This is a genomic window from Clostridium sp. CX1 (genome assembly GCF_025398335.1).
Classification (GTDB): domain Bacteria; phylum Bacillota; class Clostridia; order Clostridiales; family Clostridiaceae; genus Clostridium_AM; species Clostridium_AM tanneri.
In genome coordinates, this window is sequence record NZ_JAODOO010000003.1 from 173,015 (window position 1) to 230,685 (window position 57,671).

General features: G+C 33.1%; 54 protein-coding genes, 2 tRNA genes, 2 riboswitches and 1 other annotated feature (1 of these 59 cut by a window edge). Of the genes, 44 read left to right on the forward strand and 12 right to left on the reverse strand.

The annotated features are described in order from the left end of the window. From N4T77_RS04465 to N4T77_RS04475, 3 genes are all read left to right on the forward strand, one after another. Positions 1-538, forward strand: partial view of a GHKL domain-containing protein gene (locus tag N4T77_RS04465; RefSeq protein ID WP_261670541.1) — the end only. The gene continues 761 nt to the left of window position 1, outside the view; 538 of the gene's 1,299 nt are visible here — the last part of the coding sequence; its start codon lies off the left edge, out of view; the stop codon is at positions 536-538. Between the two features lie 407 nt (positions 539-945). Further along, positions 946-2,346, forward strand: a complete 1,401-nt coding sequence (locus tag N4T77_RS04470; RefSeq protein ID WP_261670542.1) for an MFS transporter — start codon at positions 946-948, stop codon at positions 2,344-2,346. A 69-nt stretch (positions 2,347-2,415) separates the two neighbouring features. Beyond that, a complete protein-coding gene (locus N4T77_RS04475; protein ID WP_261670543.1) occupies positions 2,416-3,582 on the forward strand; it encodes an amidohydrolase in 1,167 nt (388 codons plus the stop codon). 99 nt (positions 3,583-3,681) lie between these two features. Here the strand turns inward: N4T77_RS04475 and N4T77_RS04480 are convergent, their stop codons facing one another. The 6 genes from N4T77_RS04480 to N4T77_RS04505 form a co-directional block, all read right to left on the reverse strand. Further along, entirely contained in the window at positions 3,682-4,140 is a 459-nt protein-coding gene (locus tag N4T77_RS04480; RefSeq protein ID WP_261670544.1) for a MarR family winged helix-turn-helix transcriptional regulator, read from the reverse strand. Positions 4,141-4,406: 266 nt separating this feature from the next. Next, positions 4,407-4,482, reverse strand: a tRNA-Gln gene (locus N4T77_RS04485). A 210-nt stretch (positions 4,483-4,692) separates the two neighbouring features. After that, the gene (locus N4T77_RS04490; RefSeq protein ID WP_261670675.1) at positions 4,693-5,217 is read right to left on the reverse strand and encodes a hypothetical protein; all 525 of its coding nucleotides are present in this window, start codon (positions 5,215-5,217) and stop codon (positions 4,693-4,695) included. Between the two features lie 17 nt (positions 5,218-5,234). Continuing rightward, the gene (locus N4T77_RS04495) at positions 5,235-5,837 is read right to left on the reverse strand and encodes a J domain-containing protein (protein WP_261670545.1); all 603 of its coding nucleotides are present in this window, start codon (positions 5,835-5,837) and stop codon (positions 5,235-5,237) included. Then, positions 5,821-6,699, reverse strand: coding sequence for a DUF5685 family protein (locus N4T77_RS04500; RefSeq protein WP_261670546.1), 879 nt, complete (start codon positions 6,697-6,699; stop codon positions 5,821-5,823). Before N4T77_RS04500 ends, N4T77_RS04495 begins: the two co-directional genes overlap by 17 nt. Before the next feature lie 22 nt (positions 6,700-6,721). Beyond that, on the reverse strand, positions 6,722-7,279 hold the full coding sequence (locus N4T77_RS04505) for a class IV adenylate cyclase (RefSeq protein ID WP_261670547.1): 558 nt from the start codon (positions 7,277-7,279) through the stop codon (positions 6,722-6,724). 170 nt (positions 7,280-7,449) lie between these two features. Here N4T77_RS04505 and N4T77_RS04510 point away from each other — a divergent pair, with 170 nt between their 5' ends. Next, a complete protein-coding gene (locus N4T77_RS04510) occupies positions 7,450-7,947 on the forward strand; it encodes a hypothetical protein (RefSeq protein ID WP_261670548.1) in 498 nt (165 codons plus the stop codon). A gap of 29 nt (positions 7,948-7,976) precedes the next feature. Here N4T77_RS04510 and fba read toward each other — a convergent pair whose 3' ends face one another. The 3 genes from fba to N4T77_RS04525 all read right to left on the reverse strand — a co-directional run bounded on the left by fba (position 7,977) and on the right by N4T77_RS04525 (position 10,190). Next, positions 7,977-8,909, reverse strand: coding sequence for a class II fructose-1,6-bisphosphate aldolase (gene fba, locus N4T77_RS04515; RefSeq protein WP_261670549.1), 933 nt, complete (start codon positions 8,907-8,909; stop codon positions 7,977-7,979). A gap of 204 nt (positions 8,910-9,113) precedes the next feature. Continuing rightward, positions 9,114-9,455, reverse strand: coding sequence for a DUF4363 family protein (locus N4T77_RS04520; protein WP_261670550.1), 342 nt, complete (start codon positions 9,453-9,455; stop codon positions 9,114-9,116). 57 nt (positions 9,456-9,512) lie between these two features. Further along, positions 9,513-10,190, reverse strand: a complete 678-nt coding sequence (locus N4T77_RS04525) for a DUF421 domain-containing protein (RefSeq protein ID WP_261670551.1) — start codon at positions 10,188-10,190, stop codon at positions 9,513-9,515. A gap of 139 nt (positions 10,191-10,329) precedes the next feature. Here N4T77_RS04525 and N4T77_RS04530 point away from each other — a divergent pair, with 139 nt between their 5' ends. The 5 genes from N4T77_RS04530 to N4T77_RS04550 all read left to right on the forward strand — a co-directional run bounded on the left by N4T77_RS04530 (position 10,330) and on the right by N4T77_RS04550 (position 15,442). Next, a complete protein-coding gene (locus N4T77_RS04530) occupies positions 10,330-11,985 on the forward strand; it encodes a nucleoside kinase (protein ID WP_261670552.1) in 1,656 nt (551 codons plus the stop codon). Positions 11,986-12,272: 287 nt separating this feature from the next. Next, entirely contained in the window at positions 12,273-12,956 is a 684-nt protein-coding gene (sdaAB, locus tag N4T77_RS04535; RefSeq protein WP_261670553.1) for an L-serine ammonia-lyase, iron-sulfur-dependent subunit beta, read from the forward strand. Between the two features lie 3 nt (positions 12,957-12,959). After that, entirely contained in the window at positions 12,960-13,832 is an 873-nt protein-coding gene (gene sdaAA / locus N4T77_RS04540; protein WP_261670554.1) for an L-serine ammonia-lyase, iron-sulfur-dependent, subunit alpha, read from the forward strand. 166 nt (positions 13,833-13,998) lie between these two features. Continuing rightward, positions 13,999-15,045, forward strand: coding sequence for a calcium/proton exchanger (gene cax, locus N4T77_RS04545; protein ID WP_261670555.1), 1,047 nt, complete (start codon positions 13,999-14,001; stop codon positions 15,043-15,045). A gap of 58 nt (positions 15,046-15,103) precedes the next feature. After that, positions 15,104-15,442: a hypothetical protein gene (locus N4T77_RS04550; protein ID WP_261670556.1), complete on the forward strand. Its 339-nt coding sequence runs from the start codon at positions 15,104-15,106 to the stop codon at positions 15,440-15,442. Positions 15,443-15,477: 35 nt separating this feature from the next. Here the strand turns inward: N4T77_RS04550 and pssA are convergent, their stop codons facing one another. Further along, a complete protein-coding gene (gene pssA, locus N4T77_RS04555) occupies positions 15,478-15,999 on the reverse strand; it encodes a CDP-diacylglycerol--serine O-phosphatidyltransferase (protein WP_261670557.1) in 522 nt (173 codons plus the stop codon). A gap of 198 nt (positions 16,000-16,197) precedes the next feature. On the opposite strand from pssA, the gene N4T77_RS04560 reads away from it, so the two are divergent. From N4T77_RS04560 to N4T77_RS04575, 4 genes are all read left to right on the forward strand, one after another. After that, complete coding sequence (locus N4T77_RS04560) at positions 16,198-16,860, forward strand: TVP38/TMEM64 family protein (RefSeq protein ID WP_261670558.1); 663 nt, start codon at positions 16,198-16,200, stop codon at positions 16,858-16,860. Between the two features lie 66 nt (positions 16,861-16,926). After that, the gene (locus N4T77_RS04565; RefSeq protein ID WP_261670559.1) at positions 16,927-17,355 is read left to right on the forward strand and encodes a CBS domain-containing protein; all 429 of its coding nucleotides are present in this window, start codon (positions 16,927-16,929) and stop codon (positions 17,353-17,355) included. 124 nt (positions 17,356-17,479) lie between these two features. Beyond that, on the forward strand, positions 17,480-18,364 hold the full coding sequence (locus N4T77_RS04570; RefSeq protein ID WP_261670560.1) for a YegS/Rv2252/BmrU family lipid kinase: 885 nt from the start codon (positions 17,480-17,482) through the stop codon (positions 18,362-18,364). A gap of 169 nt (positions 18,365-18,533) precedes the next feature. Further along, complete coding sequence (locus N4T77_RS04575; protein ID WP_261670561.1) at positions 18,534-19,184, forward strand: hypothetical protein; 651 nt, start codon at positions 18,534-18,536, stop codon at positions 19,182-19,184. 49 nt (positions 19,185-19,233) lie between these two features. Here N4T77_RS04575 and N4T77_RS04580 read toward each other — a convergent pair whose 3' ends face one another. Next, positions 19,234-21,108, reverse strand: coding sequence for a YgiQ family radical SAM protein (locus N4T77_RS04580; protein WP_261670562.1), 1,875 nt, complete (start codon positions 21,106-21,108; stop codon positions 19,234-19,236). A gap of 390 nt (positions 21,109-21,498) precedes the next feature. Next, positions 21,499-21,670: riboswitch (M-box (ykoK) riboswitch) on the forward strand. 234 nt (positions 21,671-21,904) lie between these two features. Here N4T77_RS04580 and N4T77_RS04585 point away from each other — a divergent pair. The 9 genes from N4T77_RS04585 (at position 21,905) to N4T77_RS04625 (ending at position 31,348) form a co-directional block, all read left to right on the forward strand. After that, on the forward strand, positions 21,905-23,167 hold the full coding sequence (locus N4T77_RS04585) for a magnesium transporter (RefSeq protein ID WP_261670563.1): 1,263 nt from the start codon (positions 21,905-21,907) through the stop codon (positions 23,165-23,167). Positions 23,168-23,211: 44 nt separating this feature from the next. After that, complete coding sequence (locus tag N4T77_RS04590) at positions 23,212-24,408, forward strand: Nramp family divalent metal transporter (RefSeq protein ID WP_261670564.1); 1,197 nt, start codon at positions 23,212-23,214, stop codon at positions 24,406-24,408. Between the two features lie 212 nt (positions 24,409-24,620). Continuing rightward, positions 24,621-25,355 carry a spore cortex-lytic enzyme gene (sleB, locus tag N4T77_RS04595; RefSeq protein WP_261670565.1) on the forward strand — a complete coding sequence of 245 codons (735 nt, stop codon included), beginning with the start codon at positions 24,621-24,623 and terminating at the stop codon, positions 25,353-25,355. 145 nt (positions 25,356-25,500) lie between these two features. Then, positions 25,501-25,747: a binding site (T-box leader), on the forward strand. Positions 25,748-25,819: 72 nt separating this feature from the next. Beyond that, a complete protein-coding gene (gene cysK / locus N4T77_RS04600; RefSeq protein ID WP_261670566.1) occupies positions 25,820-26,731 on the forward strand; it encodes a cysteine synthase A in 912 nt (303 codons plus the stop codon). Between the two features lie 62 nt (positions 26,732-26,793). Then, complete coding sequence (epsC, locus tag N4T77_RS04605) at positions 26,794-27,390, forward strand: serine O-acetyltransferase EpsC (protein ID WP_261670567.1); 597 nt, start codon at positions 26,794-26,796, stop codon at positions 27,388-27,390. A gap of 81 nt (positions 27,391-27,471) precedes the next feature. Continuing rightward, positions 27,472-28,443 (forward strand): tRNA epoxyqueuosine(34) reductase QueG, encoded by a 972-nt coding sequence (queG, locus tag N4T77_RS04610; RefSeq protein WP_261670568.1) that lies wholly within the window; start codon positions 27,472-27,474, stop codon positions 28,441-28,443. 106 nt (positions 28,444-28,549) lie between these two features. Further along, positions 28,550-29,248, forward strand: a complete 699-nt coding sequence (locus N4T77_RS04615) for a 1-acyl-sn-glycerol-3-phosphate acyltransferase (RefSeq protein WP_261670569.1) — start codon at positions 28,550-28,552, stop codon at positions 29,246-29,248. 168 nt (positions 29,249-29,416) lie between these two features. Then, positions 29,417-30,061 carry an endonuclease III gene (gene nth / locus N4T77_RS04620; protein WP_261670570.1) on the forward strand — a complete coding sequence of 215 codons (645 nt, stop codon included), beginning with the start codon at positions 29,417-29,419 and terminating at the stop codon, positions 30,059-30,061. A gap of 114 nt (positions 30,062-30,175) precedes the next feature. Then, positions 30,176-31,348, forward strand: coding sequence for an NADP-dependent malic enzyme (locus tag N4T77_RS04625; protein WP_261670571.1), 1,173 nt, complete (start codon positions 30,176-30,178; stop codon positions 31,346-31,348). Between the two features lie 61 nt (positions 31,349-31,409). Here N4T77_RS04625 and N4T77_RS04630 read toward each other — a convergent pair whose 3' ends face one another. Then, positions 31,410-32,645: a competence/damage-inducible protein A gene (locus N4T77_RS04630; RefSeq protein WP_261670572.1), complete on the reverse strand. Its 1,236-nt coding sequence runs from the start codon at positions 32,643-32,645 to the stop codon at positions 31,410-31,412. 231 nt (positions 32,646-32,876) lie between these two features. Between N4T77_RS04630 and N4T77_RS04635 the strand changes: the two genes are divergently transcribed. From N4T77_RS04635 to N4T77_RS04740, 22 genes are all read left to right on the forward strand, one after another. Next, positions 32,877-34,031 carry a VanW family protein gene (locus tag N4T77_RS04635; RefSeq protein ID WP_261670573.1) on the forward strand — a complete coding sequence of 385 codons (1,155 nt, stop codon included), beginning with the start codon at positions 32,877-32,879 and terminating at the stop codon, positions 34,029-34,031. A gap of 229 nt (positions 34,032-34,260) precedes the next feature. After that, positions 34,261-35,595 (forward strand): VanW family protein, encoded by a 1,335-nt coding sequence (locus N4T77_RS04640; RefSeq protein WP_261670676.1) that lies wholly within the window; start codon positions 34,261-34,263, stop codon positions 35,593-35,595. Positions 35,596-35,682: 87 nt separating this feature from the next. After that, positions 35,683-35,769, forward strand: a tRNA-Leu gene (locus N4T77_RS04645). Positions 35,770-35,802: 33 nt separating this feature from the next. After that, the gene (locus tag N4T77_RS04650; RefSeq protein ID WP_261670574.1) at positions 35,803-36,537 is read left to right on the forward strand and encodes an N-acetylmuramoyl-L-alanine amidase; all 735 of its coding nucleotides are present in this window, start codon (positions 35,803-35,805) and stop codon (positions 36,535-36,537) included. Between the two features lie 261 nt (positions 36,538-36,798). Continuing rightward, the gene (locus tag N4T77_RS04655; protein ID WP_261670575.1) at positions 36,799-37,266 is read left to right on the forward strand and encodes a tRNA (cytidine(34)-2'-O)-methyltransferase; all 468 of its coding nucleotides are present in this window, start codon (positions 36,799-36,801) and stop codon (positions 37,264-37,266) included. A gap of 19 nt (positions 37,267-37,285) precedes the next feature. Further along, positions 37,286-38,122 carry a DegV family protein gene (locus tag N4T77_RS04660; protein ID WP_261670677.1) on the forward strand — a complete coding sequence of 279 codons (837 nt, stop codon included), beginning with the start codon at positions 37,286-37,288 and terminating at the stop codon, positions 38,120-38,122. Between the two features lie 732 nt (positions 38,123-38,854). Further along, a riboswitch (glycine riboswitch) is annotated at positions 38,855-38,923 on the forward strand. 81 nt (positions 38,924-39,004) lie between these two features. After that, the gene (locus N4T77_RS04665) at positions 39,005-39,382 is read left to right on the forward strand and encodes a GrdX family protein (RefSeq protein ID WP_261670576.1); all 378 of its coding nucleotides are present in this window, start codon (positions 39,005-39,007) and stop codon (positions 39,380-39,382) included. A gap of 162 nt (positions 39,383-39,544) precedes the next feature. After that, positions 39,545-40,468, forward strand: a complete 924-nt coding sequence (trxB, locus tag N4T77_RS04670; protein ID WP_261670577.1) for a thioredoxin-disulfide reductase — start codon at positions 39,545-39,547, stop codon at positions 40,466-40,468. A 25-nt stretch (positions 40,469-40,493) separates the two neighbouring features. Beyond that, positions 40,494-40,826, forward strand: a complete 333-nt coding sequence (locus N4T77_RS04675; protein WP_261670578.1) for a co-chaperone YbbN — start codon at positions 40,494-40,496, stop codon at positions 40,824-40,826. A 173-nt stretch (positions 40,827-40,999) separates the two neighbouring features. Beyond that, positions 41,000-42,286, forward strand: coding sequence for a glycine/sarcosine/betaine reductase component B subunit (locus tag N4T77_RS04680; protein ID WP_261670579.1), 1,287 nt, complete (start codon positions 41,000-41,002; stop codon positions 42,284-42,286). 143 nt (positions 42,287-42,429) lie between these two features. Further along, a complete protein-coding gene (grdA, locus tag N4T77_RS04685) occupies positions 42,430-42,894 on the forward strand; it encodes a glycine/sarcosine/betaine reductase complex selenoprotein A (RefSeq protein WP_261670580.1) in 465 nt (154 codons plus the stop codon). A gap of 42 nt (positions 42,895-42,936) precedes the next feature. Next, on the forward strand, positions 42,937-44,244 hold the full coding sequence (gene grdB, locus N4T77_RS04690; protein ID WP_261670581.1) for a glycine reductase complex selenoprotein B: 1,308 nt from the start codon (positions 42,937-42,939) through the stop codon (positions 44,242-44,244). Positions 44,245-44,430: 186 nt separating this feature from the next. Continuing rightward, positions 44,431-45,963 (forward strand): glycine/sarcosine/betaine reductase complex component C subunit beta, encoded by a 1,533-nt coding sequence (gene grdC / locus N4T77_RS04695; protein WP_261670582.1) that lies wholly within the window; start codon positions 44,431-44,433, stop codon positions 45,961-45,963. 14 nt (positions 45,964-45,977) lie between these two features. After that, complete coding sequence (grdD, locus tag N4T77_RS04700) at positions 45,978-47,135, forward strand: glycine/sarcosine/betaine reductase complex component C subunit alpha (protein WP_261670583.1); 1,158 nt, start codon at positions 45,978-45,980, stop codon at positions 47,133-47,135. A 163-nt stretch (positions 47,136-47,298) separates the two neighbouring features. Continuing rightward, positions 47,299-48,366: a BMP family protein gene (locus tag N4T77_RS04705; protein WP_261670584.1), complete on the forward strand. Its 1,068-nt coding sequence runs from the start codon at positions 47,299-47,301 to the stop codon at positions 48,364-48,366. Between the two features lie 181 nt (positions 48,367-48,547). Beyond that, on the forward strand, positions 48,548-50,098 hold the full coding sequence (locus N4T77_RS04710; protein WP_261670585.1) for an ABC transporter ATP-binding protein: 1,551 nt from the start codon (positions 48,548-48,550) through the stop codon (positions 50,096-50,098). Then, on the forward strand, positions 50,079-51,185 hold the full coding sequence (locus N4T77_RS04715; RefSeq protein WP_396125087.1) for an ABC transporter permease: 1,107 nt from the start codon (positions 50,079-50,081) through the stop codon (positions 51,183-51,185). Before N4T77_RS04710 ends, N4T77_RS04715 begins: the two co-directional genes overlap by 20 nt. Beyond that, positions 51,178-52,110, forward strand: coding sequence for an ABC transporter permease (locus tag N4T77_RS04720; protein WP_261670587.1), 933 nt, complete (start codon positions 51,178-51,180; stop codon positions 52,108-52,110). The genes N4T77_RS04715 and N4T77_RS04720 overlap by 8 nt, the downstream gene beginning before the upstream one ends. Positions 52,111-52,296: 186 nt before the next feature. After that, positions 52,297-53,658 (forward strand): RNA polymerase factor sigma-54, encoded by a 1,362-nt coding sequence (gene rpoN, locus N4T77_RS04725; protein ID WP_261670678.1) that lies wholly within the window; start codon positions 52,297-52,299, stop codon positions 53,656-53,658. A gap of 133 nt (positions 53,659-53,791) precedes the next feature. Then, positions 53,792-54,817 (forward strand): sugar-binding transcriptional regulator, encoded by a 1,026-nt coding sequence (locus tag N4T77_RS04730; RefSeq protein WP_261670589.1) that lies wholly within the window; start codon positions 53,792-53,794, stop codon positions 54,815-54,817. A gap of 54 nt (positions 54,818-54,871) precedes the next feature. Beyond that, positions 54,872-55,879, forward strand: a complete 1,008-nt coding sequence (gene gap, locus N4T77_RS04735; protein ID WP_261670591.1) for a type I glyceraldehyde-3-phosphate dehydrogenase — start codon at positions 54,872-54,874, stop codon at positions 55,877-55,879. Between the two features lie 279 nt (positions 55,880-56,158). Continuing rightward, positions 56,159-57,355 (forward strand): phosphoglycerate kinase, encoded by a 1,197-nt coding sequence (locus N4T77_RS04740; RefSeq protein WP_261670592.1) that lies wholly within the window; start codon positions 56,159-56,161, stop codon positions 57,353-57,355. The last annotated feature ends 316 nt before the right edge of the window (positions 57,356-57,671 follow it).

The following is a 57,671-nucleotide window of genomic DNA, read 5'->3' on the forward strand; positions in this document are numbered from 1 at the left end:
AGAAAGTTTAAATGAGAATAATTTATTAGACAAACTAAATAGAGAGATAGTAGGGGATAAGAGCTATGATGCATTTTTAAATTTAAAGGATGTAAATTATAGTACTCTAAAATCTATGCTCTCATACTATATTATGTTAAGTATTAAAAAAGCCATAGATGTCAGCTTAATAGTTATAGGAGATGTAAAAGAAACTCATATACCTGAGCTGGAATTTTCTAGGACTATGGGAATTATACTAGAAAATGCTTTAGAGGAAGCTTCGGAAAATGAGGATAAGAGAGTGGAAATTTATGTAGAGGTAATTAATGATGACTTAAATATCACAGTAGCAAATACTTTTAAGGGTGGAAAAGTAAACTTAACTGAAATTTATGAGAGAGGATACTCTAGTAAGGGAGAGGATAGAGGATTAGGCCTTTATATACTTAAGGATATAGTTGATAAAAATCCTAACATGACTTTGAATACATTTATAAGGGAAGAAATGTTTGTTCAAGATTTAACCATTTTCTCTCCTAAGAAAAAGGTTAAATAAAAACAAAATAACATAGTATGAAGTGGAAAATAAGAATAGGCTGGGGTTTTAAATCCCAGCTTATTCTTATTTGAATGAATCCAGGAATATAGCCACTCTCTGATTTCACAGAGTTTGTATGGGAGTATTAGAGCCGATAGTTAATCAGATAAGCTTCATGTTCAGAACAAAAAATAACCTCCTAACGTAACAAAATATTGAACTCAAGGAACCAGCGGAAACGTTCGAGGAAATGGTATTTTAACTTTTTGCTAATAGGTATAATATGAAATCATTGATAAAACTTTAATTAAAAACTGATCAAGACACTAGTACTAGTAAATGAATTTTTTACCTATTTAGTGACTCTGAGGAATTATACCTATTAAATTGAGGAAGTAAAAAATAAGTGTTAGGAGGAAAAAAATATGACAAACTATAAAGGCAATGATCGTTTATTATTTGGAATGATTCTTGGTGTAGCAACCTACTGGTTATTCGCAAGTGCTATAACTGCAGGTGTACCACCACTAACTCGTGACTTAGGGATTTCAAGCTCTGTTGTTAGTACTGCAGTTAGTATTACAGCATTAATTTGTGGTGTTAGTATTGTGACAGCAGGAGGAATTGCTGATAAAGTAGGAAGAGTTAAGATTACTCAAGTTGGATTTATATTAAGTATTATTGGTTCCATATTTTGTGCAATGGCACAAGGGCAGACCCTTCTTATTATAGGTCGTGTTATTCAAGGGTTATCAGGTGCATTAATTATGCCAGCTACTCTAGCTCTTATAAATGCTTATTATCCAGGTGAAGCTCGTCCTCGTGCCCTAAGCTTTTGGTCTTTAGCTTCTTGGGGTGGAAGCAGTATAGCTAACTTCTTTGGTGGAGCAGTAGTGTCAGTATTAAGCTGGCGTTGGTTATTTTGGCTTACTGTTCCAGTAGCATTGATGGGTATGTTTTTAATTAAAGATACTCCAGAAAGTAAAATTAATAGCGGAGAAAAACAAAGCATTGACTATTTTGGAATCACTACTTTAGTATTAGCGTTACTTTCATTAAATTTAGTTGTTACTCGTGGTAGACAGTTTGGATGGACTAGTCCTATTATTCTTTCGTTAATAGCTGCTTTTGTAATTTTATTTGCTGCCTTCCTATTTATAGAACGCAGACAGAAGGCTCCATTGGTTGATTTATCCCTATTTAGCAGCAGAGGTTATAATGCTGCTGTAATTTCAAATTTTTTACTTAATATGTGTGCAGGATGTTTATTTATCCTAATGCCGTATGTTCAAACAGGACGTGGGTTGACTTCATTCCAAAGTGGATTATTGACAATTGGTTATTTAGTTGCAATAGTGTCAACAATTCGTGTAGGTGAAAAAGTGATGCTTAAGACAGGGGCACGTATGCCAATGGCTATAGGAACTTTTATAGCTGCAGCAGGGATTTTACTAATGTCACTAACTTTCTTACCAAATTCACTATATTTTGCATCTGCTTTTATTGGTCTTGCTATTATGGGAGTTGGCTTCGGGTTTTATGCTACTCCATCCACGAACACTGCAGTTGGAAATGTTCCTCAGGAAAAAGCCGGTTCTGCATCAGGTATTTATAAAATGGCAAGTTCTTTAGGTGGAAGTTTTGGAGTTGCAATTTCTGGAGCAGTATCAACTGCTATTCTTATGAATGATAAAACAGCTCAGCATTTAGCTGCTGGATGGGGATTAGGGGTTAGTGTAATTGCAGGAACTATATCACTAATTGCTGTATTACTGTTAGTACCTAAGGCAAAGAAAAAAGAAGATATACAAAAGAAGGCTGCTTAAGCTTAGAACCCTATGGTCTCTAGATAGCTAAGTGTGTCAATATTGTGAAATAGGAAGGAGTTTTTTAAAATGTCAAATATATTAGATAAGGCTAAGTCTATTGAAGCCTATGTAATAAACTTCAGAAGAGATTTACATGAAAACCCTGAGCTTAGTGGACAAGAATTTAAAACTCAAGAAAAGATCATGAGAGAATTGGATAAGTTGGGAATAACATATAAAAAAGTTGGAAATACTTCTTTAATAGCCACATTAAAAGGTGGAAAACCTGGCAAAACTGTAGCTTTAAGAGGAGACATAGATGCGATTCCTGTAAAGGAAGAATCAGGTGTTGAATTTACATCTAAAAATCCAGGAGTGATGCATGCTTGTGGTCACGATGCTCATGCCTCTATGCTTCTTGGTGCTGCTAAAATACTATCTGAGATGAAAGATAACATATCTGGTGAAATAAGATTCTTCTTCCAGGAAGGGGAGGAAACCTTTTCTGGTGCCAAAAAGATAATAGAAGAAGGAGGAATGGATGGAGTTGATGCTTGTTTGGGCATGCATGGAATGCCAGGCTTAGAGACAGGATATGTAGATATGACCCCAGGATATAGAATGGCAGGTTGTGATACTATTTATGTTAAGTTTGAAGGAGTATCAGGTCACGGCTCAGTTCCACATCTTGCAAAGGATACCATTCATCCTGCATGTGTCTTTGTTACAGATCTTCAGGGGATAGTTACTAAAAATATTGATGCTCAGGAGCCAATAGTGATTTCTGTAGGAAAGTTCATCGGAGGTACGAAGGCAAACGTGGTTGCCAAGTATACAGAGATTGATATTTCAATGAGATACTTTAATCCAAAGGTTAGAGAAACTGCCCATGAAGCAATAAAGAGACATGCAAAGGCAATTGCAGATGCGTACGAACTTAATGTCGATGTAATTATAGAAGAAAGTGCACTTAGCCTTTACAATGATGATGAGTTATCAATACTTGCTGATAAAAGTTGTACAAAAGTCTTTGGAGAAGGTAAAAATATAGCCTTGCCTAGATTAATGGGATCAGAGGATATGCCTTATTATTTCCAGCATGCTAAAGGAGTTTATGCAATGCTTGGCTATAGAAACGAAGAAAAAGAAACCATATACTTCCCGCACCATGAGAAGTTTAAGATTGATGAAGATTACCTAAAGTATGGAACAGCATTACATGTACAATTTGCATTGGATTTTTTAAGTCAATAATGAGCTATTGTCATAATTTGCAGTAGGCTGAATATATAGCTATAGATAAGTCATCTTTCGGTGATGCTTATCTATAGCTTTTAAAAAACTAATAAATTATTAATTCATCTTACTATACCATTCATTAAAATATATATTAACTTCATTTAATAGTTCAATTAATAATTCACTTTGTTGTTTCCCTAATTTTTCTATAAGACCAGAAAATAAAACATCAAAGTATTCATTTATATCATGTAGTATTTTTTTACCGCTATCAGTTAATATTATTTCAACAAATCTTTTATCATTTTCGTTAACATATCTTTCTATGTAACCTTTATCAGTTAAATTTTTTACTAACTCAGTAGTAGTTGGAGAAGTAATAGATAAGGTTTTGCTAATGTTGGAGACACTTACTCTATAATCTTTTTCTCGAGAAAGATGCTCTATACAAAGTAAAACTCGAGCTTCGCTTTTTTTTATTCCCATTAAAGTTTGATTACGTCTCTCAAGCCTTGCTAAATTTTCAAATGTATCTATAAATCTTTTAATATTTATATTTGATTGTTTATCCAAGAAAATTCACCTCGTTGAGTATATATTAATTTAAAAAAGTAGATTTGTCTATGAGTTTTAAATTTTTATTTACAGATTTACTGATAAGAATAATGAAGAAATATGTTGCAGATAAAATAGAAAATGATATATTAAATAAAGTGTTAGCTTGTGCAAATTAGAAGTGGTTTTATTTAGCTTTGGATAGTATTTTCTAGTTCGTCGTCAAAGGCACAAAAATGGTAATAAAAAAGACTCTACAAAAGCTGTAGAGTCTTTGATTCGTATGGCTGCCCATGCAGGATTCGAACCTACACAATGCCTGAGTCAGAGTCAGGTGCCTTACCATTTGGCTAATGGGCAATATTATTGTAAAGACAATAATATTATATCACAAGTTTTAAGCATATCAATAGATTTTGTGGAAATATATGTATTTTAATTATAGCAATCTTAAATACATAAACTGTGACTTTATAAGAAATATCAATAGGTATTTCTTATAAGATTCAATTAAGGAAGATATAAACAAAGGCTTCTTCCACAGTGCTATTAACTTTTATTAAATAAAGATTAAAAGTTATCTCTATTTTTAATAAAGTACTTATTAGAATAACTTATAAACATAGTTAGCACATAGTCAAATATTAAAAACACTATCTGGGCTCCAATTATAAGAATATATAAAGGAATATATATATTTAATAGGTTTGGGAAAAAAAGTTTATATGATAGAAACAACAATGCTAAAGTTATATTAAAAAATACTAGTTTTAATATAATTTCGATATAAGACTTTCTAATTCTCTCAATGTAATACTTAACTATTCCATACAACCCGAAAAATATTATATAGGCCACTACTGTATTTCTAAGGCCGCAAATAACTAACGAAAGTAATGAAGTAGCAAAGTAGATTACTACCGCATTTTTAAAGCTAGTTGTAATAACAGATAGAGGTATGATACAGGAAGCTACAGCAAGGAGGTAAGCCTTATTTACTGGAACTATAGTGCTTAGGTAAACTAAAATAACACCTATAGCAGTAAAAAGACCTCCTTTAGCTATATCAACGGTTTTTCTTCTTGTAGAAGTCATGTCTTTACACAGCCTTTCTAACAACAGTCAATGAAATCTCCACCACCACATTCGCAGCAGCAATCAAGGCAGTACAAGGTAGCACAAATATCACATAATCCACGATCTTTACCTCTATTGTTATAGTAAGGCTCTCTATAGGAATTATTCATATGACTTAATCTGTTAAATTCATCTCTGTACTTAAAGTTATTAGGAGATAGTCTACAAGCTAGGTTTAAATAGTTATAAGCTTCATTATGCCAACCCTTTCTCATACTAAGCAATCCCATTAAGTAATTCCATTCAGCATCTCTAGTGGTAACTCTTTTAAGCTGGTCCTCTGCTCTACCTAAGTTGCCGTTTCTTATGTCCATTTCGATAGTTTGATAAGAATTTGAACTATAGCTGCTTTGATTAGAGTTTCCATAGCTATTGTATTGAGAGGATTCTGGAGCGTTACTCATTAAGTAATCATAGGCTTCGTTAAGCTCTTTTAATTTATCTTCAGCTAAATCACGCAGTGGATTATTACCATATTGATCAGGATGGTACTTTTTTACCAGTTCTCTATAAGCTTTTTTTATCTCGTCCTTTGAAGCATTTTTTCTTACTTCCAGCACCTCATATGGATCTCTCATTTTTACATACACCCCTTTTAAACACTTTATCCATTTTCTCTAAAAGACCAAATTGGAGAATGTTATATAGTAAATCTTCATTCTTCTTTAAAGGAAGTTTATTTAAGTAGTACATACATTGAGCTGCACTGGTACCTAAAATAAAGTCTATTCTATCCTCGATTTCTTTTGAAAATTCAATATAAGACTTTTTACCTTTGTTAAAGCAGCTGTTTATAACATTAAACTTTTTATCTCTCATATCCCTCTCTAAGTCATCCCATCCATCTATGATATAGATCCACTTACCAAGATTGTATCCAAGCCAGTATAGATTTTCTTTATTTTCATCATTTCTATAGGCTGATAGTATAAAACCTGTAAGCTCTCCAAAGGGATGAGATATTTCATCAATAGACCTATTTTGTGGATTTGACTCAATTTTATATAATTCATTTAGTGTATTCTCTATATAATTTAAGTGACTGCGAAAATTTGATGACATTTTATTTAAGTATCTTTTAAAAAGCAAAGAAAAAATTTTGCTTTTCGTTGAATTATCATCATTTATATTATCTACAAATTTATAATAACTTAATGCAGTATTGCAAAAGGCTGCATATTCTAAGCTTTGGTTATCTATGATGCTTATTTTTTTTCTAAATCCATGCATAGCACAAACCTTTTTACTGTAGATAGGAATGTCATCATTCAAGGAGTCTAAAAGTATAGCCAAGAAAGTCATATCATAGTTAAGTGCAGCTCTAGGGATATTGCCTATAGTGGTCTTTATAGAGCGGCACAATCCGCAGTAGTAAGCCTTGAATTTTTCATAGTCCTTTATTTTAAGCTCCATTTTGCAAGGAGTAACGTAACCAAACATTTAACTTCTCCTATAGTGTAGTTTAGACATTTTCTACTAATCCAGTAATATTTAATTCTTTTAGGATATCATATATAGTCTTTGAAGTAGTATCTTCCATGGTATATCCTAGGAGTTTAACTACTTCTTCTAATTCCGTATCATCTGATGTTTCGATTTCAATGTAAGGGAAAGGACAAAAGGACTTTTCATTTATGTCAATTTCAACTAAGGTATTTTTATACTTATAACTTTCTCTATACTTTTTTACTGATTGAACAAGCTCCAAGCCTAGGGACTTAAATATATTTTCACCAGCTTTTGAATCTAATATTTCAGTTTCATTTTCCTCCATTACTTTATACTTATCTTGACTTAGCAATTTCTTTGTAGTCATGTAGTATCTATTATTATTCTTTATTAGATCCTCCACTATTCTTATTCTTGCATAACCTTTATTACTTAATAGTCTTCTATCACCAAAGTCAAAAAGGTTGTTTATTTGATTTTCTTCTTTAACTTTAGTAGCGTTGATCTGGTTAAGTTTTGTTCTTATATTATCTACATCAATATTAATTATTCTTGTTTCAAATTCTTTCACTTTAATCACCTGCTTTATAGTATTTATATATTATAAGTTTTCCTCTTAAGTGATATTATATCATTAAAGTAGTAATAACTGGTATAATATGTTTACAAGTAAAAATAGGTTAGTAACTTAAAAACATTATTATAGTAAATACCTATATCTAAGATTAAGGGGGATTGATTATGGATACTTGCTATGAACAATTATTAACCACTTATAAAACCGTTAAATACAGGAGTTTAAGGTTTACATCCTGTTTGGGAGCTATTTTAGGAATTTTAATGATTTTAGTTAAACAGATTGTTGCTGGAGGATTTTTATTAATACTATCAATACTTATCTTTTATCTCAAAAGATACTTGTACATAGAATATGAGTATAAGTTCAATAAAGGGGAATTAGTCATAGAGAAAATAGTAGCTAGAAAAGACAGAAAAAAGGTAGTTTATTTTAATTTGAAAAATGTAGAAATTTTAGCTAAAGAGAATAGCAAGTACCTAAAGGGATTAGCAGATACACCAAAAAAGAAAATTAAGTTATATCCAGTTACCTGCAAAGAAACTGTTTATACAGCTATAGTAAAGGATAAGGAACAAAGGGTACAAGTTAAATTTGTTCCAGATGATACTTTAATAAATTTATGCTATAAATATAATCCTAATGTTGTAAAAAAGAATTAAAAAAATGTGGCTTTAACGCCACATTTTTATTATTTCATTGAATCAGCTGATCCTAAAACTTCATCGATTTTACTTTCAACAACTTTTTGAATAGCGTCTCTTGCAGCTCCTAAATACTTTCTTGGATCAAATTCCTTTGGCTTATCTCCAAAAGTTTTTCTTACAGCAGCTGTCATAGCTAATCTTATGTCAGTATCCATATTTATTTTACATACAGCCATAGAAGAAGCTTTTCTTAGCATATCTACTGGAATTCCTTTAGCACCAGCTATATCTCCACCATACTTATTACAAGTTTCAACTGCTTCTGGATCAACTGCAGAAGCTCCGTGAAGAACTATTGGGAAACCAGGTAGTTTTTCTTGAATTTTTTCTAGTATATCGAATCTTAACTGAGGCTTATAGTCTAATGGGAACTTAAATGCTCCATGAGAAGTTCCAATAGCAATTGCTAAAGAGTCAACTCCTGTTCTGTTAACAAAGTCTACTGCTTGATCTGGGTCAGTGTATATATGCTCAGCAGCAACAACATCATCTTCAACACCAGCTAAAACTCCAAGCTCAGCTTCAACAACTACTCCATGAGCGTGAGCGTATTCAACTACTTCCTTTGTTTTTGCTACGTTTTCTTCGTAATCAAAATGAGAACCATCAAACATAACTGAAGTAAATCCAGCATCAATAACAGATTTAACAGTTTCGAAATCTGGGCCGTGATCTAGGTGTAGTGCAACATCTATTCCTGTTTCTTCTATAGCAGCATCTACCATAGCCTTTAGGTATTTAGCTCCAGCATACTTTATAGCTCCTTTTGAAACTTGAAGAATAACAGCTGAGTTCTTAGCTTTTGCTCCTCTTACAACACCTTGAATTATTTCTAGATTGTTAATGTTAAAAGCACCTATAGCATATTTGCCTTCATAAGCCTTTTTAAACATTTCCTTAGTAGTAACTAATGCCATTATGTATTCCACCTTCCAAAATTATATTAACCATCGATCCTAACTATAATCCTGCTAGAATTATAGTTGAATTTAGCTTAGTTGGTATTAACATATAAAAGGGACTTACTGCGTCCCAGTGGGACTTAACTGTTTTATAGTTATATTATAATCTATTAATACCACATTTTCCATACTTTAATTATAGAATATTTTTGTCACTAATCAAAATATATTTTCTGCATTAACCTTTTCTAGATTTACTATATGCTCTAATAAAAATTTTATGACATGAGATGAGGCTAAAGCTTCCTCTTCAGTCTTACATTTTGTGTATTGGGTAAGTTTCCAAAGCTCACTGTTTATATTGTCTATTTCAGCATGGTTTACGAAGATAGAAATCTTACGAGAGTAGTTATCCCACTGATTTAAGAACTTTATAGAGTTATCGTAGGCTTTAGTCCAAGATTTGTTTTCTATGCTAATTTCTATTTCTTTATTTAAGTTATCAAGTTTTGTGCATACTTTATTTAAGTAATTTATAGAAAAAAATATTCCTATTAACATTACAAAAAAAATACTGATGGAAATGATCACACCTTTCATTTATAAATCACACTCCATTTATTTTTGCGGCTTAGATTGATGATAAAACTTTCCTTTAGAATCTAGTAAAGCTATAAAAATGTTTTTTGGTGATGAAATATTATTCTTTCTAAGTTGCTTATTAAGCCATTGTTCATCCTTATCTATTATTTTTAAATTGTCATAATTTATTCTTCCGTCTAAAATTAAAGTTACAGGTAAGGATTCCTGTTGAGATTTTATATTTAGATCAGCCTTTGTAACATTTGACAGTTCTGTTTTAGGCATTACAGATAGCTGACCACTGGTTTCTAAAATAGCGTAATGAATGTCTTCTATATTATAATAGCCCTGTAGTCTTAGTTCCTCCATCAAGTCGTTTAAATTAAATCGCTCCTTTCTTAATTCCTTGATATTTAGTTTTCCATCCTTAATTACGATACTTGGCTTTCCGCTAAAGAAAATTCTTGCTTTCTCACTCTTTAGCTCTAGTAAAGACACAATTGTTTGAAGAGCAAGTAGAGTTATTATAGGAATTATACCGTGCATTATAGGAATTCTGGTATCTTGCATTGGTAGTGAAGCTAATTCAGAAACCATTATTGCAATTGCTAGTTCGAAGGGTTCTAACTCTCCTATTTGTTTTTTTCCCATAAGTCGCATGGAGGCAATGACTATTAGATATAAGATAATTGTTCTAATAAGTACAATAAACATATATTCTCCTCTCTTTATAAGTCAAAAATTTTCTAGTTATATTTTTACTTTAATATAAAAAAATATAAGTAAAATTTGAACATTTTTAGAAAAGTAGACGTATAATGATATTACACAAAAAAATTGGGGAGAGGATGAAATGGCTCAGTTAAAAGTTAGATTGAATAATAAAGAGGTATTAGCAGAGAAAGGTACAATTTTAAATGATATTATTAAGAATAACGGTTTGGAAAAAGATATACCTGTAGTACTAGCCAGGATAAACGGCACATATTCCGAGCTTACAAGTTCTTTAGAAGAAGAAGGAGAGTTTGAAGCCATAGATATTAGAGATAACCTAGGGATGAGAACCTATGTAAGAACCCTTCAATTTATTTTAATTAAATCTGTATTAGACTTGTTTCCGGACGCTAAAATAACCATAGAACATTCTATGAGTAAGGGACTATTTGGAGAAATTCATAAAAGTATACCGTTAAATAAAGAAGATATAAGAAAAATAAAAGAAAGAATGGAACAATTAATAAAAAAGGATATTCCAATAAATAAGGTATGTATGAAAAGAGATGAAGCAGTAAAAATTTTTTCAGACTATAAAATGGATGATAAGGTAAGACTGTTAAAACATGTAAGTAGTGATACAGTAAAATTATATGAGTTAGATGGAAGGTATGATTACTTTTATGGCTCTATGGCATACTCTTCAGGAGCAATAAAAATATTTGATTTAGTATATTACGAACCTGGATTTTTACTAAGATATCCTAGAGAATTAGACCCATATAATATACCAGAGTTTGTAGAGCATAAAAAGCTGAGAAAAATATTTTATGAAACTGAGCAATGGGGAAATATACTTGGAGTGGGGGATGTAGGTTCCTTAAATGATAAAGTAGAAAGTAGAGAAATTATAGATATAATAAGGGTAGCGGAAGCCCTTCATGAGAAAAAGATTGCATATATAGCAGATATGATTAATGAAAGAAAGAACGTGAAAATTATACTAATAGCTGGGCCATCTTCTTCAGGTAAAACTACCTTTGCAAGAAGACTTGGGATACAACTTAGAGTTAATGGACATATACCAGTTCCTATATCCTTAGATGATTACTTCGTAGATAGAGAACATACTCCTAAGGATGAAGAAGGTAATTTTGATTTCGAGTCCATATATGCTTTAGATTTAAAGTTATTTAATGAAAATTTAGAAGCATTGCTTAGTGGAGAAGAGGTGGAAATTCCAACCTTTAACTTCAAGAGTGGAACAAGGGAGTGGAAGGGTCATAAAATTAGAATTCCTGACAATGGAATAATTATAATAGAAGGAATTCATGGACTAAACGAAATGCTTACTTCAGCTATTCCTATGGAAAGTAAGTTTAAAATATATATAAGTGCACTTACCCAACTGAATGTAGATAATCATAACAGAATAGCAACTACTGACGTAAGAATAATAAGGAGAATAGTGAGGGATACCCTCTCAAGAGGCTATGGAGGAGAAGATACTTTAAAAATGTGGCCATCAATAAAGAGAGGGGAAGAAAAAAATATATTTGTATTCCAAGAAAATGCAGATGTTATGTTTAATTCAACGCTGGTCTATGAGCTTTGTGTATTAAAGCAATATGCTTTAGAGGAACTGAAAAAGATAGACACCTCAAGCCCTGTATACTATGAAGCATTGAGGCTTAAAAGCTTCTTAAACTTTTTTAAAGATGTAGATACAAAATTTGTACCGGAAAATTCCATATTGAGAGAGTTTATAGGCGGAAGTTGTTTTTATGAATATTAGAAAAAAGGCGATGTAATTTAGGGAAATGCTCCCTGACTTACATCGCCTTTTTCTGCAAGTTTTAATTGCATAAAATAGTGAAAAAAGAAACTTTTAATTCATCAAAAAGGCTTAGAAAATGTTTTCATTTATTAGTATCAAATCTCATAAATTTCTACAAAAAACTTTAAAAAATTAGTGTGAATATGTTTTAATTTGTTGTATAATAAGAATCGAAAGAAATTGTTTTATTGTAACAATGTAAATGATTATATAATTCACTGAAAGTGAAAGGTTGGTGTAACAATATGAGAGAATATAGTGCTTTTGATATTCTTGGGCCAATAATGATAGGACCATCAAGTTCTCATACTGCAGGAGCTGCAAGACTAGGTAAGATTGCAAGAACTATAGCAGGTGAAGGAGTTAAAAAAGTGCAATTTTTCCTTCATGGTTCATTCGCTACAACTTATAAGGGACACGGTACTGATAAGGCTTTAGTAGCTGGAATATTAGGGATGAACCCATGGGATGAAAACTTAAAAAACTCTATGGAAATGGCAAGAGAAAAGGATATAGAAATAGAATTTATTCCGACAGATCTTGGAGATGTACATCCAAACACAGTTAAAACTGTTATAACTAAAAATGATGGAAAAACTGTATCAGTAGTTGGATCTTCAATTGGTGGAGGAAATATAGTAGTTAATGAAATAGATGGTGACAAGATAGAATTTACTGGAGCATACCCTACTATATTAATAAATCATATAGATGTACCGGGAATGGTTGCGAAAGTAACAGCTGTTTTATATGAATATGATGTAAACATCGCCTTTATGAGAGTTTACAGAACAAGTGGTAAGGGTTCAGCAGCGGCGATGGTCTTTGAAGTAGACAACTTTATCTCCGAAGACATTGTAAACGCTATAGCTAAAATAACTAACATCCACAAAGTTAGAGCTATTAATCCTGTAAGGGAGGAAGAATAATTTATGGTTAACTACGGATATGAACTTTTAGAAGTATGTAAGGAAAAAAATCTTAGTATATGGGAATATACTTTAGAAGAAGAAGCAAAGGCAACTGGCCTTACTAGAGAACAAGTTTTTGAGAAGATGAGAAAAAACTTAAAAGTAATGATGTCTGCAGCAGAGCGTGGATTAACAAATAAAATTGCATCTGTAAGTGGACTTATTGGTGGAGACGCATATAAGTTAAATGAGTATGCCAACAGTGGGAAAACGTTGACAGGAAACTTCATGGTTAAAGCTATGGGAAGAGCTCTTTCTTCTTCAGAAGTAAATGCTGCTATGGGTAAAATAGTAGCTGCTCCAACAGCTGGTTCCTGTGGAATAATGCCTGCAGTTATAATAAGTGCTGGAGAGCAATTAGGTTTATCAGAAGATGATATGGTTAAGGGTCTACTAACAGGTACTGGAGTAGGTATAATTATAGCTAAAAATGCAACTATGGCGGGAGCAGAAGGTGGATGTCAGGCTGAATGTGGTTCAGCAGCAGCTATGGCTTCAGCTGGAGTAGTTGAAATGATGGGTGGAACACCAGATCAAGCCTTAAATGCGGCAGCTATAGTATTTAAGAACATAATAGGTTTAGTCTGTGACCCAATAGCAGGACTAGTAGAAGTTCCTTGCGCTAAGAGAAATGCAGCAGGAGCAGTTAGTGCTTTAACAACAGCAGATATGGTTATGGCTGGAATTATGAGCAAAATACCATTTGACGACACTGTAGAAGCTATGTATAGAGTTGGTAAGCAAATGCCAGCAGAGCTTAGAGAGACAGCTCTTGGTGGATTGGCAATCACAAAAACAGGATTAGAGCTTCAGAAGAAAGTTTTTGGAGAGTAGAATATAGTAGAGCATAGAGCTTAGGATAAGGAACACCTTTATTCTAGGCTTTTATTTTTACAATTAGTAGTTGCAGCTATAAAAGTAACACTTCCTTCTCAAATGAATAGACTAATTAAAGGAACAATCTAGAGGAGGACTACATTTATAAAATGTTGGTGTTATCATGATGAAGAAATGTGTTTATATAATTATCATACTAGTTATCTTTCTTAAAACTCCATATAATCTACTAAATACTATTATTTATTCAGCAGCTATAGTACCACTGGCTATCATGCTAGGGAATCTCACTTCTAATATATCTGAATATATAGGCGATAAGAAAGGTGGCCTTCTAGCCGCGGCAGTAGGAAATATACCTGAACTAACTATGGGCTTATGGTCTATACAATATGGCTTAATACCTATGGTAAAAGCTTCATTAATAGGTTCGATTATAAGCAATATGCTTTTAGTACTTGGAGTATCTATTTTTGCTGGTGGAATAAAATACAAAGAACAGAAATTCAATAAAATAGTTGCTAGAACAAATTTCAGTATGCTTTTATTAGCTGTATCAACCATAATAATAATAGCTTCTCTTAAGCAATACAACGAAGCTATTCCTGAAAATATAGTAGCTTCCATAAGTGTAAAGGTAGCAATAGTTTTAGTAATCGTATATGTATTAGGTTTGATTTTTTCTCTTCATACTCATAGTAACCTCTTTTTAGTTAGTGAACAGACTTCTGAAAATAAACAAGTAAGCAGCAAGAAGCAGTTTAAAAATATAATTGAACTTATTATAGTTGCTGTCATACTATATTTTATAAGTGAAAAGCTTGTATACAATATAAAAGAAACTGTGGAGGCATATGGACTTTCTCAGGAGTTTTTAGGAATAATATTAATACCCTTATTAGGAAACATAGGGGAAAACGTGGCAGCTATTGTATGTGCCGTTAAGAATAAGGTAAACCTAAGTCTTGAAATAGCAATAGGTTCCAGTATACAGATTTCTCTTTTTGTAACTCCTCTTTTAATTATGTTTGCCTGCTTAGTTGGAGTTCAAATGACCTTGATTTTTACCACTTTCCAAATAATTATGGCGTTGATTTCTATTATTATGGCATATATTGTGTTTCAGGATGGTAAAACCTATTGGCTTGAAGGGGCAATTTTAATAGCTATTTATTTAGTAATTACCCTAGCTTATTATTATGTGGTATGATTTTGTAAAAGTTATAATATAAATAGTCTATAGTATGAAATTTAGTAGGGTGATAGTGATGCCGCACAGAAAAATTGTTGAAGATTACTATGGCGACATAAACAATCTTGCGGATTTGTTAAGCAAGCTTGTTAACTCTTATAGACTTTTGATAGGAGGGGCAGGAGAATTAAATGGGATTGCATTAGCTCACAAAAAAGATGTGAAGGACGCATTAAAGAGAGTAAATGAATTAGGAGATATTATTGATGACGTTATAGATGTTTTAGATAAGTCTAGTTACAGTTATATGGATTACTGTAAGCTAAAAGCGCAAATAGTAGAAAGTAAGATACAGGTTGAGTATATTGAAACAGAAATAGGTGAGGAATTGGAGTTGCAAAATGATAAAAAATAGGTGTGGAATATATAAAGACATATTCCACACCTATTTTAAAATTTCTTAAATCTGTGTTTACAAACCATAAGATAAGCAAGAGCTATTACTATAAGTATTGTAACACCTAAAGGTGCAAGGTAGTTTAGTGTAACTAAACAGTATAAAGCCATAAACATACCTGCAAAGGTTATAGGAATTCCGTAGAACTCTCCATCAAATTGTGTAACATTAAATCTAGCCAATCTATACGCACCAGATATCGGGAATAATAACACTAATAAATATCCTAAAAGTCCTAAATTTGAAAAACCGTAAATGTTAAACACAAGTATAGAAGGTGCTACACCAAAGGAAACTAAATCTGCAAGAGAATCAAGTTCTTTACCTAATTCGCTGGATACGTTTAAAAGTCTTGCTACTCTACCATCGTATCTATCAGCTAAACATGCTAATAAAATAAATATGCCAGCCCATTTGTAATTCTCCTGGAAAGACATCATCAGAGACATTACACCACATGCTAGGTTGGCAAAAGTAAAAGCATTAGGTACAGCACTTCTAGCTATTTTAGCCATTAAAATCACTCCTAAATAATAATTGTTATTTTGTGTAATATGAATATATAAAAAGGTATACAATAGTATAAGCCTATTATAACTCATTTTACCAAAATGGTTAAGTATATAATAAACTTTTTTTATGGAAAAATTATAAATTTTTTGTTAAAATAGACTTGCTATATAAGTTATAAAGTGTAGAAAGTTGAGTGATATATGAAAAGTAGTAGAAGTTATTTAAAATATTTAGTTGTTCTAGTTGTAATGTTTGCCATTGTACTATTTTTGTATAGTAATAGACACAGTTTGTTAGGGTTAAGTATTCATAAAATGAGGAGATACATTTTAAGCTACGGTAAATTTGCATCACTGGCTTTTATCATTATATATTCTATAAAACCGATAGCTTTAATTATTCCAACAGGTCTTATATCCATATTAGCTGCAATGATATTTAAACCCTATTATGCTCTATTACTAAGTATGATTGGATGTTTTGGTTCAGCAACTTTAGCATTCTTTTTATCAAGATACCTAGGAAGGTCTTTTGTTGATAAAGTTGTTAAAGGAAAGGCCATGGACTTAGATAGAGGAATAGAAAAGCATGGTTTTAAGATAATGCTTTTAATGAGACTAGCAGTAATTTTTCCTTATGATCCTCTAAGCTATGCTGCTGGACTTTCTAAAATGAAATATAGAGACTTTATATTAGGGACTTTAATTGGTATTTTTCCAGAGATGGTTTCTTATTCACTAATTGGAAAAGGCTTAAGTCATTCTTTTTCCTTCCAGATTTTAATACCTATAGGTGTAGTAATCGTTATTGCAGCAACTGCACTGTACATGTATAAGTCCTCTAAAAATGTAAATAATTTATAAGTAAGAATATCTTTATTAAGGGAATAATAATTTTGTCAAATAATTTCCTTAAGAGAGGTGCTTTTTATGAAGGTAAAAGATATAATGACAGACTCTGTAGTTAGTCTAGATGGAGATGCTCCAGTTCAAAGAGCTGCAGATATCATGAAACAATATAATGTAGGTGCTGTACCAGTTTGTGATGCTGGAAGCGTTATAGGAATCATAACAGATAGAGATATAGCTCTAAGAGCTGTAGCTCCAGGAAAAGACACTCACACTACTAATGTAAGAGAGATAATGTCTTCTAATCCGGTGCTTGGAAAACCTAATATGGAAGTTGATGATGCAGCTAGAATAATGAGCGAAAGACAGATAAGAAGGCTTCCTATAGTAGATAATGATAATTTAGTTGGTATGGTTTCCCTAGGAGACATAGCTGTAGAACCTAGATTAGAACAAGAAGCAGAGCAAGCTTTAAGTAACATTTCGGAACCAAGTACACCAGAGGCATAGATAAAAATAAGATTTAGAAGAAATCCACAAGAATTTTTAGTAATCTTGTGGATTTCTTCTATAAGGTGTTATAATATAATAGTTAAATTTAACAATAAAATATTTACAAATAGGGGAGTTTTATATGAATAAGGTAAAGTTTATTTATAATCCATATTCAGGTGAAAATACCATAGTAACTGACATCGACAAGGTTATAGCAGTGCACCAGAAATATGGCTATGAAGTAGTACCTTATAGAGTAAGCTTTGAGTATGATATGAGTAAGGCATTTGAAGGTATGGATGAGAGCTACAAATATATTTTAGTTGCTGGAGGAGATGGAACAGTAGATACTGCTGTAAATCATATGAAAAACTTAGGAATTAATCTTCCTATTGCAATATTACCAGTAGGAACTGCTAATGATTTTGCTAAGTTTATTGGAATGCCTGAAAATGTAGAAGCAGACTGTGAGCAAATACTAAATAGTAGGCCTAAAAAAGTTGATATAGGAAAAGTTAACGATAAGTACTTTATAAATGTAGCCAGCACTGGACTTTTTACAGATGTATCTCAAAAAACTGATGTAAACTTAAAAAATACTATGGGAAAATTAGCTTATTACGTAAAGGGAATAGAGCAGCTTCCGAATTTTAGAAAACTTAAAATAAAAGTTAAATCTGAAAATACATACTTTGATGGAGACATGTATCTAATGCTAGTCTTTAATGGAAGAACAGCAGGGAATTTTAAATTTGCCTATAAAGCAGAAGTAGATGATGGACTATTGGATGTAATTATAATAAAAGCTGGTCCAATAAAAGATATGATTGCTCTTTTTATTAAAATGTTAAGAGGAGAACATCTAGAAAATACAGCAGGTCTTATGTATTTTAAGACAGAAAAGATAGAAGTGGAATGTCATGAAAACATAGTAACAGACATAGACGGAGAAAGAGGACCAGATTTCCCACTTGTAATAGAGTGTGTTAAAGAAGGAATTGAAGTTCTTGGTATTCGTGACTAACAATAAAGATGCGAAAGGGCATCTTTTTGTTTTATAAAAAACTATAACTAGGACAAGTATTAAGACAGTGTAAGTTAAGGTTTTCTATATTTAAATAGTAAAAAAACTAGTAATATAACAGCAATTGTAATAATAAATATAAGTAGTAGTAATATAAGGGGATGAAAATATGGTTAACTACTATGGTTATTTATTAATTGTCATACTTACACTAATAATTATAGGGATATACTTAAGCAAATTTACACCTAAAAAGATTAGAGTTATTACTGTTTTTATTGTCTTCTGTATGCTCTTTAGATATGTTTCACTATTAATATTTTATTTATCAAATAATATAAAGTATTTATATGTACTTAAAGTTTTTTTCTTTTTAAATCTAATTGCAGTACCATTATTAGCACTAACAGCACTATATATTTTTACTAGGAAAGATAATATTAATTTTTCATACATCTTTATAGCAGCAGCAGTACTAATAGGCTTATATGCATTATGTATCTATAAGTGTCCAAGTTTATTGTACAATTCAAGTTCTATTGGATATACTATGTTCTTCTATAGAAGCATGTATATATATTGGATTTATATAATGTTAAATACAATAATATTATTTTTAACCATATTACTTATGGGACAAAAGAATTTAAATAAGACAGGAATGTATCTTGTTATCTTATCATCATTTGCAACTATATTAGAATTAGTAATCTGGCTTGTTGGAATTACATATCCTTTAGAAAGAGTAGTTGGAGATATGTTTTGGGTTGCAACTCTAGTATATGGATTAAGCAGGTTTAGAAAAAAGACTGTAAAGTAAGTAGAGGGAGATTTTCTATAACTGAGCATAGAAAATCTCCCTTATTGTTTTAATGTTTTTTCTTATTATGGTTACTGCTAGTTTTACCACTAAACTTACTATTGCCTCGATTTTTAAGTCTTGGAGGATTCTCAGGAATTAAGCAATCTTTCCCTCTGCCTATTAGATCTTCTCTTCCAGCTTTAATTAAGGCCTCTTTTACAAGTTTGTAGTTCTCAGGAACGGAAAACTGCATAAGAGCTCTTTGCATATTCTTTTCCTTTTGTTCCTTTGGTACATAGACTTTTTCACCAGTTAGAGGATTAATACCTGTATAGTACATTGTAGTAGATAAGCTACCTGGTGTAGGGTAGAAATCCTGAACCTGTTCTGGAGTATATCCCATACTTTTAATGTATTGAGCAAGTTCTATAGCAGCGTGCAAATCACTGCCTGGATGACTGGACATTAGGTAAGGAACAAGAAATTGGTTTTTCTTTAACTTCTTATTTGCCTCAAAATACTTTTTTGTAAACCTATCATAGACTTCTCTGGTAGGTTTACCCATTTGTTTTAGAACTTTATCACTTACATGTTCTGGTGCTACCTTAAGCTGACCACTTATGTGATGTTTACAAAGTTCTTCTAAAAATTGAGGGTTTTTATCGTAAGTAAGATAATCATATCTTATTCCAGAACGAATAAATACCTTCTTAACTCCAGGAAGTTCCCTAGCTTGCCTTAATAGACTTAAGTATTCTTTATGATCTACAATAAGGTTTTTACAAGGCTTAGGTGAAAGACATTGTTTATTCTTACATACCCCTGCAGTCTCCTGGATTTTGCAGGCTTTATGTCTAAAGTTTGCAGTTGGCCCACCTATGTCATGTATATAACCTTTAAAATCATCTAAGGTTGTCATAAGCTTTATTTCATCTAAGATAGAGCTTTGACTTCTGTTTTGAATTGTTCTTCCCTGATGAAAGGTAAGAGCACAGAAAGAACAACCACCATAGCAACCTCTATGACTAGTTACAGAGAAACTAACCTCTTTTATCGCCGGTATACCGCCTTTAGCTTCATACATTGGATGATAAGTTCTTGCATAAGGTAAATTATATACCATATCCATTTCCTCTTGCGTAAGAGGGAACTGAGGTGGAGTTTGAACTACATATCTATCTCCATGTTTTTGTACTAAGGTTTTTCCTCTAATAGCATCTTGCTCATAATATTCAAGTTTATAACTTTCAGCATAGGCATCTTTATCTTTAGAAACTTCTTCAAAAGAAGGAACTTCTACGAAATTCCTTAAAGAATCTAAATCCTTAACTGAGTATACAGTACCTCTTACATCTGTAATTTTGCTAACATTCATTCCGTACTTAAGAAGATTAGCTATTTGTACAATAGTCTTCTCTCCCATACCATATATTAAAAGATCCGCCTTTGAATCTAAAAGAATACTTCTTCTCACTTTGTTATCCCAGTAATCATAGTGGGCAAATCTTCTAAGACTTGCTTCTATTCCACCAATTATAATTGGCACATCTTTGTAAGCCTCCCTGGCTTTATTACAGTACACAATAACTGCTCTATCCGGTCTGTGCCCACCTTCTCCTCCTGGTGAGTAAAGGTCATCACTTCTTTTCTTTTTAGAAGCAGTATAGTGATTTACCATAGAGTCAATGTTTCCTGAATTTATCAAAAAGGCATGTTTCGGCTTGCCAAGTCTTCTGAATTCTTCAACGTTATTCCAATCTGGTTGAGCTATTATCCCTACTGTAAAGCCCTCGCTTTCTAAAATCCTAGAAATGATTGCAGTACCAAAGGAAGGATGATCAACATAAGCATCTCCAGTGATAAGTATAAAATCTAATTGTTCTATTCCTTGAGCTTTTAGCTCTTGTTTACTTACAGGTAAAAATTTATTATTTATTTGCATTTGAATTCTCCATTCTTATAAAGTTTAGAGTACATTATATATTAGCATAATGAAAGGGAAATATAAAGTTAAATTAAAACTCTAGGACAGCGTCTTTTATGAAAAAAACATGTTAACAGAGTTTTGTTTAATAAGCTAAAGGGAAAACTTTTCTTAGAGAATAAAGAAAGTAATCTTCATATTAATATTAGATTTCCAACTACTGAAAGTAAATATTTATAATATAGCACAACTATGAGAAAATGAATAAAATTCTGCAAAATCAGAAGTAAATTGAAAGAATATAGAAATAACATATTGTAAAGGTTAAATTTAAATAAATATAGTATTTTATAGTTGCATTTTAGCGAATTTGTAATATAATAATTATGTAAAAGGAATTTGAAAATTTTTTATGAATGTTAGGTGAGGCTCCTATATGGATATACGCTACTGCCCGGAAACATCGAGAGATGCCAATGGGTCAACAGGTACTACCGAAATCAAGGTTTTACTTAATGTAGCTGGACTTTAATAAGTCTAAAGCTGTATAGTGCTAAAACTCGGACTACAACAAGTTTTAGTTTATAATGGGAGCCTTGTTAGGCTCTTTTTATTTTTATATAGGTGGTGTGGTTAAATGGATGCTGGCCCTATTAGTGGTCGATTATGTTTCAGAGAAAAATTAAATAATGGATTATATAGGGGAACATTTATGTTCAATAGATAAAGAAGTTTAACCTTTTAGTTTTATTCATTTCCGGTATTTCTTATCATTGTTGCAAATATTCCTCTATATTGAGAAGGAGGAATATTTATGAAAAAGTTGTCCAGTTTCTTCTTAAGTAAAGTTCTCTATAGAAAGATTTATGATGAATTCAATGAGCCTATAGGAAAGCTTTGTGATGTCTATGTAAGTACTGAAGGCGGTTTTCCGAGGGCTATAGGCTATCAGATTAAAAAGGATGGAGAATTAATTAATTGCGAATTTAAAAATATTGTTGTCTACGAGGAAGATGATAAGATTATTGTCAAAGGAGAAGGAGTCAGAGAAATAATTCTCCAAAAATATTCTTATGCTTTATCTAAACACTTGTTAGATAGACAGATTGTTGATATAAATGGTAAAAAGCTTGTAAGGGTTAATGATTTGAGAATTGCAGAAATAGCAGGTGAATATAGAGTTGTAGCGGTAGATGCTGGCGTTCTCGCCCTTGGAAGAAGACTTGGGGTGGAAAAACTAGTAAAGAGTTGTTATAAGTTTTTTCACAAGATGCCAGATGACAGTCTTATAGTGTGGGACAATGTAGAATCTCTTGAAATGGTAAATGCTAACTTAAAGCTATCTGTTCCTTACAAAAAACTATCAAAGCTTCATCCAGCAGATTTAGCGGATATTCTTGAAGATATGGATATAAACTACAGAAAAAAGGTTTTTGAAAGTTTAGATGAAGACTTTGCTGCGGACATTTTAGAAGAAATAGAGCCAGATATTCAAGTAGATATTTTAGAAAACTTAAGCAAGGAAAAAAGAGAAGAACTTTTAGAGAATATGCCTAATGATGAAATTGCGGATATATTGGATGAAGTAGACGAAGAAACTGCAGAAAAAATTCTATTCGATATGGAAAAAGAAGATGCAGATGAAATTAGATCTCTTATGAATTATGAAGAGGAGACTGTTGGAAGCATAATGAATAAGGATTTTATATCTTTTAATATAAGTATAACTGTTCAAGAAACAATTGAACTTTTGAGAGAAATAAAGCCAGAGGATGAGGTGTCTCATTATATATACATTGTAGATGAGCAAGAGAGGCTGCAGGGAGTAGTATCGCTTAAAGATCTTTTGCTTTCTAATCCTGAGAGTAAGTTAAGAGAGATCATGTTTGAAAACATAGCGAGAATAAAAGATAGTGAGAATGTAGATGATGCAATTGAAATGAGTGTTAAATACGATCTTCTTTCCCTTCCTGTTATAGATGATAAAGAAAGGCTCTGTGGTATAGTGATTATGAGTGACATAGTCGAGGACATACTAATACCAACTTGGAGAAAAAGATTTAAAAAGGTAGGATAGGAAGAAGGTAGAAGGTGTTGAAAAATAAAAACAGATTATTATTAATGCTGAGTATAATAGGACCAGGACTCATTACTGCTAATGCCGGCAATGATGCCGGTGGAGTTACTACATACTCAGTAATCGGTGCTCATTATGGATATTCTATGCTTTGGGGACTTTTAGTAATTGCCATAGGGCTTGCAGTGATTCAGGAAATGAATGCAAGAATGGCGGTAGTTACAGGTAAAGGGCTTTCAGATCTAATAAGAGAAAGATATGGCGTAAAGTGGGCTTTCTTTGCCATGGTTACCTTACTTATAGCAAACTTAGGTGTATGTATAGGGGATTTTGCAGGGATAGCAGCTAGTTTAGAGCTGTTTAGTATAAGCAAATATATATCAATTCCAATACTTACAGTTTTTATATGGTTTTTACTAACAAGAGGGGATTACTCAAGGGCGGAAAAAATATTTCTAGCGCTTACTATTACTTTTGTTAGTTATATTGTAACTGCTTTTCTTGTAAAGCCTGATTGGAGTCATGTATTTACAAGTATAGTAACTCCAAAGGCTAAGTTAGATAAGGGATATTTTTTAGTGCTTATAGGAATGGTAGGTACAACTATAACTCCTTATATGCAGTTTTACTTACAATCCTCTATTGTAGATAAAGGTATATCAATAAAAGAATATAGTTATGAAAAATTAGACGTTTATATTGGTACCATTTTTGGTGTGCTTATAGCTCTATTTATAACGGTGTGTACAGCTGAGACCTTGTTTAAAGCTGGGATAAGTATAGATACTGCACAGGATGCAGCAGCAGCCCTTGGTCCTTTAGCTGGTAACTATTCCTTTGTTCTATTTGGAATAGGGCTTTTCGGAGCATCACTTTTAGCTTGTTGCATAATACCATTAAGTACTGCTTATGCAATATGTGAAGCCTTTGGCTTTGAAAGTGGAATGGATAACAAGATAAAAGAAGCACCAGTGTTCTTTGGATTATTTCTATTTATGATTGTTGTAAGTGGGTTAATAGTACTTATACCTGGTATATCGTTAATTAATATAATTTTAGTTACTCAGCAATTAGCTGGTATATTATGTCCTATAGTATTAATATTTATGATAAGTCTAGTGAATGATGTAGAAGTTATGGGGAGCCATGTTAACAGTACAGTACAAAACTTTATAGCGAAGTCAACAGTAGTACTTATAATAGCGTTAACAATTATAGCTTTTGCTTCGAATTTTATATAATTAAAAATTAACCTATTGTTATAGTAGAATTGGATTGGGATTTACAAGTAAAACTAGTAGAGCTCAATTCAATTCTATTTTTATTTGTTGTATTTTTCTATTATAAATCCAATATTCATATTACAGCTTTAAGTGTATTTTTTACTGTTTTGTGCGCACACTAAGTCTGAAGGATGAAATCATAATCTTATACTATAGTAAGGAGTGTTTCTATGAAGAAGAAGGTTGCTAAGTTCAAGAAGGAAATAGTATGCGTACTTGCTATTATGATTACATACATTATCACATCTATAGGTGTAGCTCCTTATAATAATGCAGCGAGGGCTATAGCATATAATTATGGCGATAGAGGAAATATTGTGTTAGAGATACAAAGGAGACTTAAGGCTTGGGGATATTATGATGGAGATTTAGATGCTATATACGGTTATAGAACCTATACTGGTGTGAGAAGTTTTCAAGCAAAGCATGGTTTAGCTGTAGATGGAATAGCTGGAGATCGAACTCTTAATGCCTTAGGAATTAATGCAGGTCAATATGCTGCCAATCAGGCGAGTACTACAAATAACTCTAATCCTGGCAAGTACACTACAAATAACCAAGATGTAATGCTTCTTGCAAGAGCCATAAATGGAGAGGCAAGAGGAGAACCTTATGAAGGGCAGGTAGCAGTAGGTGCAGTAATTTTGAACAGAACGAGAGATTCTAGATTTCCAAGTACCATAGCAGGGGTTGTTTATCAACCAGGAGCTTTTACAGCAGTAGTAGATGGTCAAATACATGCCAATATGGAACAGAACTCCATAAATGCTGCACGAGATGCTTTAAATGGATGGGATCCTTCTGGTGGTGCGGTGTATTACTTTAATCCAGCTACATCAACTAACAAATGGATATGGTCCAGACCACTTATTAAAGTTATAGGAAAGCATAGATTTTGTAGATAGAAATCTAGAAATTAATATGGATTTAAGTGATAATAATCTCACCTATAATGGTGGGATTATTTATTTAATAAAGTATTAAAAATATATTGACAAATTAGAAAGCTATTATATATAATATTAATATACAATTCATAGTAAAACACTCAGAAATACTTTGAAAAAGGAAAGTAACTTAAAAAGAGTTTTGCAGAGAGGGAACCATTTGCTGGGAGGTTTCTAAACGAATTTTATGTGAAGTGCCCTTTGGAGTTATGTACCGAACTAAGTAGGCTACATCGGGACCACCCGTTACAGTGGTAGAGCATAGCGCTGTGCTTGAAAGGTGAGTTGAGATTTTAAGTAATATTAGAATCTAATTAGAGTGGAACCGCGGATTACACCCCGTCTCTAAAATTTTAGAGACGGGGTTTTTTGACGTCAAAATAGGGAATTATAATTATAAAATTAAAATTGGAGGTAGTAAAATGATATTTTATAACGCATTAGATATGATAGGTGGAACACCTTTATTAAAACTTAAAAATATGGTAGATGAAAATATGGCAGAGGTATATGTAAAGCTAGAAAAATTTAATCCAGGTGGAAGCGTTAAGGATAGGGCAGCTCTTGGAATGATAGAAAAAGCTGAAAAGGAAGGACTTATAAAGCCAGGCGATACACTAGTTGAGCCAACTAGTGGTAATACAGGAATAGCTCTTGCGATGATAGGAAAATTAAAAGGCTATAAGGTAATAATAGTTATGCCAGAAACTATGAGCGTGGAAAGAAGAGCTATGATGAAGGCTTACGGAGCAGAGCTTGTTCTTACTGATGGTGTAAAGGGTATGAAAGGTGCAATAGAAAAAGCACTAGAAATAGGTGATGGTAAAGAAGGATACTTTATACCACAGCAGTTCACAAATGAAGCAAATCCATTAAAACACTATGAAACTACTGCTAATGAAATATTAAAGGATGTAGAAGATTTAGATGTTTTCGTAGTAGGAGTTGGTACTGGCGGAACTATATCTGGAGTTGGTGGCAACCTAAAGAAGCATAATGAGAATATAAAGGTTATAGCAGTAGAGCCAGAAAAGTCCCCAGTTATATCAGGAGGTCAGGCTGGCCCTCACAAAATACAAGGTATAGGAGCAGGGTTCGTACCTGATATATACAAAAAGGAATTAATAGATAAAGTTATGACTATATCAGATGAAGAAGCTTTTGAATATGCAAGACTTATGGGAACAGAAGAAGGTATATTAGTTGGCATATCCTCTGGCGCTAACATAGCGGCAGCGATAAAAGTAGCAAAAGAACTTGGAAAAGGTAAAAAGGTAGTTACTGTTGCACCGGATGGAGGAGAAAAGTATTTATCAATGGGATTATATGACTAGTTTAAAAAAACTGTGGGTCTAAAATTTAGACCCACCATTAAGTTGATTAGGGGGATAGAGTTATGAAAAATCCATTTAAATTATTAGCTTATGATTTAAAAAGTGCTATGAAAAATGACCCGGCGGCAAGAAATCCAATAGAAGTATTCCTTCTATATCCTTGTATACACGCATTAATTGCATACAGAATATCTAACTTTTTTTATAAAAGAAAAGCTTTTTTTATGGCTAGATTAATATCACAAATCGCTAGATTTTTTACAGGTATAGAAATACACCCTGGTGCAACTATAGGAAAGGGATTATTTATAGATCACGGTATGGGTGTAGTTATCGGGGAAACAGCAGAAATTGGAGATAACGTAACCTTGTATCATGGAGTAACCTTAGGAGGTACTGGAAAGGACACTGGAAAGAGACATCCTACTGTAGGGAATAATGTTGTAATAGGAAGCGGTGCTAAAGTTTTAGGACCTATAGTTATTGAAGACAATGTTAAGATTGGCGCTAATTCAGTGGTTTTAAAAAATGTGCCTTCTGACTGTACTGCAGTTGGAATACCAGCAAAGATTATACACAGAAATTCTGCTCCAGCTGTAATAGAAATAAAGGATTATAAAGGAAGAAAAAAGAGTATCTACAATGAGATGGTGATATGATATAATTGAAATAGAATAAAAACCTGAACTATTTTATTTAATAACACTGATTCCTTTATTGTAAAAAGCGTGGTGATTACATTGAATTATAAATCAGAAGTATTAAGTTACTGCAGCAAATTAGGTTTAGATATTGTTGGATTCACTGAATGTAGAATTTTTAGTGAACTAGAGTACTACCTTCAAGATAGAAAAGAAAGAAAACTGGAGAATGAGTTTGAAGAAGAGAATATAGAAAAAAGAATAAATCCTTTTTTATACATGGAAGACGGGAAAACAATAATTTCTATTGCTTTCCCATATTTATTTGACAGCGATTTTAAAGAAATAATAAGCTTCTCTAAATACACAAGAGGAAAGGATTATCACCTTGTTGTTTCTGGCTATCTAAAAAGTATATGCAGCTTTATAGAGAGTCTAGGAGGGAAAGCTATTTATTTTGTAGATAGCAATTCGCTGCCGGAAAGATATATTGCAGCTCAATCTGGAGTAGGCTTTATAGGTAAAAATAATCTTCTTATTACGGAAAAATATGGTTCCTATATATTCTTGGGAGAGATAATTACAAATCTAGAGATAGAAAGTGATAGGCCTTTAGAAAATAAATGCGGGGACTGTCAATTGTGTAAAGTTAGTTGTCCTACAGGTGCTATCAAAAATGAAAATAAACCTAACATATGTCTTTCTTATATAACTCAGAAGAAAGACATAGAAGAAGAGTGGTTTTCTAAGCTAAAGGGTAGAATGTTCGGCTGTGATACTTGTCAAAGAGTTTGTCCCTATAATAAAAATGCTGCTTTTTCTACCATAGAAGAATTTAGGCCAAAGGACTTTATGGATAAGGTTAACCTAGAGGAACTTATAAATATAGATAAAAAAGTATTTAAGGAGAAGTATAGCGGAACCTCCTGTGGATGGAGGGGGAAAAACATACTTCAGAGAAATGCGTTGATTAATGCAATGGCTTTAAATAAAGATTTAAAGCCAAAGGAAATTGGCTCGCCTTATGTTAAAAATTATTATAATAGACTTTTAGAGCTTTTCAAATTATAATTTATATAGTAAAGTATATTTTTGTATTATACATTTTATTTGATAAGTGATAGGCTTTAATTATATATTAAACTTAGTATTTATATAATGAAAGGTGGGCATTATTATGATTTCTCCTGGAGTGGCCAAGATTATAGGCTATCTTCCTAAAGGATTAGTTGAATATCTGTCTAAGAGAATTGTAGATAGATACTTAAAACAATATGCTGATATTGAAGTTAGGGGAATGGAAAACTTAAGAGATGTAAACAACCCTATATTGTTCATATGTAATCACTTAAGTAATTCAGATGGGTTAGTCCTGAATAAGGTATTTAAGGATAAAGATATAACCTTTGTGGCTGGGGCTAAACTATCAGATAACCCTCTAACAAGTATAGGAGTGAATATTACAAAGACGATAACTATAAAACCTAACTCTGCAGATAAAGATGCTATATCTAGGATTGTAAAAACATTAAAGAATGGCAACAATGTGCTTATATTCCCAGAGGGAACAAGAAGTAGAACAGGTAGTTTGATTAAAGCAAAAAAAGGAGTAGTGTTAATACAAAAGTTAACTAAGGCATCTATTATTCCTCTTGGGATATATGGAAGTGAAAAGCTACTGCCTATTAATGAGAAGGATATGGGTCAGGAAAAATTTCAAAATGCTAAGGTTACTATAAATGTTGGAAAGCAGGTAATCTTACCAGAGAAAGATAAAGAAGAAGATAAAAGAGAGTATGAAGATAGAGCCACAGACTTTTTGATGAAAAGAATTGCTGAACTTTTACCGGAAGAGTATAGGGGAGTCTATAAGTAAGTTATTTCTTTAAATTAAGAAGCTAAGAATAAATAGATATGTTCTTGTGTTACAATATAAAACATAAGAACATTTTTTGTTTTTATGATGAATTTTGTAGTATTAGGTTGTTTCTATGGTAAAATTATTATTAAATAATATAATAAAAAAATAGCGTAGGTGATATGGTTGAAAAAAGAAAACATAGAAGAGGTAGTAAAGATATTAAGCGAAACCTATCCAGAGGCGAAATGTGCTCTTAATTTTAATTCTCCTTATGAATTATTAGTTTCTACTATATTATCAGCACAATGTACTGATGTAAGAGTCAACCAAGTTACAGAGGAATTATATAAAGAGTACAATACTCCAGAAAAAGTTATATCTCTTACAGAAGAGGAACTAGGTGAGAAGATTAGGAGTTGCGGATTTTATAAAAACAAGAGTAAGAATATATTAGGTGCAACTAGAACTATACTAAAAGAACATAATGGAGAAGTACCAAATACTATGGAGGAACTTATAAAACTGCCTGGCGTTGGAAGAAAAACTGCAAATGTAGTACTGTCTAATGCCTTTGGAGTACCTGCTATTGCTGTGGATACTCATGTATTTAGGGTATCAAATAGACTGGGAATTTCTAAGGGGAATACTCCTGATGCAGTGGAAAAAGGACTTATGGAAAACATACCTAGAGATATGTGGAGTGATACCCATCATTATTTAATATGGCATGGAAGGCAAATATGTAAGGCAAGAAGACCTAACTGTGATAATTGCCCTGTTGCACCTTATTGTGAGTTTTTTAATAACTTAGTTGAAGAGAAAAAATAGTATTGGGGGATCTAGTTATCCCCCAAAGTATATTTTTCTATTCTGAATATGTGGATAAAGTTTAATTATAAATGTGGATAAAATTTTAAAAAACTATAGAGGGGAGAAACATTAATGAACATTAGAGAAGAAGCACTAAGAGTACATAAGGAGAATAAGGGAAAGTTAGAAATCAAAAGCAAGGTAGAATTAAAAACAAGAGAAGATTTATCTATAGCATACACTCCAGGAGTTGCAGAACCATGCTTAGAGATAGCAGCAGATAATAATGCTATGTATGATTACACTATTAAAGCAAACACTGTAGCTGTAGTTACAAATGGGACAGCTGTTCTTGGGCTTGGAAACATTGGTGCTGGAGCTGGACTACCTGTTATGGAAGGAAAGGCATTGTTATTTAAGGAATTTGGGGGAATAGATGCTTTTCCAATATGTATAGATAGTGAAGACCCTGAAGATATAATTAGAACTGTAAAGCTTATAGCACCTACTTTTGGAGGGATAAACCTAGAAGATATAAAGGCGCCGGAATGTTTTTATATAGAGGAAACGTTAAAAAAAGAGTTGGACATCCCAGTCTTTCACGATGATCAACATGGAACTGCAATTGTGGTACTTGCTGGTCTATATAATGCAGCAAGGCTTATTAAGAAAGAACTAGAAGATTTAAAAATCGTTATAAATGGAGCTGGTTCTGCAGGAATTGCAATATGCAAACTTCTACTTAAGGCAGGAGCAAAGAATATAATAATGTGTGATAAAGCAGGAGCATTAGTAGAGGGGAATAAAGATTTAAACCAAGCTCAAAAGGAAATTGCAGAGGTTACCAACAGAGATAAAGAAGAAGGTTCATTAAAGGATGTAATTAAAGGTAAGGATGTATTCATAGGAGTTTCTGCAGCAGGAGCTCTTACAAAGCAAATGGCAAGTTCAATGAGCAAAGACAGTATAGTATTTGCAATGGCTAATCCAACACCAGAAATTATGCCAGATGTTGCAAAAGAGGCAGGAGTAAGAGTAATTGCTACTGGACGCTCAGATTTTGCAAATCAAATAAATAATGTATTGGTGTTCCCGGGAATATTTAGGGGAGCGTTAGAAGTAAGGTCTAAAGTAATAAATGATGAAATGAAATTAGCTGCTGCAAGAGGAATTGCTAACTTAATTGATGATGAAGAATTGAGAGAAGACTACATTATTCCAGGTGTTTTTGATAAAAGAGTCTGTGCTTCTGTAACTGAAGAAGTAAAAAGAATAGCTAGAGAAATGGGAGTAGCGAGAGTTTAAGCAGAAAATAGAGGGTTTTTTAGGAGCAGTCTTATAAAAATCCTCTATTTTCAATTTTTTACTATTTGATAAGCTCTCTTCTCAGCCAATCTAGTGCAGTTATGGTAGTTCTTCTTCTAATCATATCTCTGCTTCCAGAAAACTCAAGTTTCTTAGCTTGAACATTTCCGTTGATATAAAGGCCTATATAGACTAGCCCTACTGGTTTTTCATCAGTGCCGCCGCCTGGACCTGCTACACCAGTAGTAGATAACCCTATAGTCGTTCCAGAGGTTTTAGCGATACCCTCTGCCATCTCTTTAGCAGTTTCTTCACTGACAGCTCCAAACTTTTCTAAGGTTTCTTCTTTTACATTTAGACGGTTCATTTTAGCATAATTGCTATATGTAACAGCACCTTCCATAAAGACTGAAGAAACTCCAGGGTAGTTTACAAGCTTTGATGCTATTAGGCCACCAGTACAGGATTCGGCAGTAGATATAGTAAGTTTCTTAGAAATAAGAAGTTTAGCTATAACCTCTTCAAGAGAGGTTTCTCCTTCACCGTAGATATTGTCACCTAGTCTTCTGCGAATTTCTTCTTCTGTTGGGGCGATAAGTTTAGATGCACTTTCTTCTGTATCTGCTTTAGCAGTAATTCTTAACGTAACTTCCCATTCCTTAGCATAGGGGGCAACTGTAGGATTGGTACTGTGATTTATAATATCAGAAATTTGCTCAGCCATAATACCCTCTCCTATGCCGCAGATTCTTAAGATTTTAGAGCTTAAAACCCCATTACTATATTTTTTTAGAAAGGGAATTACATAATTCTCAAACATAGGTTTCATTTCTTTAGGAGGTCCTGGCAAGACAATAAGAACCTTACCATTTTCCTCTATAGCACAGCCAGGAGCTGTACCATAGTCATTTGGGAAAATAATTGCTCCTTCAGGAAAGTAAGCCTGCTTCATATTACCGCCTTTTATTTCTCCTTTACCATTCTTTAAAAAGTAGGAGTTAAGCTTATCTAGGGAATTCTTATCTATTATCATTTTCTTGTTAAAATATTCGGCTCCAGTTTCTTTAGTAAGGTCATCAGGAGTAGGACCAAGACCTCCAGTGGTAATTATTAGATCTGCTCTGTTAAAGGATTCTTCTAATTCTTTCTTTAGTCTTTCTGTGTTATCACCAACTACAGATTGATGGTAAATAGAAAAACCTAAGTCAGCCAACCTTCTTGATAAAAATTGAGCATTAGTATTTACTATATCTCCTAGTAAAAGTTCTGTTCCAACACAAATAATCTCAGATTTCATGATTTATACCTCCAACTGTCCAGAATTAAAAATTGAAAATAAGAGATAAAGATGTCTTTTATTCCAATTTCTAATTCTAATTATATACTACTTTAAACAAATATTTACTAATGATTTAACTTAATTATTATATTTAATAAATGACACAAATATAATAATTAAGTAAGCTATCATATAAAAATTAACAGCTGTATAGTATAATAGCATTGTAGGAAAAAAGGGGGATTTGAGATGGAAGTAGAAAAGGTTGTAAATACCTCTAAAAAGAACTTTATTATAGGGATGTTGGTATGCATAGTTCTTCTATTAAGTATTGCCAGTGGTTATATAACATATCAATATCACGATGTAAAGTATTGGAATAATTACATATATCCTAAGGTTACAGTAGAGGGGATAGACCTATCAGGAAAAACAAAAGAAGAGGCAGTAGCAGCATTAAAATATATCTTTGAAGAACAATTAAAAAATAGAAAGATAAATATTACTGCTAGTGATAAGAATTATGATATTGAGTATTCAAAATTGAGTCCTAAATACAATATTGAAGAGACTGTAAAGGAAGCTTATTCATATGGAAAGAAGGTCAACTTATTTAGTAAGTACTTTTTGTTAAAAGACCCCAAGCCAGTTAATTATAAGCTTAAGGTTATTTATAATGAGGGTTTTGTAAAAGAATTTATAAAAACTGTGGAAAATGATATAAATAGAGATCCTGTGAATGCAACTTTAAACACCGATGGTGTTAACTTTACGGTAATACCAGAACAAAGTGGAATAAAGCTTGAGAGCGATAAACTCCAAAAGGAGATTGCTGAAAAAGTTCAGCAGAATGGATCAGGAGATATTGATCTAAAAGCATCTATAAAAAGTACTGAGGCTAAAATTAAAGGGGACATGCTAAAAGATATAAATGCAACAATAGGAAGTTTCACTACTAATTATGGGGCCATATCATCTCCTCAAAGAGCTAATAATATAGTTATAGCTACTAAAAGCATAAATGGAAAAGTTCTAATGCCGGGAGATGTATTTAGTTTTAATGATGTTGTAGGAGAAAGAACTGAAAAAAAAGGATATGAGGCAGCTCCGGTAATTGTTGATAACAAACTAGAATCAGGTTTAGGAGGAGGAGTATGTCAGGTCTCTTCTACCTTATATAATGCAGTATATAGCTCAGGAATGTCTTCACTAGAAAGGACTCATCATACTCTGCCAGTTCATTATGTTCCAGAGGGCATGGATGCTACAGTAGATTATGGGAATATAGACTATAAGTTCAAGAATAACTTCAAGTATCCTATATACATTCAAGCATATACTTCAGGTGGAAATGTGACATTTGTTCTGTACTCCAATGTGTCAGCAAGAAAACAATTCAAATAGTTTGTTCTATATAGTATAATAATTAAGTATGAAGCTGAATTATGTCATATTGCAGTATGCCTAATTTTATCATACTAAAGCGTATATCTAATTAATGCTTTAGCGGAAGGATAATTAGTGCTTATATCCTAGTGATGTATAGAAGACACTAATGTTGGCTAGCGTTATTTTAGGTGAAGAGGTGGTACCGATGGTAAGGAAAAAAAGAAGTAAAAAGAAGAAGTTGCGGATGGGAGTTTGGACAACAGGCGGAATCTTATTACTTAGTATTATATCAGGAATGTTATATATGCATAATAAAGTAAAGGCTTGGGACAATATAATATATCCTGGCATTAAGATTGAAGGCGAAGATTTATCTGGAAGGAATAAAGAAGAAGCAAAAAAGATTGTAGAACAGAGACATGGAGCGGCGGTCTTGAAAAAGAAATTAAATATAGTTACTCCAGACAGGACTTATACATTAGATTATTCTAAAATAAACCCTAAGCATAATGTGGATGAGGTTGTTAAGGAAGCTTATGAATATGGTAAGAATTTAAACTTATTTAAACAATATAGACTTATAAAAAGCAAAGAAGGAAAGCAGTATAAATTAGGTTTTACTTATGATTCAAAGCCTATAACAGAGCTTTTAAATAACATAGAAAAAGATATTAATAAAGAACCGGTAAATGCAAGGTTAAAGGGATATGGCGGTAGCTTTACAGCGGTTCCTGAAGAAAGTGGAAGAAAGCTGCAGAAAGATAAGCTTCAAAAAGAGATAAGTTCTAAATTAAATGGCGATAAGGGACCAGATATTAGCATAGAAGCCCCTATAGAAGTTATTACTGCTAGGATTACTTCAGATAAGTTAACTACTATAAACTCGAGGATTGCTACATTTACAACAAATTATGGCTCGATATCCTCGGCTGAAAGAGCAAATAATATAGTTTTATCTACAAGAAGTATAAATGGCCTAGTGATGCTTCCAGGAGATACCTTTAGCTTCAATGAAGTTGTTGGAGAAAGAACTGCTGGAAAAGGATATAAGGCGGCACCTGTAATTATTGGAAATCAAGTGGACTCAGGGCTAGGAGGCGGAATATGTCAAGTTTCTACTACTTTATATAATGCGATTTTAAGAGCAAATATAAAATCAGTAGAAAGAGCCCATCATACACTTCCATCCCACTATGTACCTTTGGGACTGGATGCTACTGTTGACTATGGTAATTTAGATTACAAGTTTAAAAATACTTTAGATTATCCTATATATATCGAAGGAGATACCTCAGGAGGAAATGTTACCTTTAATATCTATTCAAATAGTTCCCTTACTGGAATAGTTACAGAGGTAATTTCAGAGGTTTATGAAACAATACAGCCTGGAGTAAAATACATTGATGATCCTACTTTACCTGTTGGACAAACTCAGCAGACTCAGGCACCTTCTACTGGTTTTAAGGTTAAGGTCACAAAACGAACTAAGCAAAATGGAAAAGTAATAAGTGAAGAAGTGATAGCAAATGATTTCTACAAGCCTGTAGATGCAGTCATAAAGCGAGGCACTAAAAAGTAATTAGGAACAAAGGCTTCTTTGTTCCTAATTTTTTTCTGATTATATTCACATATATGGTAAAATATGATATAATTGTAAATGTAATTTGCGGGTATGGCGGAATTGGCAGACGCGCTAGATTCAGGTTCTAGTGAAGGCGACTTTATGCAGGTTCAAGTCCTGTTACCCGCACCATAAAAAACAAAAACTTTATAAGGGGATTGTAATATGAGAATTGCTAACAGGAAAAGATTTACGCTTTCTTGTATTTTTTTTACCTTGTTGATGTTAATAATTGGAAAAAACCAAATTGTATTTAGCGAAGGGAAGGTTTTTAAAGTAACTTCATCACCAGAAGCAAAAGAATTAGGTAAAAATGATAACGCAGTATTAAAAAATAAGAAGAGATATATTGTAATACTTGATGCAGGCCATGGAGGCATTGACAAGGGGACAAGTTATCAAAATATAAACGAAAAGGATATAGCTTTTAAAATTACTAAATACACAGAAACTGTTTTAAAGTCTAAAGGATATACAGTAATATTAACACGAAACGAGGACAAGCTACTTCCACTAAAGGAAATAGGTAATATAGTTAACGCTGCAAAAGGAAATGTTTTTGTTTCTATACATATAAACTCAATTAAGGACCCTAGCTATAAAGGAATGACTACTTATTATTATGCTCCAGAGGGATACCAGAAAGATGAAAGGGTAAAGCTTTCAAAAACAATACAAAAAGAAGTTGTAAAAAGTGATGGATGGGAAGATAAAGGAATAAAAACACAAAATCTAGCGGTGCTTAGATATAGTGAGATCCCTTGTGCTTTAGTAGAGTGTGGTTTTATAACTAACAAAGAAGATAGAGAAAAATTACTAAAAGAGGAGGTGTTAAGGAATATATCTGAAAACATCTCAAGGGGAATTATTAAATATCTCAATGAAAGTGAAGGAAACTAGAGAATATTTTTGGTTAAAAGTGGAATAATATAACTTAAGGAAGTTAGTGTTCTACAAAGCAAAAATTTTCAGGAAAAAATATATTTACAATCTGAAATCCGAAACATAAGTTATAAAATATAGGAATAAGGTCTATATGTACTTTACTATTAGAATATTATAGAGTAATATATTTAATGAAGTTTTTCAAATAGTTAGAAATCCTCCTTGCTATAGGAGGAATTTATTTCTTAATTGCAAAGTACAAAGGAGGAAAAAACATTGAGTTTAAATATAGTATTATTCCAACCGGAAATACCACAAAATACAGGGAATATAGCAAGGACTTGTGTTCTTACCAACTCTAAATTACATTTAATAAAGCCTTTAGGATTCAGCTTGGATGAAAAGCAGGTAAGAAGAGCAGGACTTGATTACTGGCAGTACTTAGACCTTACAATATATGAGTCCTATGAGGAACTTAGGGAAAAATATAAGAATTCTACTTTTTATTTTTCAACTACTCACGCTAAAAATTTCTATCATCAAGTAGAATATAAGGAGGGGGACTTTGTAGTATTTGGGAGAGAATCCTCAGGTTTGCCAGAGGTAATAAGGGAAAGTGATCCTGAGAGGTGTATAAAAGTACCAATGATAAATACTACTACTCGTTCTTTAAATTTATCTAACACCGTATCTATAGTTGCATATGAGGCACTGAGGCAGATGGATTTCCCTAATATGAAATAAGTAGGAAGGTTGTGAAGTGATGGAAAAGGTAAAGATAATAACAGATAGCACCGCAGACCTGCCAGACTATATTATAAAAAAGCATGATATAGAGGTACTCCCGCTTTTAGTTAGTATTAATGAGGAAAGCTATAAGGATGGAATAGATATAAACACCCATACCCTTTTAGCTAAAATGGCAAGCTCAGATACATTTCCAAAAACAGCTCAGGTAATACCTCAAAGATTTATAGAATGCTATAAAAAATATATAGATATGGGATATAAGGTAGTTTCCATTCACCTCTCCTCAAAAATGAGCGGAACATATCAATCAGCTTGTATTGCGAAAGAAACGCTGGAAACAGAAAATATAGTTGTCATAGATAGTTTAAATGTCACATCAGGATTAGGGCTCTTAGTGCTAAAGGCTGCTAAGTTGAAAGATATGGGACTTAATATAGAAGAAATAGAAAAAGAACTGTTAAAGATAATACCTCATATAAAAAGTGCGTTGGTTTTTAATAGTTTGGACAACCTCGTTAAAGGTGGGAGGTTGTCCAAAACAGCAGGAATTATAGGAAATATATTAAGTATAAAACCTATATTAGCGGTAGAAAATGGAGAAATGGTTGTTATTGATAAGGTTCGTGGAAGTAAGAAAGCTATAAGGGCTATTTTAGATTATGGAGATAAAAAGGGAATAAAAGAAGGAGAAGATGTTATACTGTTAGAAATAGCTAGTAAGGATGTTAGTTCATTAAGAGAAGAGTTGAAGCTTAGGGGAAATGCTTTTATTGAATGCGAAGTTGGGTGTGTAGTTGGGGTTCATGCTGGACCAGATGCCTGTGGCATATTCTTTGTAGAAGATTTTTAAATCACTTTTATTCGGTAACTAGAGTCAATAGAGGAAAAAACTCATCTGACTTAAGTTTCACTTCATCGACAGTCTAGGAAGCTCTTGTATATTAATTTATTAACAACATACTAAATTAGAATGAAGCTTACCTTATTGCTTTTGTTTAAAATTTGTTTAAAATAAGTTGACTGTAATAGGTGCGGCTTATTTTTTTTTATCAATGATTGTTAAAAAATAGTTCATAATTCCACAACTGTATTGTTAATAAATTATCAATGGTTGAATTGGGTGAAAATATAAAAACTTAAAAGAAAATGACGAAAATTGTATGAATTTAGATTATTAAGTTACAAATTAGCGTATTTTGTTAGAGCTTATTGAAAAAATATACATAAATTCATTTTTTAGTAACCATATTGGTAAATGGTGGGTGATATTATCAGTAATTCGAATATGATTTATTAGAAAATGTAATAATTAATATTTCAGAAAAGTATAGAATTTTTGCACTTGATAATATATAATAATAAATGTAAACAATAACATAACAAAAACATAACAAAATTCAATAATGTTGGATGAAATTTTCGGGAGATTAAGTAGAAATGTTAACAATCAGTTAATGCGAATTTACTTAGTTATATATCTAAAAAAGTAACTTTAGGTATATGACATCCTTAAGTGGATAGCCGAAGGAGGAAGTACTATAAGCGAAATAGTATGAAGCTCTCAGGCAAAAGGACCGAAAATGGACAAGTCTCTGGAAAGCATATGCACCGAAGGAGTAAAACTCTCAGGTTAATAGACAGAGGTAAAGGCTGAAGGCTTTTATCTCTGTTTTTTTGTGTGTCTAGTTGGAAATATATGTATGGCGCTTAAAGCCTATAAAGGAGAGTTAGTATGATAGAACCTATAATAGTTGTAACAAATAATCCTATGAGCAAAGAGAATTTAAGCAGTAAATATGTAACTGAATTTATAGATGGGTCTACCATAGATGTATTTAAGAAGGTAAGAAGCTATATTCACAATGGTCATAAACTTCTTACTCATCCTTTAATGAGTAGTATAAAACCAAATGAGACGCCTTATAGAACAGTTATTATATCAAAAAATAGAGAAAAAGCTGTAGAGGTGGACTCCTTAAAGTACATAGAGGAAGGAATAAGTTCAACTGAAAAGTTCACTAATAAGTTTGGAATTCCTAATTGGAGTGAACAGGTTTTGGAAGACTTTCAGTTGATAGATTATGATTTAATCTATCATGCCTTATATTAATGTAGCTTAATAAAGATTACAGTTCACCCTTTTAAGTAGAATGTACAGGAATTGAAAAACTTATTGTTATCCTGTAAAATTAAGGTTTAGTCATAAGGGCGAATAGCTCTAAGCAAATTTTATCAGTAATAGTTTAATTAGAGATAGTAGGAGGTAATGAAAATGTCACACATTTACGACACTATAATAATCGGTGGTGGACCAGCAGGATTATCAGCAGGACTTTATGCTGCAAGATCAAGAATGGATACATTACTTATTGAAAGAGCTAAATTTGGAGGACAAACTTCAACTACAGATGAATTAGAAAACTATCCAGGATCAATAGAGGATTGTACAGGCCCAAGTCTTATCGAAAGAATGAGAAAGCAAGCAGAGGAATTTGGAGTTAACTTCGGAAAAGATGATATCGCAGAGGTAGAATTAGAGGGCGATGTTAAGGTTGTAAAGGGAAAAAATGAAACTTACAGAGCAAAGACTATAATAGTAGCAACAGGAGCTACTCCAAGACTTGCAGGATTTAAACAAGAGCAAGAACTAAGAGCAAAGGGAGTATCATATTGTGCTACTTGTGATGCAGACTTCTTTACAGAACTAGATATTGCAGTTATCGGTGGAGGAGATTCAGCTATAACTGAAGCAATATATCTTACAAAGTTTGCTGAGAGTGTAACTATAATTCACAGAAGAGATTCTTTAAGAGCAGCTAAGTCATTGCAAGAAAAGGCTTTTGCAAATCCTAAGATAAAATTCATTTGGGATTCAACTGTTGATGCAGCTTTAGGAGATGAAATATTAGAAGGTCTTGTAGTAAGAAACTTAAAGACTGGTGAAACTAGTGAATTAAAAGTAGATGGATGTTTCGTATTTGTTGGATATGATCCAATTTCCCAATTGTTCGATGGACAATTAGAAATGGAAGGCGGATATATCGTAACAGATGAAGACATGAGAACAAACATGTCTGGAGTATTTGCTGCAGGGGATGTAAGAAAGAAAACTTTAAGACAGGTTATAACTGCAGCAGCAGATGGAGCTATAGCTGCAACAGCTGCTGAGCATTATATAGCAGAACATAGTAAATAAAAATTGGTAGTAGGAGGATTTTGAAATGATAGAATTAAACAAAGAGAATTTTGAAGCTGAAGTTTTAACTTATACTGAAAAGCCAGTTTTCGTAGATTTCTGGGGAGATAAATGTGAAATATGTAAACAGCTTATGCCAGGAGTACATGACCTTGAAGGAAAATATGGTGACAAGATAAAGTTTGCTAGCTTAAACACAAGCACTGCAAGAAGACTAGCTATATCACAAAAGGTTCTTGGATTACCAACAATGATAATCTACAAGGATGGAGAAAAGGCAACTTCAATAACTGCAGATAAAATTGCTTCATTAGATGATATAGAAGGATTTATAAAAGCTTACTACGAAACACTTTAATAGTTACTAATTAATAGTAGAGAGTTGGCAGTTTCTAAAATAAGTTAACTAAACAGCAGATTCTATGCTATTAAATAATAAATAATTACTCATAAACCTAGAAAATTGTATTAAATATTGATTGAGAGTTAAATACTTAACTCTCAATCCAAATAAATTTGGAGGTGAACACTTTGCGTTTAGAGTTAGGAAAAATCAACATAAAAGATATTCAATTTGGAGCTGAAACAAAGGTTGAAAATGGAGTTCTTTATGTAAACAAAGAAGAGTTACTAGCAACAGTTAGTGGAGATGAGAGACTTGCGAGCATAGACTTTGATATCGCAAAACCAGGTGAAGAAACAAGAATAATACCTGTAAAGGATGTTATCGAGCCAAGAGTTAAGGTTGAAGGAAAAGGCGGAATATTCCCAGGATTCATAAGCAAGGTTGACATGGTTGGAGAAGGAAGAACTCATGTATTAAAGGGAGCAGCTGTAGTTACTACAGGTAAAATAGTTGGTTTCCAAGAAGGTATTATAGACATGAGCGGAGAGGGAGCTAAGTATACTCCATTCTCAAAGACAAATAACTTAGTTATTATTTGTGAGCCAAAGGCAGGAGTTAAACAGCACGAGCATGAAGAAGCTGTAAGAATGGTTGGATTTAAGGCTGCTACTTACCTTGGAGAAGCAGGAAGAAATGTTGAGCCAGATGAAGTAAAAGTTTATGAAACTTTACCACTATTAAAACAGGTTGAACAGTACCCAAATCTTCCTAAAGTAGTATACGTATACATGCTTCAAACTCAAGGACTTTTACATGATACTTATGTATATGGAGTAGATGCTAAGAAGATTATACCAACATTCTTATATCCAACAGAAGTATTTGATGGAGCTGTTGTAAGCGGAAACTGTGTTTCAGCTTGTGATAAAAACCCAAGCTATGTTCATATGAATCACCCAGTTATTGAAGATTTATATGAAAGACATGGAAAAGACTATAACTTCTTAGGCTGTGTAATTACAAACGAAAACGTTTATCTTGCAGATAAAGAAAGATCATCAAACATGACTGCTAAGTTAGTTGAGTATGTAGGAGCAGATGCAGTAATAATATCAGAAGAAGGATTCGGTAATCCAGATGCTGACTTAGTTATGAACTGCAACAAAATCACTGATAAGGGAATAAAAACTGTATTAATTACAGATGAATATGCAGGACAAGATGGAGCTTCTCAGTCACTTGCAGACTCAACACCAAAGGGTGATGCAGTAGTTACAGGTGGAAATGCTAATGAAGTTGTTATACTTCCTGTAATGAAGAAGGTAATAGGACACGTTGAAGCTGCTGATATAATAGCAGGAGGACACGTAGGAAGTTTAAGAGAAGATGGTACTATAGAAGCTGAGATTCAGGTTATAACTGGAGCTACAAGTGAAGTAGGATTCAACTATCTATCAGCAAAAGGATTCTAATTAGTAAAAAATTAGGGTGAATTGTTAGAATATTTAATATAAAAATACAAATGTTTTAAAATAGCTTAGATTTTATAATAAGTGATATTACAAAGAAGTAATTGTGCATTATACTATGTGGATTGAAAGAGAGGATGATATAGATGTTACAAGGAAAAAAAGTTATAGCAGTAGGAGATAGAGACGGAATACCAGGACCAGCTATTGAAGCTTGCGTTAAATCAGCAGGAGCAGAAGTTGTTTTTGCATCAACAGAGTGCTTTGTCTGAACAGCCGCTGGTGCTATGGATCTGGAGATCCAACAAAGAGTAAAAGACTTAACTGATAAGCATGGTGCAGAAAACGTTGTTGTAGTAATCGGAGGAGCAGAAGCTGAAGCTTCAGGACTTTCAGCTGAAACTGTAGCTGCTGGAGACCCAACTTTTGCAGGTCCACTTGCTGGAATAGCATTAGGATTAGCTGTTTATCATGTAGTTGAGCCAGAAATAAAGGATGAATGTGATGCAGCTGTTTACGATGAGCAGTGCGGAATGATGGAAATGGTTCTTGATGTAGATGCTATCATCGAAGAAGTTAAGAACGTGAGAACTCAATACTCAAAATATTAATATTTGATATGTTTAAATTCCTAAAAGGGGGGAAATGCTGAAATGATTAAAGTTGTTCATTATATAAATCAATTCTACGCTGGTATCGGCGGAGAAGAAAAAGCAGATATAAAACCAGAGGTTAGAGAAGGTTTTGTAGGTCCTGGTATGGGACTTAACGGATTATTAAGCAAGGAAGGTGTTGAAATAGTTGCTACAGTTATCTGTGGAGACTCTTATTTCAATGAGAACACTGAAGAAGCAAAAGCAGAAATTATAGATATGGTTAAAAAATATAGCCCAGATCTATTTATAGCAGGTCCTGCTTTCAACGCTGGAAGATATGGTGTAGCTTGCGGAACTATCGCTAAAGAAGTTGAAGAGAAATTAGGAATACCTGTACTTACAGCTATGTATATTGAAAACCCAGGTGCAGACTTATTCAAAAAATATCTTTACATCGTTGAAACTAAGAATAGTGCAGCAGGTATGAGAGATGCACTTCCTAAGGTTGCTGCTTTAGCATTAAAGCTTGCTAAGGGACAAGAAATCGGATTACCTTCAGAAGATAACTATATCGAAAGAGGAATAAGAAAGAACTTCTTTGCTACTGAAAGAGGATCAAAAAGAGCTGTTGATATGCTTGTTAAAAAGTTAAAAGGTGAAGAGTTTGTTACAGAATTCAAAATGCCTGTATTCGACAGAGTTGCTCCAAATGCAGCTGTAAAAGATATATCAAAAGCTAAGATAGCATTAGTTACTTCTGGTGGTATAGTACCAAAGACAAATCCAGATCACATAGAATCATCAAATGCTTCTAAGTTCGGTAAATATGATATAGAAGGTGTAATGGACTTAACTGCAGAAACATATGAAACTGCACACGGCGGATATGACCCAACTTATGCTAATACTGATTCAGACAGAGTACTTCCAGTTGACGTATTAAGACAAATGGAGAAGGAAGGAAAAATCGGATCACTTCACAGATATTTCTATACTACAGTTGGTAACGGAACAGCTGTTGCTTCATCAAAGAAATTTGGTGAGACTATAGTTAAAGAGTTAATTGCTGATGGAGTTGACGCAGTTATACTTACTTCCACCTGAGGAACTTGTACACGTTGCGGTGCAACACTTGTAAAAGAAATTGAACGTGGAGGACTTCCAGTAGTTCATATGTGTACAGTAGTTCCAATATCCTTAACAGTAGGAGCTAACAGAATAGTTCCAACAATAGCAATACCTCACCCACTTGGAAACCCATCATTGGAATCTAAGGATGAGTATGAATTAAGATATCACTTAGTAGAAAAGGCATTAAATGCACTTTCAACTGAAGTTGAAGATCAAACAGTTTTTGATAAGTAATTAAAACTGTCACTAGGTAAAGTGAATATATAGGGAATTGAAAATTGAAAAAATCTATTTTCAATTCCCTGTTTTTATACATAGTTAAAAAGTTTAAAGATAGGTTGAGAATTGAGAATTGAAAATTACTTTTAAATTTCAATTTTCAACTCTCAATTCTCAACAAAATTTAAGGAGGGTTTTATAATGAGTTTTCCAGTTATTAAAAAAGCATCATATGTATTAGTTAATGCACCAGATATGATAATTCATAATGGTACTACTCAAATGTTAGAAAGGGAGACAAACCCAGATTCAGAATACTTAAAAAGCATTAAGGACCATTTAAGATCCTTTGATGAAGTTGTAGGCTATGCTCCAAATCAAACATATATAGGTAATGTAACTCCAGAAGAATTAGGAGAATTACCAAGACCTTGGTACAATAGCAAGCTTGAGAATGCTAATAGATTCGGTAAGTTTGGTGAGATAATGCCTCAAGATGAGTTTTATGGATTAATAAAGGCTTCAGACGTTTTTGACCTAGTAATCCTTGAGAAATCTTTTACAGAGAAAGTTAAAGAAAAGTTTAATGCCCACCCTATTTTAAATACAAAAGTAGAAGCATTAAAAGAAGGAGAAGAACTATCTGTTATAGAAGGTCTTGTAGAAAAGGGAGTAGCTGAAGGTTTATACGAAGGCGGTAAGTTAGTAGGATGTGTTAAGAGAGCACACGAGTTTGACGCTAACCTATCTTCTCACATCATAGTAGAGAACTTAGTTGTAAAAGCATCAGGAGTATTATCCTTAATGCACCTTATAAAAAGCTCAGGAATAGATGTAAATGAAGTTGACTACTTAATAGAGTGTTCAGAAGAAGCAATAGGTGATATGAACCAAAGAGGCGGCGGAAACGTTGCTAAAGCTTGTGGAGAGATTGCAGGAATTAAGGGAGCTACTGGTACAGATATGAGAGGCTTCTGTGCAGGACCATCTCATGCTTTAATAACAGCTTCAGCTCTTGTTAAGTCAGGAATATATAGAAATGTAATAGTATTTGCTGGTGGAAGTACTGCTAAACTTGGTATGAATGGAAAAGACCATATAAAGAAAGGTCTTTCAGTACTTGAGGACTGTGTTGGTGGATTTGCTGTACTTGTATCACAAAATGATGGAGTAAGTCCAATATTAAGAACAGATGTAGTTGGAAGACATACTATAGGACATGGAGCTGCACCACAGGCTGTTATCGAAGCTTTAGTATCAGAGCCACTTGCTAAGGTTGGTATGAAAATTACAGATGTAGACAAATATGCTCCAGAAATGCAGACTCCAGATATTACAGAGCCAGCAGGAGCAGGAGATGTTCCAACTCAAAACTACAAGATGATAGGAGCATTAGCAGTTAAGAGTGGACAATTGGATAGAAAAGAATTACCAAACTTCGTAAAAGCTCATGGATACCCAGGATATGCTCCAACTCAAGGACATATTCCATCAGGAGTGCCAATAGTTGGACATGGTATAGAACATATAATGAATGGAAAATTAAACAACTTTATGATAATAGGTAAAGGAAGTCTTTTCTTAGGAAGAATGACAAACCTATTTGATGGAGTATCTATACTTGTAGAAAAGAACACAGGAGCTAAAGAAGAAGCAGCAGGAATTTCAAAGGATGAAATCAAAAACATGATAGCTGAGGGTATGAAGAAATTTGCAGAAGAACTGCTAAAGTAAGTGGGGTGATTTTAATGGATGCAACAAAAAAGTTAATATCAGAAGTTTTCAACGAAATAGCTGATGGTATAAAGAGCGGAAGTTTTGGAAAAAAAGTAAGAATTGGACTCACTACTTTTGGTTCAGAGCATGGTGTAGAAGAAATGGTAAAGGCTGCACAAATGGCTAAAAGTAAATACGGTGACTTTGATATAGTTTTAATAGGACCTAAGGTTGAAGGCGACTTTGAAGTTGTAGAAGTAAAGGATGCAGAAGAAGGCCACAAGAAAATGGTAGAACTTCTTGAAAATAAGGAGTTAGATGGCTGTGTAACTCAACACTTTGACTTCCCGATTGGAGTTTCAACAGTAGGAAGAGTAGTAACACCAGGAATGGGAAAAGAACTTATTATTGCTACAACTACAGGAACTACTTCTACACATAGAGTAGAAGGTATGATTAGAAATGCTATATCAGGAATTGCAGTTGCTAAATCAGTGGGTATTGAGAATCCTGAGGTGGGTATATTAAATATAGATGGAGCAAGAGGAGTTGAAAGAGCTCTTAAAGATCTTCAAGCTGGAGGATACAACTTTAAGTTTTCTGAATCACTAAGAGCTGACGGTGGCTCTGTTATGAGAGGCAATGATTTACTTGCAGGAACTCCAGATGTTATGGTTTGTGATTCTCTAACAGGAAATCTTTTAATTAAAATATTTGCTTCCTTTACAACTGGTGGAAACTATGAAACTTTAGGTTATGGATATGGACCAGGAATAGGAGAAAACTATGACAAGTTAGTGAACATAGTATCAAGAGCATCCGGTGCACCACTTATCTGTGAAGCTTTAAGATACTGCGCAACTTGTGCTAAGAATGATGTTTTAGCTAAAGCTAAAGAAGAATTTAAGAAAGCTAAGGAATCAGGCTTAGATACAATAGTAGGAAAAATATTAGCAAAGGATAAACCAGCTGCAGCAGAAGAGGAAGAAGTAAAAATGCCTCCAAAGCAGGTAGTTACTTATGCAATACCTGGAATAGATATACTAGAACTTGAAAATGCTTGCAAAGCATTATGGAAGGAAGGTATCTATTCAGAAAGTGGTATGGGATGTACAGGACCAATTATTCTTGTACCAGAGGAAGTAGGAGAAAAAGCAGCAGAGATATTGACAAATAAGGGTTTTAAGTAGAAAACGTTACACCCTCGGCAAATCAGTTATTGCCGGGGGTTGTACTCTCTAAAAATATTATTTAAAATCTAGAAGGAAAATAGGACCTTTTGTAGAATATTTTATTTGGTACAGACACATCATATAAAAAGAAAAACTATATCTTTATAGGAGGGAAATTTTAATGAATAAAAAAAGAGTAGTATCACTACTTGCAGCAGCAATAATGACAGTATCAGTATTTGCAGGCTGTGGTAGCCAAAAACAACAAGGTGGATCAGGAACAACTGAGGCAAAACAAGTAAAAATAGGTCTTGCTACAGACGAAGGTGGATTAAATGACAAGTCCTTCAACCAAGCAGCAGATGAAGGTATTAAAAAAGCTCAAAGTGAGTTTAAGAACATAGACTATAAACCAATTGAATCAAAGAAAAAGGATGAGTTCCAACCAAATCTTCAAGCTTTAGTTGATAACGGTTCCGAAATTATATTCGGCGTAGGATATCAGATGGCAGATGCTATGACTGATATGGCAAAGAAATATCCTGATAAAAAGTTTGCTATAATAGATTCAGAAGTTAAAGAAAAGAACGTTGTATCACTTAACTTCAAAGAGCAAGAAGGTTCTTTCTTAGCAGGTGTTATTGCTGGAAAAATGACTAAGAGCAATAAATTAGGTTTCGTAGGTGGAAAAGACTTTGAATTAATAAATAGATTTGCAGCAGGATACATGGCTGGAGCTAAAGCTGTTAATCCAAGTGTACAATTTGACGTAAGATATGCTGCTGACTATGCAAACCCAACAAAAGGTGAAGAATTAGCAACATCAATGATCAATGGTGGTTGTGACGTAATATACCATGCTTCAGGTGGTACTGGATTAGGTGTATTTAAAGCTGCAAAAGCTATGACTAAAGCAGATAAGAAGATATGGGCTATAGGCGTTGACATGGATCAATCTCTTACTGTTCCAGAATATGCAGATGTTATTCTAACAAGTATGATAAAGAGAGTTGATACAGCAACTTATGATACAGCTAAATCAGTTGTTCAAGGAAAATTTGAAGGTGGAAAAAACATAGTATTTGGATTAAAAGAGCAAGGTGTTGATATAGCAGCAACTTCAAATAAGAATACTCCAAAAGATGTTTTAGATTTAGTTGAAAAGTATAGAAAAGCTATAATAGATGGAAAAATAACTGTTCCAGCTACAAAGGAAGATGCAGCTAAATTTACAGCACCAGCAATCTAAATTTAGTATAGGTATTTTAAGCTAGGTATGTAACTTTACATCTAGTAAATTAGCTAAAAAAAATCTTTACTAAAATATTAATAAAGTAATATAATAAGCTAGGTATACTATGCATAAGCTAGGCATAGACCTAGCTTTTTCTTTACAGAAAGCCAGGAAGCTTACACTAAGGAGGTTAAAAATGGAAAAGGTAATCGAAATGCTGGAAATAACCAAAGTTTTTCCAGGGACTATAGCTAATGACAACGTTAACTTCGAATTGCTTAAAGGTGAAACTCATGTTTTACTAGGTGAGAATGGTGCGGGAAAAACTACACTTATGAATATACTCTATGGCCTTTATCAGCCGGAAAAGGGTGAGATTCGTGTAAATGGGAAAGAAGTAAAAATAACTAACCCTAACGATGCTATTAAGCTTGGTATAGGAATGGTACATCAGCACTTTATGTTAGTTCACAATTTCACAGTAGCAGAAAATATAGTTTTGGGAATAGAGCCAAAAAAAGGGCTTAGAATTGATATAAAGAAGGCCGAGGAAGATGTTAAAGGTATAGCAGATAAATATGGATTTAATATAGATCCAAAGGCTGTTATTGAAGACATATCTGTTGGTCAGCAGCAAAAGGTTGAAATTTTAAAGGCTTTATACAGAGGTGCGGATATACTTATACTAGATGAGCCTACAGCAGTTTTAACTCCTCAGGAAATAGAAGAGCTTGGAGTTATTATAGACAATCTAAAGGAAGAGGGAAAATCAGTTATTCTAATAACTCATAAATTAAAAGAAGTTATGAAAATGAGTGATAGAGTAACTATAATAAGAAGAGGTAAGGTAACTGGAACTGTAAAAACTAAGGAGACTAATATAGATGAGCTTGCAGAGCTTATGGTTGGAAGAAAGGTAAACTTAGTGGTAGAAAAAGCTGAAGCTAAGGCGGCAGGTGAGGTACTTAATGTAGAAAATCTTGTAGTTAAGGATCACAGAGGTGTAGAAGCAGTAAAAGGGGTAAGTCTAGCTGTTAAAGCTGGAGAGATTGTGGGTATAGCTGGTGTTGACGGAAATGGTCAAACAGAATTAATAGAAGCTATAACAGGACTAAGAAAGTCAGAGTCTGGAAAGATAACCTTAGAAGGTAAAGACATTTTTGGTAAAAGCCCAAGACAGATTACAGATAGTGGATTATCCCACATTCCTGAAGATAGACATAAGAGGGGATTGATTCTAGGTTATTCTCTTTTTGAGAATTCGGTACTAGGAACATATCATCAAAAGCCTTTTAGCAATGGTATAGTGATGAATTACGGAGAAATACGTAGGCATTGCCAGAAATTAATAGAAGAGTTTGATGTTAGAACACCAAATGACGAGGTAAAAGCATCTGCATTATCTGGAGGTAATCAGCAAAAGTTAATAGCAGCAAGAGAAATTGCAAAGGATCCTGATCTTATAATTGCCTCACAGCCTACAAGAGGAATAGACGTAGGAGCTATAGAGTATATTCACAAAAGATTAGTTGCAGAAAGAGATAAAGGAAAGGCTGTTTTACTAGTATCCCTTGAACTAGATGAGATAATGGCTCTTTCAGATAGAATAGCAGTTATGTACGATGGAAGAATAGTGGATATACTAGATAGAAAGGATGCAGATGAAAAGAAACTAGGGGTACTTATGGCAGGAGGATCCTTGGAGAATAAAGAAGAGGTGAATGATGGTGAGCAAAGGGGACAATAAGAATAACGGAAGGAATATAGTAACAGATGCTTTGAAAAGCCTTGCATTTCCGTTTTTTTCAATAATAGTGTCATTATTTGTTGCTGTATTTTTCGTAATGTGGGCAAAGGAATATTCAATTACTGAATATTTTACAGCCTTAAGCGATTTAATAACTGTAATCGTAAATGGAAGCTTCGGTGATCCTGCAAAGACTTTGGAAACTATGGTTTTTGTAACACCTTTAATATTTACAGGGGTTGCCCATGCTATAGCTTTTAAGTGTGGACTATTTAACATTGGAGTTGAGGGACAGTTTACATTGGGATTAATTTGTGCAGCTATAGTTGGTTTAATTCCAGGATTAAGTCCATGGATACATGTACCTTTAATAATTTTATCAGGTATAGTAGGTGGAGGAATATGGGCAGGAATACCAGGATATTTAAAAGCTAAATTTGGTACCAATGAAGTTATTAATACAATTATGATGAACTATATTAGTATAAATGTAGTTAACATAATTGTACTTAGAACACCTATTGGTGTTGCATCAAAAGCATCTACACCAACAATACAAGAAAGTGCCCAATTTCTTAAATTTAGTACAATCAGCAGAGCTAATATAGGACTTATATTTGCTGTTATTTGCGCACTACTTATATACTGGCTACTTTGGAAAACTACTGTGGGATATGAAATAAGAGCAGTAGGTATAAATGCCTTTGGAGCAGAGTATGGTGGAATAAATATTGCAAGAAATACTATACTAACAATGGTTTTATCCGGTGCCATTGCAGGTATTGGGGGAGCATCTCACTTAGCAGGGGTAATGTACAGCAGTACAGATTTAATGGGTTTTATAGGATACGGATTTGATGGTATAGCTGTTGCTCTTTTGGCCAAGAGTAATCCTATAGGATGTATACCGGCAGCAATATTGTTTGGAGCTTTAAACAGCAGTTCAAGAATGCTTCAGTTAAATTCAATACCTAAAGAAATAGTTTATTTAATACAATCAATTGTTATAATCTTTGTTGCTACAGACTACATAGTAAAATACTTTGAAAACAAAAGAAGAAAGAAAGGGGCGATAGTAAATGGATAATGCAGGACTTATTATTATAATAATAGCATCTACCTTGAGAATGGCAACACCACTTATATTTGCAGGTCTTGGCGGTGTGTTTTCAGAAAGAGCTGGTGTTGTAAACGTTGGTCTTGATGGAATGATGACAATAGGTGCGTTTTTTGCAGTTTTCGGTTCCTACATTACAGGAAGCCCCCTAGTTGGAATTTTATTTGCTGCAATAGCAGGTGGACTTTTAGCTTTACTTCATGCTTTTTTAAGTATTCACTTAAGAGCTGACCAGGTTATATCTGGTACCGCTATTAATCTTTTTTCAACAGCTTTTGCTAGCTTTCTTATATTTAAAATATTTAAAAAGGGCGGTCAGACAGATATAGTAACAGGACTTTCATATAACATACCAGCAGCTATAAAAGAAATCCCTTTTATAGGCCCATTAATAGGAGGGTTAAACTGGTTTGTAATATTGGCTTTAATACTTGTATTTGTATCAAGTTTTGTATTGTTTAAAACTCCACTAGGACTAAGAATAAGAGCTGTAGGAGAACACCCAAGTGCAGCAGATACTTTAGGAATAAGTGTTTATAAAACAAGATATTTATGTGTAATACTTTCCGGAGTGCTTGCAGGTATTGGTGGAGCAGCTTTGTCTATAGGAATGACTCCTGTTTACAAAGAAGGAATGGTTTCAGGACGTGGTTTTATAGCTTTAGCGGCTATGATATTTGGTAATTGGAATCCAAAGGGAACTATGTGGGCTTGCTTGTTATTTGCCTTTGGTAACGCATTGGAGATAAATGCACAGAGCCTTGCTCTAAATATACCTACTGAAATTTATACTATGATACCATATATATTAACTATGCTTGCTTTGGCAGGATTTGTCGGAAAGACTACTGCACCAGCAGCAGATGGAGTTCCATACGAAAAGGGACAGAGATAAAAGAGAGTTTGCTTCAGCAAACTCTCTTTTGTATATCCAGATAATTTAGGTTATATACACTTAAAAGAAAAATCTACAGTTATTTCCCATGCCCAATTTTTCATTCCTAATTTTATAAGTTCTTTGTTAATGATATAATAAAATGAGCAAAATAATAGGGCGTAGAAATGGGGTGTTAACATGAATATGGATTTTAGTTTAAGTTTAACTCAAGAACAGAAACTTATAATGACTCAAGAAATGCAGTTATCTGTAAAACTTCTTCAGATGTCAGGCTTTGAACTGCAAGAATATGTAGAAAAAGAGCTTCAAGAGAATCCTGTACTTGATTCTAAAGCACCATCTTCCGCTAAAGAAGACAAGGATAAGGTTGATTACAAAGAATTGGTCAAGTACTTTGAATTTGACAACTACAGTCATCACAGTTATGAAAAAAGTGATGAAGAAGAAATATCACCCTTTAACTTTATATCTGAGAAAAAATCATTGAAGGAATACTTAAGAGAACAGGTTAGGGATCTAAATGAAAAGGATTATATTAAGTCTATATGTTTATACTTGGTAGAAAATATTGATGAAAAAGGGTATCTATCAATAAAGGAAAATGAAATAAGTAGAGAACTGAAAATTAAGGAAGAGATTATAAAGTATTGTATAAGAGTAATTCAATCTCTTGAACCAGATGGAATTGGTGCTAAAGACTTACGGGAGTGTCTAAAGATACAGATTGATAAAAAAGGTATAAAGGATGAAAATATATTTAAAATAATAGACGAGCATCTAGAACTGCTGGCAGAAAACAAATATAATTCTATAGCAAAGTCTCTCGGTATAGATGTAAAAAAAGCACAGGAATATGGAGATATAATCAAGTCGCTTCAACCGAAACCTTCCAGAGGATTTTTTACAGGTGAGGAAGTTAAGTACATAACTCCTGATGCTTATATAAAAAAAGTCGACAATGAGTACTACATAATAATGAATGATGATATTATACCAAAGCTTACAATAAATGAAATATACAAAGAAATAATTACTAATGAAAACGATAAAAATGCAGTAGATTATGTAAAAGAAAAATTAAACAGTGCTATATTCTTAATTAAGAGCATTCAACATAGAAAAAGTACAATATATAGAGTTTTAGAAAAGATACTGGAAAAACAAAGGGATTATTTTGATTTTGGTGATGAATATTTAAGGCCTATGACACTGAAAGAAATAGCGGAAGAGCTAGAGATGCATGAATCTACAATTAGTAGAGCAATTAGGGATAAATATATATATACACATAAAGGCACTATAAAGATAAAGGATTTATTTACTACAGCAATATCTTCTAACTCAACAGGAGAAGATGTATCAGTAAAAATTATTAAGAAGACCATAAAAGAACTTGTGGACAAAGAGGACAAAGAAAAGCCGCTTTCTGATCAGGTTATATGTGATTTAATAAATAAAGAAGGAATGAATATTTCCAGACGTACTGTAGCAAAATATAGAGAGGAAATGGGAATAAAGTCATCTAAGGGGAGAAAGAGATTCTAATTCTCCCCATTGTTCACAATTTGTTCATACTTTTTTTGAAAATACTATTTAAAAAAATTTTTATTTAATTTATAATATAAGTGGGACAAGAAAAAGTGCACTGGGACATTAAATGACCAAGGGGGTGTTGTAAGTGGAAGATGTGCTAAAATTACAACAGAAGATAGTACCAGAGCTTGTGGAATTACTTGAGAAAAGGTATAACATTCTGAGAACAATATATTACAATCAGCCCATTGGTAGAAGGGTACTTGCTAATAACCTAGAAATTGGAGAAAGAATTGTAAGAACTGAAATTAACTTTTTAAAAGGTCAGAATTTTATAGAAATAAATACACCAGGCATGACAATAACTAAAGAGGGCGAAGAAATAATTGATAAGCTGAAAGATTTTATACATGCGATGAAAGGATTGTCTGAAATAGAAAAGTTTATTAAGGACAGCCTAATGTTAAAAAAGGTAATAGTTGTTCCTGGAAATCTTGATGAAGATAAAACAGTAGTAAATGAAATTGGAAGAGCGGCAGCAGGTTATTTGAAGAGCATAATAGCAGATAAGAGCATAATTGCAATTACCGGTGGCTCTACAATAAAAGAACTGATTGATAACATGCCTAAAATGTCTAGTTTTAAAGATATTTTAGTGGTGCCTGCTAGAGGCGGAATGGGAAGAAATATAGAGACTCAGGCGAACACCCTTGCTGAAAAACTTGCTAGCAAACTAGAGGGGAATTATAGATTACTTCATGTGCCTGATAACCTAAGTGATAAAGCTATGAGCACTATAATTCAAGAAAAAGATGTTAAAGACATTTTAGACACTGTATATAATGCTAACATTTTAATATACGGTATTGGTAGAGCAGATGAAATGTCCAGAAGAAGGGGATTAATTTCAGAAGAAATACAGAAGATAGAGAACTCTGGAGCAGTTGGAGAAGCCTTTGGGTATTACCATGATGAAGAAGGAAAAATTGTGTACTCTACACCAAGTATAGGAATAAGAAATGAAGAGATAGGGAAAATAGATACATTGATAGCTGTAGCTGGTGGAAAAGAAAAAGCAGAAGCAATTATTTCTATACAAAAAAACTACCATAATAGTGTATTAGTAACAGATGAAGGTGCTGCCAGAGAGATAATGGAACTTTTAAAATAGCCAATAAATTTTATCATATATATAAATTATTTAATTGTTTAGGAGGAGTTTTACATGATTAAAGTTGGTATCAATGGTTTTGGAAGAATAGGAAGAAATGTATTTAAAGCATTAGTAAAAAACTATGCTAATGAATTAGAAATAGTAGGTATAAATGATTTAACAGATGCTAAGACATTAGCTCATTTATTAAAATACGATTCATTATACGGAAAATTTGACGGAACTGTAGAAGCTAAAGAGGGTTCAATTGCAGTTAACGGAAAAGAAATAAAGATATTTGCTGAAAAAGATCCAAAGAATATAGATTGGAATTCAGTAGGAGCAGAAATAGTTATAGAATCAACAGGATTCTTCACTGATGCTACAAAGGCTAACGCTCATCTTGGAGGAACTGTTAAAAAGGTTCTTATATCAGCGCCAGCTTCAAACGAAGATATAACAATAGTTATGGGAGTTAACGAAGAGAAGTACGATGCAGCTAACCACCACATAATATCAAATGCTTCATGTACAACAAACTGTTTAGCACCATTTGCTAAAGTTCTTGATAGAGAGTTTGGAATAGTTAAAGGATTAATGACAACTGTTCACTCATACACTGGAGACCAAAGATTACTTGATGCTCCACACAAAGATATGAGAAGAGCTAGAGCTGCTGCTGAGTCAATGGTTCCAACAACTACAGGAGCTGCTAAGGCTGTTGCACTAGTATTACCACAATTAAAAGGAAAATTAAACGGATTCTCATTAAGAGTTCCAACTCCTACAGTATCATGTACTGATTTAGTTGTTGAATTAGGAAAAGACGTTACTGTAGATGAAGTAAACGCTGCATTAAAGAAAGCATCAGAAACTGATATGAAGGGTATCCTTGGATACAGTGAAGAGCCATTAGTATCTATCGACTACAGAGGAGATGAAAGATCATCAATCATCGATGCTATGTCAACAATGGCTATCGAAGGAAACATGGTTAAGGTTGTTTCATGGTATGACAACGAAGCTGGATATTCAAACAGACTAGCTGACTTAACTAAATACGTTGCTGATAGACTATAACCAGAGAGCCTAAATCTCTGATTTAGTGCGAATCGGTTACTCCTCAGAGGTAACGATGAGGAGTTTCATATATTAATAAAATAGGTCTGGTTTTGTAGTTTTGGCTATAAGGCCAGACCCTTTTTAATAAGTTAAGCTATTTGATAGGATTAATGTTTGGAAGTAATTGGTTAGGCAAATGATAGAAACTGATATATAATTGGGAATGGGGGATTGGGAGTGAAAATGACCCACCATTCCCAATTCCAAATTCTCAATTGAAGAAAAGGAGTGTTATAAATGGCTTTTAACAAAAAGACAATTGAAGATGTAGAAGTAAAAGGAAAAAAGGTTTTGGTGAGATGTGATTTTAATGTTCCGCTAATAGATGGAAAAATTACTGATGAAAATAGATTAGTAGGTGCAATGCCTACTATAAAGTACTTAGTTGAAAATGGTGCAAAAGTAATACTTTGTTCACATCTTGGAAAACCAAAGGGAGAGCCAAAGAAAGAGTTATCATTAGCACCAGTTGCTAATAGACTATCAGAAATGCTTGGAAAAGAAGTAGTGTTCGCTGCTGATGACAATGTTGTTGGAGAAAATGCTAAGAAAGCAGTAGCTGAAATGAAAGATGGCGATGTTGTACTACTAGAAAACACAAGATACAGAAAAGAAGAAACTAAGAATGAGGAGAACTTTTCAAAGGAATTAGCATCACTTGCAGAAGTTTTTGTTAATGATGCTTTTGGAACAGCTCACAGAGCACACTGTTCAACAGTTGGAGTTACTGAATTCTTACCGGTTTCAGTATGCGGATATTTAATTCAAAAAGAATTAAAGTTCTTAGGAAATGCAGTTGAAAATCCAGTAAGACCATTTGTAGCAATACTTGGTGGAGCAAAGGTTTCAGATAAGCTTGGAGTTATAAACAATCTATTAGAAAAAGTAGATACTTTAATAATAGGTGGAGGAATGGCATATACATTCTTAAAGGCTCTAGGCCATGAAGTTGGAAATTCACTTTTAGAAGCAGACAAAATTGATTATGCAAAAGAAATGATGAAAAAAGCGGAAGAAAAAGGAGTTAAATTACTGCTTCCAGTAGATGTAACTTACGCTGAAAAGTTTGGAAAAGATGAAACTCCTATAGTTTCAGAAGGAAGAGATATACCTTCTGATCACGAAGGTTTAGACATAGGACCAAAGAGCGCAGAATTATTTGCTCAAGCAGTAAAGGAAGCTAAAACAGTTGTTTGGAACGGACCGATGGGAGTATTTGAATTCCCAAGCTTTGCAAAAGGAACTTATGCTGTTGCAGAGGCTATGGCTAGCTCAGATGCTACCACAATAATCGGAGGAGGAGACAGTGCATCAGCTGTTAACAACCTAGGATTTGGAGATAAGATGACTCATATATCAACAGGTGGTGGAGCTTCTCTTGAGTTCCTAGAAGGTAAGGAATTACCAGGGATTACTGCACTTAACGATAAATAGGATTATAACTTAAGATGTAGATAGGTATATATAGTAAATTTTAATACTTGATTAACTATATATACCTTAATCATATTTTAAGCTAGCTTTCAATTAGAATTGTTTAGATTGAATCCATATATCTTAGTCAATTTAATTTATAAAAGAAAATGTTAACTAAAAATTTTAGAATATATTTAAATTAAAAAGATGAAAATATTTACATATAAAATAAAAAGAAATAGGGAAGTTATTATTAATAAATAATCAAGACTAAAAATTTTAAAATATGACACATATGTGATATAATTTATTTATAAATAATAATTATCCCTGA

Excerpts from the sequence above, each read along its gene's own strand:
- grdD (WP_261670583.1), top strand. The coding sequence starts at position 45,978 with ATGGATGCAACAAAAAAGTTAATATCAGAAGTTTTCAACGAAATAGCT.
- N4T77_RS04585 (WP_261670563.1), top strand. The coding sequence starts at position 21,905 with ATGAAAAAGTTGTCCAGTTTCTTCTTAAGTAAAGTTCTCTATAGAAAG.
- N4T77_RS04550 (WP_261670556.1), top strand. The coding sequence starts at position 15,104 with ATGCCGCACAGAAAAATTGTTGAAGATTACTATGGCGACATAAACAAT.
- N4T77_RS04520 (WP_261670550.1), bottom strand. The coding sequence starts at position 9,455 with ATGTTAATAGGAATATTTTTTTCTATAAATTACTTAAATAAAGTATGC.
- trxB (WP_261670577.1), top strand. The coding sequence starts at position 39,545 with ATGTCACACATTTACGACACTATAATAATCGGTGGTGGACCAGCAGGA.
- gap (WP_261670591.1), top strand. The coding sequence starts at position 54,872 with ATGATTAAAGTTGGTATCAATGGTTTTGGAAGAATAGGAAGAAATGTA.
- N4T77_RS04490 (WP_261670675.1), bottom strand. The coding sequence starts at position 5,217 with ATGACTTCTACAAGAAGAAAAACCGTTGATATAGCTAAAGGAGGTCTT.
- grdC (WP_261670582.1), top strand. The coding sequence starts at position 44,431 with ATGAGTTTTCCAGTTATTAAAAAAGCATCATATGTATTAGTTAATGCA.
- sdaAA (WP_261670554.1), top strand. The coding sequence starts at position 12,960 with ATGGTTAACTACGGATATGAACTTTTAGAAGTATGTAAGGAAAAAAAT.
- cax (WP_261670555.1), top strand. The coding sequence starts at position 13,999 with ATGATGAAGAAATGTGTTTATATAATTATCATACTAGTTATCTTTCTT.
- N4T77_RS04470 (WP_261670542.1), top strand. The coding sequence starts at position 946 with ATGACAAACTATAAAGGCAATGATCGTTTATTATTTGGAATGATTCTT.
- N4T77_RS04570 (WP_261670560.1), top strand. The coding sequence starts at position 17,480 with ATGAATAAGGTAAAGTTTATTTATAATCCATATTCAGGTGAAAATACC.
- N4T77_RS04590 (WP_261670564.1), top strand. The coding sequence starts at position 23,212 with ATGCTGAGTATAATAGGACCAGGACTCATTACTGCTAATGCCGGCAAT.
- N4T77_RS04640 (WP_261670676.1), top strand. The coding sequence starts at position 34,261 with ATGGGAGTTTGGACAACAGGCGGAATCTTATTACTTAGTATTATATCA.
- N4T77_RS04565 (WP_261670559.1), top strand. The coding sequence starts at position 16,927 with ATGAAGGTAAAAGATATAATGACAGACTCTGTAGTTAGTCTAGATGGA.
- pssA (WP_261670557.1), bottom strand. The coding sequence starts at position 15,999 with ATGGCTAAAATAGCTAGAAGTGCTGTACCTAATGCTTTTACTTTTGCC.
- N4T77_RS04530 (WP_261670552.1), top strand. The coding sequence starts at position 10,330 with ATGGCTCAGTTAAAAGTTAGATTGAATAATAAAGAGGTATTAGCAGAG.
- N4T77_RS04575 (WP_261670561.1), top strand. The coding sequence starts at position 18,534 with ATGGTTAACTACTATGGTTATTTATTAATTGTCATACTTACACTAATA.
- sleB (WP_261670565.1), top strand. The coding sequence starts at position 24,621 with ATGAAGAAGAAGGTTGCTAAGTTCAAGAAGGAAATAGTATGCGTACTT.
- epsC (WP_261670567.1), top strand. The coding sequence starts at position 26,794 with ATGAAAAATCCATTTAAATTATTAGCTTATGATTTAAAAAGTGCTATG.
- cysK (WP_261670566.1), top strand. The coding sequence starts at position 25,820 with ATGATATTTTATAACGCATTAGATATGATAGGTGGAACACCTTTATTA.
- N4T77_RS04630 (WP_261670572.1), bottom strand. The coding sequence starts at position 32,645 with ATGAAATCTGAGATTATTTGTGTTGGAACAGAACTTTTACTAGGAGAT.
- sdaAB (WP_261670553.1), top strand. The coding sequence starts at position 12,273 with ATGAGAGAATATAGTGCTTTTGATATTCTTGGGCCAATAATGATAGGA.
- N4T77_RS04560 (WP_261670558.1), top strand. The coding sequence starts at position 16,198 with ATGAAAAGTAGTAGAAGTTATTTAAAATATTTAGTTGTTCTAGTTGTA.
- N4T77_RS04510 (WP_261670548.1), top strand. The coding sequence starts at position 7,450 with ATGGATACTTGCTATGAACAATTATTAACCACTTATAAAACCGTTAAA.
- N4T77_RS04675 (WP_261670578.1), top strand. The coding sequence starts at position 40,494 with ATGATAGAATTAAACAAAGAGAATTTTGAAGCTGAAGTTTTAACTTAT.
- N4T77_RS04615 (WP_261670569.1), top strand. The coding sequence starts at position 28,550 with ATGATTTCTCCTGGAGTGGCCAAGATTATAGGCTATCTTCCTAAAGGA.
- fba (WP_261670549.1), bottom strand. The coding sequence starts at position 8,909 with ATGGCATTAGTTACTACTAAGGAAATGTTTAAAAAGGCTTATGAAGGC.
- N4T77_RS04625 (WP_261670571.1), top strand. The coding sequence starts at position 30,176 with ATGAACATTAGAGAAGAAGCACTAAGAGTACATAAGGAGAATAAGGGA.
- N4T77_RS04720 (WP_261670587.1), top strand. The coding sequence starts at position 51,178 with ATGGATAATGCAGGACTTATTATTATAATAATAGCATCTACCTTGAGA.
- N4T77_RS04740 (WP_261670592.1), top strand. The coding sequence starts at position 56,159 with ATGGCTTTTAACAAAAAGACAATTGAAGATGTAGAAGTAAAAGGAAAA.
- N4T77_RS04475 (WP_261670543.1), top strand. The coding sequence starts at position 2,416 with ATGTCAAATATATTAGATAAGGCTAAGTCTATTGAAGCCTATGTAATA.
- N4T77_RS04635 (WP_261670573.1), top strand. The coding sequence starts at position 32,877 with ATGGAAGTAGAAAAGGTTGTAAATACCTCTAAAAAGAACTTTATTATA.
- N4T77_RS04580 (WP_261670562.1), bottom strand. The coding sequence starts at position 21,108 with ATGCAAATAAATAATAAATTTTTACCTGTAAGTAAACAAGAGCTAAAA.
- N4T77_RS04500 (WP_261670546.1), bottom strand. The coding sequence starts at position 6,699 with ATGTTTGGTTACGTTACTCCTTGCAAAATGGAGCTTAAAATAAAGGAC.
- N4T77_RS04665 (WP_261670576.1), top strand. The coding sequence starts at position 39,005 with ATGATAGAACCTATAATAGTTGTAACAAATAATCCTATGAGCAAAGAG.
- N4T77_RS04660 (WP_261670677.1), top strand. The coding sequence starts at position 37,286 with ATGGAAAAGGTAAAGATAATAACAGATAGCACCGCAGACCTGCCAGAC.
- N4T77_RS04495 (WP_261670545.1), bottom strand. The coding sequence starts at position 5,837 with ATGAGAGATCCATATGAGGTGCTGGAAGTAAGAAAAAATGCTTCAAAG.
- N4T77_RS04710 (WP_261670585.1), top strand. The coding sequence starts at position 48,548 with ATGGAAAAGGTAATCGAAATGCTGGAAATAACCAAAGTTTTTCCAGGG.
- N4T77_RS04705 (WP_261670584.1), top strand. The coding sequence starts at position 47,299 with ATGAATAAAAAAAGAGTAGTATCACTACTTGCAGCAGCAATAATGACA.
- N4T77_RS04650 (WP_261670574.1), top strand. The coding sequence starts at position 35,803 with ATGAGAATTGCTAACAGGAAAAGATTTACGCTTTCTTGTATTTTTTTT.
- rpoN (WP_261670678.1), top strand. The coding sequence starts at position 52,297 with ATGGATTTTAGTTTAAGTTTAACTCAAGAACAGAAACTTATAATGACT.
- N4T77_RS04525 (WP_261670551.1), bottom strand. The coding sequence starts at position 10,190 with ATGTTTATTGTACTTATTAGAACAATTATCTTATATCTAATAGTCATT.